We start from the raw sequence: 56,957 nt of genomic DNA, 5'->3' as shown, positions 1-56,957 counted from the left end.
AACGCCAGCTCACCAAGGTTGCCTTCGCCAATCGGGAAGCCACGGATGAAAAACGAATCGACGATACCACCAGTCTGCCCGGTCGAGCGCACCGAAGGATCGCGCTCCAAGGCGTCGGCGACGGTCACGGTTTGCAGATCGGCGAGGGTTTTGGCGGTGTAACTGGTGACGCTGAACGGCGTGTCCATCACGTCTTTGTTGCCCAGCATGCCCAGCCGGGCGCCGCGAGCGACCTGGCCGCCGGCGAGGGTTTCCGGCAACGCGGTCGCGCCGTTGTAACGGGCGTTGACGTTGGTGCTGTCGAGGGTCAGCGCGTCCGGCGCGGCGTTCGCAGTCGGGTCGGCGGCAACGCCTGGTTGCTCGGGGCTGGCGGCCCAAGCGTTGGCGCTTCCTGCGACCAAAACGAAATTCAGCATGGCGGTACGCACGGCGAGTGCTAACACCCGCTCACCGCAAGGACGACTGACAACAGGCATGACGTGAGGATCCTTTTCATCGAGGGAAAATGGTAATCACTCCTATTGCCAGTCGATCTGCGAAAAAGTATCACCCGCAGTAAAGTTTTTTTCCGTCGCCCGATCAGGGTCAGGCGTAGAGGCGCTCCAGCGGAATCGCGACCAGCGGCAGCGCGGGGTCAAACGCGTGCCGGGTGGTCTTGTACGGAAAAATCTCGCCGCGAGCGATGGTGGTGAAAATCCGCGCCACCTCGAACGCCTGCCCGGTTTGCCAATGCCGCACACAGACGCGCGGATCGGAGTAATCGAGCTGGATGCACGGCACCCGTCTCAAGCCCAACTGCAACGCTGCGGTGAAACGGTGATTGCCGTCCATCACGATGCCGCTCGAACGCTCGACGATGATCGGTTCCAGCCAATGCCCGGCGCGGACAATCGACTCGCGCAGCAGCGTCACGTTGGCCGGGTCGACCTGCTCCGATTGCAACACGTCGCACAGTGGTCGCAGCGCAATCTGATATCCGTGGTCCATGGTGATCTCCTGATTCGCCGGGGATTCAGCAGGCATCGGCGCGGGCAACCGGCGCATGCTGGCTGGCCACATCGAGCAGGCGTTGGGCGTGTTCGATCAGCGGCAAGTCGACCATCTCGCCGTCCACCTGCACCGCGTGACTGCCCGTCGCCACCGCTCGCATCACGCGATCGGCCCAGGCCAACTGGCGTGAGTCCGGCAGGAAGGCGCGTTGCACCGTGGCCAGTTGACCGGGATGGATGCACAGCTTGGCGCCGAAGCCCAGCGAACGGGCGTAATGCGAGTCCTTGCCGACCACCGCCAAATCGCTGATGGCCGGCGTCACACCATCGATCGGCGACGGCAGATCCGCCGTGCGCGAAGCCAGCACGATGCGGTTGCGGGCGAACAAAAACGCCTCCGGGGTCTGGCTGCAGTTGATGTCCAGCGAGAAATCCAGCGAGCCGAACGCCAGCCGCGTCAGCCCCGTAATCGCGGCGATTGATTCAACCTGCTGCAGGCCTTTGGCGGTCTCGATGATCGCAACGATCTTCAGTGCCGGCTGCCACGCCAGCAGGCCCTCGACCACCCGCGTCAGGGCTTCGGGACATTCGGCCTTGGGCAGGAAAATCCCGTCGCAGCGCTCGGGGTAACGCATGTCGCCGAGCCAGCTCAGGTCCTGGTCAAACAACGCGCTGCTGACGCTGTTGAGGCGAATGTAACGCTCACAAGCAACGTTCGGCGTTTTCTCCTGCCACACCCGAATGGCGTCACGGGCGGCGGCCTTGCTGTCCGGATGAACGGCATCCTCAAGATCGAGAATGATCGCGTCCGGCCCTGCTTCGCAGGCTTTGGCGAATCGCTCGGGACGATTGCCCGGCACGAACAGGTAGCTGATCGCGAGTGGCGCTTTGCGGCTGAGTCGATCGGATTGCATGGCGTTGCTCCTTGGCGTGAACCAGTCGTGGTTTCTGAAAATTTTCGGGCCCCTTGAGCGGCGGTTTTACCTGCCGTTCCGGGACTTATCGCAACAGCCCTTAACGCCTTATTGTTCAAGGAATTAACGGACTTTTTTATCTCGGGGCGAACGCGTCCTTGAGCGTGTAAATACACGTTCATGGATTCGCCTTGAGCAGGTCTTTATTCAAAAATATTTGAAAACCTTACTTGATAATCGTTCCTGTTCGCAATATTGTTCACGCCGCCAAGAGGAACTATCCTCGTTTCAACGCAAGTCATCGGTATCTGCAAAAGTACCTGTCAGTGATGTCACTTAAACATCAGCTACAGGCTGCTACAGGGCAATGGCCAGCAACTAATGGCCATTCATTACATCCGCACAAACCTTATGGAATGGGGTTCTCATGCAATTGTTCTGTGAACCATTTATTACAATCAGGGCTACAGATCCAATAGCGGATTTCATTTGGCATCCGCCTCCAAGTTATTTAAAGCCTCGACGCTGACGAGCAAAAAAAGACGACCTGCATCGATAACGATCGGTGATCGAACTATCAATGGCGACGTAACTTTCGACGCCAAGGGTTAACTATGCCTACAACAAATAAATCTGCTGTTGAACAGCCGTATAAAGTTCATCACCCGGAGATGTTAACACCGCTCATCGACCCGGTTATTTCCACGCTTATCAACAAGTTCCCGAACAAACTTACAGACTTGGTGGATCAACAGGGCTCACCGTTAAATCTGGTCTGGCCCCATGCGTTTGAATTAAACACGCAAGCGCTGCTGAACGTGTTGAAGCAATACCAAGTGCCCCATGCCATTTTCTACGGGGCCAAGGCCAACAAGTCGCAAAGCATGCTCGGCGCTGCAGCGAATTCGGGGATCGGCGTCGATGTGTCGAGCATTCACGAGTTGAATGCTGCCCTGCGCGCAGGTGTGCCGGGCGCCAAAATCTGCGCCACAGGACCGGCCAAAACAGCCGTTTTCCATCAAGCGCTGATCAGCGCAGGTTCATTGATTTGTGTGGATTCGCTGGAGGAATTCGATCACCTGCATAGCGTGATCCCCACACAACCAGGTCCGACGAAAACCAGAGTGCTACTGCGTTACAGACCGAAAAGCAGTCAGAACAGCCGATTCGGGATGGGCTCGCAAGACCTGCTGCAATGCCTGCAACGGTTGACAGAACAACCTGAGCTTTTTCATTTTGAAGGTTTACATTTTCACCTCGGCGGCTATGGGTTCGAATCCCGCGCACAAGCCTTTCGTGAGGTCAGCGGATTTATCGAGGCGGCCAGGGAAATGGGCTTGAATCCGCAGATGATCGACATCGGTGGCGGCTTGCCGATTCGTTATGTCGAGCCTGAGACCTACGCTCAGTTCCTACAAAATGACAATAACCAGAGCCACTATTACAACCAGAAAGTTCCCGCCACTTATTATCCTTACGGCAGTGAACTGACCGCGACGCAATGGCTTACGTTATTGCTCGAAGCCGAGCATTCGCCAGGCTTGTCGATTGCCAATTACTTGCAGACGCAGAATATAACCCTCGCACTCGAACCCGGCCGAAGTCTGGTCGATCAAGCCGCCATGTCAATATTTCGCGTCACGCGCAGCAAACAATTGGCTGACAATAAAACCGTGATCTTCGTGGAGGGCAGCAGTTTCAGTGCTTGCGAAACCTGGTTTGCCTCGGAATATCTGCTAGATCCGATACTTGTCAGTACCAAACAACAGCCACACGCCCCGATCCAGGCTTATATCGCCGGCCATAGTTGCCTGGACGATGACGTCATTACCCATCGCCTGATCAACTTTGCGACGGCACCGCAAGCCGGTGACTTATTGATTTATATCAACACCGCCGGTTACCAGATGGACTTGCTGGAAAACGAGTTTCATCGCCATCCCCTGCCCCGGCGGCTGACGGCGACCTGTTGTACGGAAGGTAACTATGCGTTTTCACCTGACTACTAAAGGGAACAATTGCAATGATATTGAATAAAGTCTCGGACCTTATCGGTAATACGCCGATGTTGGGCATTGATGTTCCGGATACCAACGCGCGATTGTTGTTGAAGATTGAAAAGAACAATCCCGGTGGCAGTATCAAAGACCGCATGGCGCGCAACATGGTGCTGGCCGCGCTCAAGTCCGGTCGCCTGAAACCCGGTGGTGTGGTGGTCGAGTCTTCGTCGGGCAACACCGGGATTGGCCTGGCCATGGCCGCCGTCGAGTTTGGCCTGCACTTTATTGCCGTGGTCGATCACCACGCCGCACAAGACAAAATCGCTGTAATGAAAGCCCTTGGTGCCGACATTCGTTTCGTCAAAGGCACTTATCGCGAAGATGAAGTGGCAGTGGTCGAGCGGCAACAGATGGCCGCCGAACTGGCGAGCGAGATTCCCGGCGCGGTGTTCATGAACCAGTCCGACAATGCGGCCAATGCCGGCGGCTACAGCGATTTCGTCCGCGAAACCATCGTGCAGGCTGAAGGCGTGGTCGGCGCTTACGTCGGTTGTGTCGGCACCGGCGGTTCGATGACCGGCATCGCTCGCGGCTTGAAAGTGCACAACCCGGACACCGTCACCGTCGCGGTGGAACCGGCCGGTTCGATTGTCTTCGGCCACCCCGGCTATCCGTATTACCAATCCGGCACCGGCACGCCGGCCGGCGACACCGTGGGTCTGGTGCTCGACTACAGCTGCATCGATCTCGGTGTGCAAGTCAGCGACTCGCAGGCGTTCGAAACCGCGCGCTACATCGCGCGCAACTTCGCCTTGCTGGTCGGCGGTTCGACCGGGGGTGCGATCTTCAAGGCACTGGAGCTGATCCACAAAGGCGTGCTGACCGGCAACGTCGTGGTGCCGATTGCCGACGGTGGCGAGAAATACCTGCACACCGTGTTCGACGACAAATGGCTGCAAGAGCGCGACCTGATCGACCCGAGCATCGCCCCGCAACTGGATGCCTGGCTGGGCAAGACCCAATGGCTGGATTCCATCTCCGCGCCGCTGCAACTGAGCGTCGCATGACCCACCCTTCACACAGGAACGCCTCTCGATGAATCTGTTGAAAGTCGCCATCTGTGGTGGCGGCAGGACTGGCCATCTCAACGCCATCCTGTTCAAGCAACTGCCCGATGTTCAGGTTTCGATGCACACCCATAATCAGGAGGTCATCGAACAGTACGCCCGCCAGACGCCGATGCAGGCGTTGCTGCCCGACGGTTCGACCCTGAGCGCCCGGCTCGATCGGGTGACCAGCGACGCGAAAGCCGCGGTGGAAGATGCCGACATCGTCATCATCACCGTGCCGGCCCATGCCCGCCCGCAAACGTTGAAAGACATCGCGCCGCATCTGACCACCAGCAAACCGGTATTCATCGGCGCCATTCCCGGCTTCTGCGGTTTCGACTGGCTGGCTGAAGCGACCCTGCCCGACCGGCCGAATGTGGTGATCTGGGGCATGAAGGATGTGCCGCACACGGCGTTTGAATTGACCCCGGGACGCTCGATCAAAATGGGTGGTGGCAAAAGCCAATTGTACGTGGCGACCCACGCCCGAGAGCCGCAAACCGCGCGCCGCCAATTGGAAAAAATACTCACGCGGCTGTACGGCCCGTGCGTGACGATGCTCGAGCATTTTCTGGAAATCACCCTGACACCGGGCAATCCGATCATGCACAGCTCGGTGATCTACGGCCTGATCGGCCCCTACGGCCAGTGGCATCGCAAGATCTTCCCGCAGCGCATGTGCTGGTGGACCGAATGCCCGGAACTCGGCGCGTATTTCCTTGAACGCATGGATCAGGAAAGCCAGCAACTGTGTGCGGTGATCAGCCAGCGTCTGGGTATCGACCTGTCTTCGGTGAAATCGCTGAAACAGGAAATCGTCGAGGCCTACGGCGAGCAGATCCGCGACCCGAGCAGCATGCTCTCGATCCTGCGTACCAATCAGGCTTACAACGACATCCTTGCGCCGATGGTGCCGGCCGCGGACAACCGCGCCGGTTACGTGATCGAGCGCGAGAGCCGCGCCTTCAACGAAGACGTCGCCTACGGCCTGGTGCTGCTGGTGGAAATGGCCAAACGCTTCGACCTCAAGGTGCCTTACATCGAGGAAGTCCTGCAGTGGAGCGTGGCCTACATGAATGGCCTGCGCGACTCGGCACTCGACTATTTCCCGCGCCAATGGCCGCACACGACAAGCGCCGCCGCTTGATCTCTCTATTCAATTTTCGACGAGCAGACCACTGATATGGATGACTTCAAGACACTGATCGCCTACTCCCGCAAAAACGCCATGCGCCGTCTGGTGCGTTGCCTGTTTGCGGAAAACATCCTCGACCGTTCGGCCCTGAGCTTTTCCGTCGAGGGCCACGAGGCGACTTACCCGCTCAAGGGCGGTCGCGCCCATCTGGCCTTTTCCGACATCGCCAAAGGCCCGGCCGATACCGTGGTCAACGACGGTGACGTGGTGTTGGTGACCGATGAAGGCGTACGCCAGGTCATCACCAGCCACCAGGACATGCTTGATGTGCTGCGCGACAGCTTCGACTTCGCGCCGACCGACGACGGTATCGCCGGGCTCAAATCCGACATGGAAAACAGCCTGACCAACGACGCCCACGCCCGTCAGCATCGTCAGCAATGGAACGCCCGACTGGAGCAAGCGGCCAAGGATCATGGGCTGAGCAGCTTCACCGACTATCTGCGCCAGCACGCCAAAACCAAGGATGCCGCCATTCTGCTCGACCAGTGGGGTTCGCTGGAAGGTCATCCTTATTACCCGACGTGGAAGGCGCGCCCGGGCCTCACCGATGAGGAAGTCGAGCAGCTGTCACCGGAGTTCAACGCACAAGTGCCGCTGCGCATCGCCGCGTTGCGTGCCGACAACGCGAAAAGCGAAAGCATGCCGCACGTGATCGATTACCGCGCCTGGTTCGCCGAGCATTTCCCGACGCAATGGGCGCAATGGAAAGCCTCGCTCAACAGCAAGGGGCTGGACGAAAACCAGTGGCTGCCCTTGCCGATCCACAGCTGGCATTTACAAGCCTACGTGCTGGAAACCTTCGCGCAGGAAATCGCCGACGGCATTCTGATCACCGATGGCCCGGACCTGCCAACCCTGCCGACCATGTCGTATCGCACGATGATGCCGGTGCTGGACGAATCCGCGCCGCTGATCAAACTGCCCATCGCGGTATGGATGACCAGCGAACTGCGCAGCCTGCAAGCGAAGTCGATTCACATGGGCCCGCGCATCAGCACGGTGATCAGCAAGATTCTCGAGACGGAAAACGGCTTCGATCAACGCCTGGAAATCTTCCAGGAAGAAATCGGTGTGCGTTACAAAAACGCGGTGACGCAGGACGATCACCCGGGCCGTCATCTGTCCGTGGTGTATCGCGCCAGCGCACCGGCATTCGAACGCAACGATGAATGCCTGCCGATAACCGTGGCTTCACTGTTCACCCGTTTGCCCGGCAGTGGTCGTCCGCTGTTCACCGATCTGATTGAACGTGACGGTGTACGCGCCAATACTGCGCAGGTCGAGAACTGGTTCCGCGAGTACGCGAAAGTGGTGACTCACCCTGTGGTGGCGATCTACTTGATGTACGGCATCGGCCTTGAGGCGCACCAGCAAAACACCATGGTGCTGTTCTCCCCGGATGGCAAAGCACGTAGTCTGCTGATCCGCGATTTCGGCGATGGCCGCACTTACGCGCCGTTGCTCGAGGGCCGTGGTTACAGCCTGCAACCACACGTGCAGCCGGGTATTCTGCCGACAGTGTTCTGCGGTGATATCGAGCCGGTGCGCATGTTTGTGCTCGACGCGGCGTTCCTCACGCACCTGCATGAAATGGCCCTGTGGCTGACCAAGGAATACGCTTTCAACAACACACGGCTATGGCAAATCTTGCGCGAAGAAACCGACCTTGCCTTCGAAGCGGTGCGTGACCGCGTCGCGGCAGATGTGTGGGAAACCGAGCACAAGGCGTTCGTCGAAGAGCCTTGGCCAACCCGTTCGCTGCTGCGCATGCACATGATGCAGTACAGCAACTATCGTTTGCAGCACACCCTGACCAACCCGCTCGCTAGCGTTTAACCGAGGCTGACTCATGTCCCATGCAGGTGCCATCCAGGGTTCGAGAGTAAGAATCCTGATTTATCTTCTATTTGCGATCCAGTTGGTGTCGATGGGCGCGATGGAAATGAGCGGGCCGTTCTGGCCTGTCCACCTGCGTGGGCTGACCACCTCCGAGTCGGTTTTCAGCTTCGCCAGCATCGCCGTGTACGTCGGGCCGATGCTGGGCATTATTCTCACCAGTGCCTTCTGGGGCCGCATCGGCGATCGCTACGGCCACAAGTTGATGATGATCCGCGCCCTCGCCGGTTTGTCGTTGACCCAGCTTGGGCTGGCCCTGTTCAGTGATATCTGGGTGATTCTGATCCTGCGCTTTCTGCAAGGCGCGTTTGCCGGCTATATCGCGCCGGCACAGGCCTATGGCGTCAGTATTGAGGCACCGTCGCGACGGGCACGGCTGTTCGCCATTCTGCAAATATCGACCAATGTCGGCTCGCTGCTGGGTGCGGTGGTCGGCGGTCTGATCCTCGATTACGCGACGTTCTTCTGGATCAACATCATCGCCTCGGCGCTGTGTGCGGTGTGTACCGTGATCGCCGCCGTGACCTTGCCGGACGTGCCGCCGGTGAAGAAAGCCGTGGTCGTCGACAAGGCTGCGCCGGTTCGTTCCGGCAGTCTCTGGCAAGGCTCACCATTGCTCTCGCTGCTCGGTGTGATGGGCATTCTGTTGCTGGCGCGAATGCTGCCGCAGACTTCGTTTTCGCTGTATGTCAGCTCGGTGTTCGAGGTCAGCAATTCGGTAGTCGGCCTCTGCTACGGCTTGCTGGCGCTGGGCTTCATTCTGTCGGCCACGGCGTGGTCGCGCTATTTCGAACACCGTGGGCAGCAGGAGACCTTGCAGCGCATGACTTACGTGGTCATCGGCTGCATCGTCCTGACCGCTGTGGCGGGCGTGACTCACAACCCGGTGGTGTTTGTTATCACCTACTTCATTTGGGGCGTGCTGCTGGGTGCAACCACACCGGTGCTGATGGCGCTGATCTCGAAAACCGCTGACAGCTCACAGCAAGGCCATGTGCTGGGCATCGCTCAGGGCACTGCGCAATTCGCTTCGATTGCGGGGATTTCTGCCGGTGGTCTGCTCAGTCAGGTCTACGGTTTGCAGTACACCTATCTGTTTGTTTGCCTCGCTTACGTCGTCGCACTGATCCCGATCATCGCGTTGCGCTACTGGCCGGCGGCGATGCAAGCGAGCCCAGCCCCAGACGGCGAATGATCAAGGAGTCTGCTTTTGAACATTGAACAACTGCGCGCCGACACTCCTGCCGTCGCGCAACTGATCCACTTCAACAATGCCGGCGCGGCGCTGATGCCCGCGCCGGTGATCGAGACCATGACCCGTCATATTCAGCTTGAAGCGACTTTGGGCGGCTACGAAGCCGCCGGGCAACAATCGGCCGAAGTGGAAAATGTCTACGCCGCCATCGGGCAATTGATCAACGCTCAGCCTGACGAAATTGCGGTGATCGAGAACGCGACCCGCGCCTGGGACATGGCGTTCTATTCGTTACCGCTGCAACCCGGCGATGTGGTGCTGACGTCGACCACCGAATACGCCGGCAACTACATTCCCTATCTGCAAATGAAGCAGCGGCGCGGTATCGAGATTCGGGTCATTCCTAACGATGAACACGGCCAGGTTTCCCTGTCGGCGCTAGCGGCCATGCTCGACGATGATCGGGTTGCACTGATTTCCTTGCCGGTGATCGCCACCAATGGCGGCCCGGTGCAACCCATCGAGCAGATTGGCGCCCTCGCCCGTGCGGCTGGCGTGCTGTTTCTGCTCGATGCCTGTCAGGGTGTCGGGCAGATGCCGATCGACGTGCAGAAAATCGGCTGCCACATGCTCGCGGCCACCAGTCGCAAATACCTGCGTGGACCGCGCGGGATGGGTTTTTTGTATGTCGAAAAGTCTCTGTGCCAGAACCTTGAGCCGGCGTTTCTCGACTTGCATGCTGCCTCATTGCAGGACGCCGAGACGTTCGAAATCCGCGCCGATGCCCGACGCTTCGAGAACTGGGAATGCAACGTCGCCGCCAAGCTGGGCCTCGGTGCGGCGGTGGAATACGCGCTGGCGCAAGGCATCGAGCCGATGTGGCAGCGGATTCAGCAATTGGCTGATTACCTGCGCCGGCAACTGGCAGATATTCCTGGTATCACGCCGCGAGACCTCGGGGTGCAGAAGTCCGGCATCGTCACGTTTACTCATCGCGACAGCAGCGCCGCGCACGTTCAACAGTGGCTGGCCGGCCAGGAAAAGCGCATCAACGTCAGCACCTCGACGTTCCGCTCGACCCTGCTCGACATGCAGCACAGGGACTTGCTGGAGGTCAGCCGTGCGTCGGTGCATGCGTACAACACTGAGGCGGAAATCGACACGATGGTCGCTGCACTGCGCGGTTTGCAGGGCACCTGAACAGGACGCCAATCGGCGCTTGCGTCAAAGAGGGGTTGTAAACTAGCATTGGGAATACTTCTCAATTGCATGAAAATCTGCAGCCATGAGCGAAACCCTTCCCGCGAATAATGCCAATCACCTGCGCGCGATCGAAGCCCTGTACAGCGGCCATCACGGCTGGCTGTACGCGACACTGAGAAAAAAACTGGGAAACGCCATGGATGCGGCGGATCTGGCGCAGGACACCTTCACGCGCATCCTCGCCTCGCAAGTCACCGTCATCGAGCAGCCGCGCGCCTATCTGAGCTGCGTGGCCAAGGGCATTCTGGTCAACTGGTATCAGCGCAAGGCGCTGGAACGTGCCTACCTGGACGCCCTCGCCCATGTGCCGGCGCCGGAAGTGCCTTCGCCGGAATTGCGTTTCATGGTGCTGGAAACCCTGCACGAAATCGACGCGATGCTCGACGCCCTGCCGCCGCTGGTCAAACGCGCCTTTCTGTTGTCGCAGATCAGCGGCCTTAAATACGACGACATCGCCGAGCAGCTGGGTGTGTCGCTGATCACCGTCAAACGCTACATGAAGCAAGCCTTCGTGCAGTGCCTGTTGCTGGTGGAGTGAATGCTCGCACGGCGCAATGAACCACACCTCGATCACCAGGCGCTGGAGGAAGCCGCCGACTGGTTGATCCGCATGAGTGAAGGCGAACTCAGCGACAGCGAGCGCGGCGAATGGGAATACTGGAAAGCCAGCACCCCCGAGCGCGGTCGTGCCTGGGCGCGGGCGCAGTTGCTGCAGACCAAACTCGGCGGGCTGCCACCCTCACTGGCAATGTCGGCGCTCGATCGCCCGAGCAGCCCGGAACGACGTGCGGCGCTGGGCAAACTGGCGATGATTCTGGCGATCCTGCCGGCCGGTTGGGGCAGCTGGAAGCTGGCAGAGTCGCAGCAATGGTCGGCCGACTATCGCACGGCCGTTGGCCAGCAACGCGAGCTGACCCTGGCCGACGGCTCGAAAGTCACCCTGAACACCGACACCGCCATCGACGTGCGGTTCGACGCCAATCAACGCCTCATCCACCTGCGCGAAGGCGAAATACTGGTGCAGACCGCGCCGGACATTTCACCGTTGGCGCGGCCCTTTCTGGTCAGCACCCGTCAAGGTCGCATGCAGGCGCTGGGCACGCGTTTCACCGTGCGCGAACTGCAACCGCGCACGCACCTCGCGGTACTGGAAGGCGCGGTCAAAGTCGAGCTCGCGGACAATCGCCAGACCACGCCGCTGATCGTCAACGCCGGTCAACGCACCGACTTCTCGTCCCACACCTTTGGCCAGCTCAGCGTTGTCGACCGTTATGTCGGTACCTGGACGCAAGGCATGCTGATGGCCGACAAGATGCGCCTGGCCGACTTCGTCGAGGAACTGACGCGCTATCGCCGGGGATTCGTACGCCTGGATCCGTCGATTGCCGATCTGCGCATTTCCGGCGCCTACCCGATCAGCGACAGCCAGCGCACCCTGAACATGCTGGCGAAAACCTACCCGATCCTCGTCAGCGGCCATTTGAATGGCTACTGGGTCATGCTCTCTCCGGCCTGAGTGAAAAAATATTTGCCTTAGGCTGATACTTTTTCCGATCTCGACTGGCTATTGGGGAGAAGCACCTTTTCGTCCTGTTTATAGGCTCATTCATCCATGCTTGCCGCACGCCACCTGCGCCCGGAACGTCAGCTCAAACCCGTTGTTCGCAGTGCGTTGCTAAGCCTTGTCCTGATCGGTGCCGTTTGCCCGTTTGCCTTGGCCGCCGTGCCGGTGCAACTGGACGCTGTCGCGGTTCGTGCCTACAACATTCCCGCCGGGCCGCTGGGTGCGACCCTGTCGAGCTTCGCCGTGGACGCCAACATTGCCCTGTCGTTCGAGCCCTCGCTGGCCGAAGGCCTGACCAGCCCTGCGCTGATCGGCCATTACTCGACGCAGGAAGCGGTCAATCGCTTGCTGGCCGGCAGTGGCCTGGACATGGTCTTGCGCAGCGACGGCAGCTACACGCTGGTGCCACGCCGGGTGACGCTGGATGAAACATCGATCATCGGCACCGAAAAGCGCGCCGATTCCCTGCCAGAAGTGTATGCAGGTGGACAAGTGGCCAACGGCGGGCGCTTGGGCATTCTTGGCAATACGGATGTCATGGACGCCCCCTTCAGCATCAGCACCTACACCTCGTCGTTGATCAAGGATCAACAGGCCGTCACCGTCGGCGATGTGCTGGAACGTGATTCTTCGGTGCGCTCCACTGGCCAGACCGGAGGGATTGTCGACTCGTTCTTCATCCGTGGCTTTCCCGTCGGCGAAGGCAACCTCGGTGAACTGGCCTTCGACGGCGTGTATGGCGTGGCGCCCAATTATCGCGTGTTCACCGAATACGCCGAGCGCATCGAACTGGTCAAAGGTCCCGGCGCCCTGCTCTATGGCATGTCACCCAACAACGCGGTGGGCGGCGTGATCAACGTGGTGCCGAAACGCTCCCTCGATGAAGACCTGACCCGTTTCACCGCCAGTTACGCCATGGATGCTCAGGCCGGTGGCCATCTCGATGTCAGTCGCCGCTTCGGCGAAGAGCGTCGTTTTGGTGTGCGCTTCAACGGCAGTACGCAACTGGGCAACACGGCGATCGACGATCAATCGCGCCACGTCGACATCGGCGCGATTTCCCTCGACTATCAGGGCGAACGCCTGCGCACAACCTTCGACTGGCTCAACCAGAAAGAAAGCTTCGACGCCGCTTCGCGGCCGTTCCTGATTGCTTCAGGCGTGGACATTCCTTCCGCAGCCAACGGTCGCAGCAACGTCAGTCAGGATTGGGGCTGGTCGAAAACCCGTGACAAATCGGCACTGCTCAGCGGCGAATATGACCTCAGCGACGCATTGGCGGTGTTCGCCCATGCCGGCGGCGGCAAATCCGATGTCGCGCGAATGTCCGACCAGACGCCGACCATTATCAATGCCGCTGGCGACACCTCGTCGATCCCCGGTTATTACAAATTCGAAGTCGAGCGCTACACCGTTGATGCCGGTGCGCGGCTGCGCTTCGATACAGGGCCGATCAGTCACCGCACCACCGTGCAGGTCAGTCGCTATCGCGATGTGTTGTCGCGCGGGATCATTTCCGGCGCACCGATCCTGTCGAACATTTATCACCCGGTGGATCGCCCGCAACCTTACATCCCCAAGCCGGATACGCCGAAGGTCTCGCAGAGCGAACTGACTGGCGTGGCGCTTGCCGACACGCTGTCGATTCTCGATGACCGCGCGCAGGTAACCCTGGGCCTGCGCAAACAGAACATCAAATCCGACAACTACAACGCCGCCGGCGTGATGACCACATCCTACGACGACGGCCGGACGACACCGTTGTTCGGAGCGGTGATCAAGCCTTGGGACCACGTTTCGTTCTACTACAACTACCTCGAAGGGCTGAGCAAGGGCGACATCGCGCCTTCCACCGCGTCCAACGCTGGCGAGATCTTTGCCCCTTATGTTTCCCGCCAGCACGAACTCGGAGTCAAAGCCGACTACGGCACGTTTACCTCCACCATCAGCCTGTTTCAAATCACCAAACCCAGCGGCGAACTGGCCTCGGGGTTGTTCTCAGTGCAGGGCGAACAACGCAATCGCGGGCTGGAGCTGAACGTGTTCGGCGAAGTCACGCCGGGCACTCGCCTGCTCGGCGGCGTGACCCTGCTGAATGCCGAACTGACGAAAACCGGCGTGGCCGCCAACCGCGGCAACAAACCGGTCGGCGTGCCCGAGGTTCAGTCCAACCTCTGGGCTGAATGGGACACCTCATGGGTCGAAGGCCTGACGCTAACCGGAGGCGCGATCCACACCGGCAGCCAGTACGTGAACCAGGCCAACACACAAAAACTCGATGACTGGACCCGCTTCGATGTCGGCGCCCGCTACAGCACGCGCATCGATGATCGACCGACCACGTTTCGCGCCACCGTGCAGAACGTGTTCGATCACGAGTACTGGTCGGGCGTCGCCTCTTATGGCGCGTTCTCCCAAGGCTCACCGCGCACCTTATTACTGTCGGCGACTGTCGATTTCTGAAACGTTCAGCCGGCCAGCGGTGTGAGCCGTTGGCCGAACTGACCTTTGCAAAGGCTTTGACCATGGTGATTTTCGATCGACGCAGCCTCGCGTTGGCTGCGCTGTTACTGGCAGGACTGCTGAGCCTGTCTGCGCTGGCGCCGCGCAATGCAAACGCCAGCGAAACGGATACGGCGCGCACCGAAGTGACCGATCTGCTCGGGCGCAAGGTCAAGGTGCACCTGCCAGTCAGACGGGTCATCCTCGGTGAAGGCCGGCAGTTGTATCTGCTCGCCGCGCTGGACACACAGAACCCGATCGAACGCATCGTCGGCTGGCGCAAGGACCTGATCCAGTCCGACCCGGACACCTACAATGCCTACCTGCGCAAATTCCCCGGCATTGCCAAAATCCCCACCTTCGGCGGTTTTGAAGACGGCACCTTTGATATCGAACAAGCGATCTCGCAGCGCCCGGACGTGATCATCCTCAATATCGAAGCGCAGCACGCCACCGAAGATGCGCGCTATATCGAGAAGCTCGACGCGTTGGGCATCCCGGTGGTGTACGTCGACTTTCGCAACAACCCGATGCAGAACACCGAACCGACCATGCGTCTGTTCGGCAAACTGTTCGGTAAAGAGCAACGCGCCGAGGCGTTCATTGATTTTCGCAACCAGCAGATTCACCGCGTCACCGACGTCATCGAGAAACAGCACCCACCGCGTCCAAGCGTGTTCATCGAGCGCATCGGCGGCTATACCGACGATTGCTGCCTGAGTTTCGGTAATGAAAACTTTGGCCTGTTTGTCGACATGGCCGGCGGCAACAACATCGCCAGGGGGATCATCCCGACCACGTTCGGCCAGTTGAATCCCGAGCAGGTCATCGTCGCCAATCCGGCGCACGTGGTGGTCACCACGGCCAACTGGGAAGCCTTTGCACCCGGTGGCCATTGGGTCGGTGTCGGGCCCGGCGCCGACATGAACCAGGCACGGAAAAAACTCGCGTGGTACACCCTGCGTCCGGCCTACGCCGGAATCAAGGCTCAGGAGACACAAGCCTTTCACGCCATCTGGCATCAGTTCTACAACAGCCCCTACCAGTTCGTGGCCATTCAGCAATTGGCCAAATGGTTTCACCCGGAGCTGTTTGCCGATCTCGACCCGGACGCCTCATTCCGTGAACTGCACGAGCGTTTTCTACCCGTGCCGTATGAGTCGGGCTACTTCGTCAGCCTGCGTAATCCTGAGGTCAAACCATGAGTTCGTTGACCGAGACCGTCGAGGTGCAGCGCGAAACCTACCGTCGACTGGTGTTGCGTAAACGCCTGATCCTCGCCGGGCTGGTGATTCTGTTGCTGTGCAGTGTGCTGCTCGATCTGGCACTGGGTCCGGCGAGTTACAGTTTCAGCGAAGTGCTCGGCGCACTGTTTTCGCCGGACAGCGCCTCGCCACAAGTGCGCGTGGTGATGTGGGATATTCGTTTGCCGGTAGCGCTGATGGCGGTGGCCGTGGGCGCGGCGTTATCGCTGGCGGGGGCGCAGATGCAGACCATCCTCAATAACCCGTTGGCCAGTCCGTTTACCTTGGGCATTTCCGCCGCCGCCAGTTTCGGCGCGGCACTGGGCCTGGCCTTCGGTGTGGCGTTGTTCCCGCTGGCCGCGCAATTCATGGTGCCGCTCAACGCCTTCATCATGGCCATGCTCTCGGCGCTGTTGATTCACTTTCTGAGCATGCGCCGTGGCGTCACTGCCGAAACCATCGTACTGCTCGGCATCGCCCTGGTGTTCACTTTCAATGCGCTGCTGGCGCTGGTGCAGTTCTTCGCCACCGAGCAAGCCGTCGCCGCCGTGGTGTTCTGGACCATGGGCAGCCTGACCAAAGCCACCTGGCCGAAACTCGGAGTGATCTGTCTGGTGATCCTGATCACCCTGCCGATTTTCGCCAAACGTGCCTGGGCCTTGACCGCCCTGCGCTTGGGTGACGACAAGGCTGCCAGTTTCGGCATCAATGTGCGCAGCCTGCGCTTTCAGACGCTGATCATGGTCAGCCTGCTCGCCTCGTTTCCAGTGGCCTTCGTTGGCACCATCGGCTTCATCGGTCTAGTCGGGCCGCACATCGCGCGCATGCTGATCGGTGAAGATCAGCGCTTCTTTTTGCCGGCCTCCTTGCTCACCGGCTCGTTGATTCTCTCGGCCAGTTCGGTGGTCAGCAAGACCCTGATCCCCGGTGCGATTTTCCCTATCGGCGTGGTCACCTCGCTGATCGGCGTACCGTTCTTCATTTCACTGATTCTCGGCGGGAAGAAAAACTCATGGTGACGCTGCAACTGGACAATCTCGGCGCCCGCTACGGCCAGCGCGAGATCATTCGTGGTGTCTCGACAGCAACGTTTTCTGGCGGTCAGGTGGTTGCCGTGGTCGGGCCCAATGCGGCCGGCAAATCGACGTTGTTCAAACGTATGGCCGGGCTGATCGACGGGCCGGGTCAGGTCATCCTGAAAGAATCGAAAAAAGGCCCGACGGGCATCAGCTACATGCCGCAAGGCCTGAATGCCAGTGCGCGTTTGACGGTGTACGAATCCGTGCTGCTGGCGCGCAAGCAACTGACCCCGGGCTGGGTGGTCCACGATGATGAGCTGAAACTGGTCGACGAGATTCTCGCCGCGCTGGGCATCACCGGGCTGTCGTTCCGTAACCTTGGTGAACTCAGCGGCGGTCAGCAGCAGTTGGTCTCCATCGCCCAGACGCTGGTGCGCGAGCCGGAAATCCTGCTGATGGACGAACCGACCAGCGCCCTCGATATGCATCGACAAGTGCAAGTGCTGAACTTCATGCGCAGCCTCGCGCGCAAACGCGAGGTGATTGTGTTTATCGCCATCCATGATCTGAATCAGGCGTTGCGCTTCGCCGATCAGGTGCTGGTGATTGCTGATGGCACCAGTCAGGGCAGCGGTCCGAGCAATGAGGTGATCACCGAACAGATGCTGCGCGATGTCTACAAGGTCCAGGCGCGGATCGAGCAGTGCAGCAAAGGGCTGTCGCATATCCTGATCGACGACATCGTCTGATCTGCGGCGATCACGGATCGACTTGCGCCATCAGCTCTGGCACCGATTCCGGGCGCTTGGCGTAGCGCTGAGCCAGCACCGCACAGACCATCAATTGAATCTGATGGAACAGCATCAACGGCAGGATCAGCACGCCAATCGTGCTGCCGGCAAACAACACCTGCGCCATCGGCACACCGGTGGCCAGGCTCTTTTTCGAACCGCAGAACAGAATGGTGATGCGGTCTTCCTGGCTGAAGCCGAAGGCCTTGCCCAACAGCGTCGACGCCAACAGCACCAGCGCCAGCAGAATGCAGCAGACCACCACCAGCCCCAGCAACTCGACCAGCGGAATCTGATGCCAGATACCTTCGTTGACCGCCTCGCTGAACGCGCCGTAAACCACCAACAGAATCGAACCCTGATCGACAAACTTCAGCCAGTTCTTGTTGCGCCCCACCCACGCGCCGATCCAGCGACGGGCGATCTGCCCGGCAATGAACGGCAGGAGCAATTGCACGCTGATTTTCAGGATCGCATCCAGCGTCGAACCACCATCACCATGGACGTCGAGCAATAGCGTCACCAACAGCGGCGTGAGGAAAATCCCGAACAAACTCGACGCCGCCGCGCTGCAGATCGCCGCCGGAATATTACCGCGCGCCAGCGAGGTGAACGCGATCGCCGACTGCACCGTGGCCGGCAGTGCGCACAGGTAAAGCATGCCCATGTACAGCTTGTCGCCGATCAGCGGTGACAGCAGCGGTTTCAACGCCAGACCCAATAACGGGAAAAGGACAAACGTCAGGCCGAACACCAGCAAATGCAGGCGCCAGTGGCCGGCGCCGGCGATGATCGACTCGCGGGAAAGCTTGGCGCCATGCAGGAAAAACAGCAGGGCGATGGCGATGTTGGTCAGCCAGCCGAAGCCGACGGCGACCTGGCCGCTGGCCGGCAGGAAACTGGCCAGCAGCACGACGCCAATCAGCGTCAGGGTGAAGTTGTCGGGCAGAAAACGTGGGCGAGTCATGGTCGGTTCATCCGGGGGTTGCCAGTGCGTGCCGACGACTCTAACGTGACTGCCAATTACCGACTAACGCCGAAGGGCCACAAGATGCCGCCTAAAGGACATGACAAAAGCATCCGTCGCAGCATTCCCGGGCTGCCCAGCCTGCCGCGTCCACTCTACGGGCGCACCGAATCGCTGCCCAATCGCGCCCTGACCCGGCGTCACAGTCACCCGTGGGTGCAGTTGTCCTACGCGATTCAAGGTGTGCTGGAAATCCAGACCAGTGCCGGGCGCTTCGTCGCCCCGCCCGAGCGCGCCGTGTGGATCCCGGCGGGCGTGCCGCATCGGGTATTCAGCTCGCCGCACACGGAAATGCGCAGCCTCTATATCGATTGCAGCGTCGCCGAGTGGGCGCTCGAGCGCTGTCATGTGCTCGGCGTCAGCGATCTGCTCAGGGAGCTGATCCGCGCCTTCAGTCAGGTTCCGGTGGAATACGACCAGAGCGGCCCGCATGGACGTCTCGCCCAAGTGATCCTCGATCAATTGGCCGAAGCGCCGCAGATCGACCTGATGTTGCCGTTACCGCAAGATGCCCGCTTGAAGCAGATCTACCAGAGCCTGGAACAACATCCGGAACAGCAGACCACGCTGAGCCATTGGAGCGAGAAGTTTGGCGTCACCGAAAAGACCCTTACGCGCCTGTTTCTGCGTGACACCGGCCTGACCTTCCGCGCCTGGCGCCAGCGCCTGCGCCTGCTCGGCGCGCTGACACCGCTGGAGAAAGGTGAACGGGTTACCGATGTCGCGCTGGCTTGCGGGTATGACTCGACATCGGCGTTTATTGCGGCGTTTCGCCAACAGTTTGGGGAGACGCCGGGGGAGTTTTTTCGCTGATCAACGATCCGCCAGCTCTTCCAGCAAATCGGCAGACGGCACGAAATACAGACTGCCGGTGACCGCCGTGCTGAAGTCCAGCAACTTGTCGTAGTTGCCCGGTGGCTTGCCGACAAACATGTTTTCCAGCATCAGTTCCATCGGCTCCGGCGAGCGCGCGTAACCGATAAAGAACGTGCCGAACTCCCCTGCGCCCGGTCGGCCGAATGGCATGTTGTCACGCAGGATCTTCACTTCCTCGCCGTCAGCGTTGGTGATGGTGGTCAGCGCGCTGTGCGAGTTGCTCGGTTTGACCGCGTCATCCAGTTCGATATCAGAGAGTTTCGTGCGACCGATCACCCGCTCCTGCGCTTCAACGCTCAGACCGTTCCACGCGGTCATGTTGTGCAGGTACTTCTGCACCAGCACGTAACTGCCGCCGCTGAAATCCGGGTCTTCGTCACCGACGATAGTGAAGTTGACCGCTTTGCGCCCGACCGGGTTTTCCGTGCCGTCGACAAAACCGATGATGCTGCGCATGTCGAAATAGCGGAAACCCTGCACTTCGTCGACCACCGTCACCGCATCGCCGAGAACCGCCATGATCTGCGTGGCCAGTTCAAAACACAGGTCCATTTGATCGGCGCGAATGTGCAGCAGGAGATCACCCGGGGTTGCCGGAGCGTGCCGCCCTTCCCCGCCAAACTCGCGAAAACCATGCAGCGACGCCGGACGCGGATGGCCAAACAGGCGATCCCACGCGTTCGAGGAAAAGCCGCAAATGCACGTCAGATTGCCGGTCGGTACACGCTTGCCAACCGAACGCACCAGCCCGGCGACATCGCCGCACCAGTCTTTGACGGTTTGCGCGGCATCAGCCCCGGCATTCAGCGTCGCGACGATGAAAATCGCGCTGCTGGTGATCGGACTGCACACCGCTTGAGGTTCGAGAATGTTGGTATTCATCGCTGAAAACATTGCTCCGTAAAAAGTGCCCGAGCTGTTAACGAGGGCGGATAGTTCGTTTTTATCGAACTGTTGCGCAGAAATAAACGATTTTTCTTTGGCGCAAAAGCGTCGCTAGCATGGCCTCGTCTGAACCCAATCCAAGAATAGACAGGGAGCGTGACATGCCAGCCACAAACATCAATATCGGCGAACCGTGGATGTGGGGCGCCTTCATCGTCTTCGTACTTGCCATGCTGGCATTGGACCTGTTTGTTTTCGGTGGGCGCAAGGCGCATCGGGTCTCAGTGCGCGAAGCCTTGTCCTGGGTCATTGCCTGGTGCTTGCTGGCACTGAGTTTTGCAGCGCTGCTCTGGTGGTATTTGCACGGTGCGTTCGGCGCCGAGATCGCCCGGGAGAAAACCCTCGAATTCCTCACCGGTTATCTGATCGAGCAGTCGCTGTCGATCGACAACATGTTCGTTTTCGTGATGATCTTCAGCTACTTCGCTGTGCCGCCAGAGCTGCAGCGGCGCGTGTTGTTATACGGCGTGCTCGGGGCGATCGTGATGCGCGCGGTGATGATTTTTGCCGGGGTGTGGCTGGTGTCGCAGTTCGAATGGCTGCTGTATGCGTTTGGGGTGTTCCTGATCTTCACCGGGATCAAGATGCTGGTGTTTGCCGACCACCAGCCGGACCTGGACAAGAATCCTTTATTGCGCTGGGTGCGCGGGCATATGCGCATCACCAGCGGGTTTCATGGCGAACGGTTTTTCGTGCTGCAAAACGGCGTGCGCTGGGCCACGCCGATGTTTCTGGTGCTGGTGCTGATCGAGGCCAGTGACTTGATGTTTGCGGTGGATAGTATTCCGGCGATCTTCGCGGTGACGACTGACCCGTTCATTGTCTTCACCTCGAACATCTTCGCGATCATGGGCCTGCGCGCGCTGTATTTCCTGCTGGCGGACATGGCGGACCGCTTTCACTTGCTCAAGTATGGGCTGGCGATTGTGCTGGTGTTTATCGGTGGGAAGATGGTGTTGATGCCGTGGCTGCACATGCCGGTGGAATGGTCATTGGCGGTGGTGGGTGGGGTGATTCTAAGTTCGGTTTTGCTGAGTCTGGTGATGACCAAAGATGCCGAACGCAGCACTGAATGACACCCTACATAAATCTGTGGGAGCGAGCTTGCTCGCGAAAGCGGTGTGTCATTCAACGATGATGCTGGATGATCCGACGCCTTCGCGAGCAAGCTCGCTCCCACAGGGATTTCGTTCAGCCCATATCTATTTGTCAGACTTGATGCTGGTCCACACCCGTGTGCGCACGCGCTCAAGCTTCTGCGGCAACGGCTGCACGACGTAGAGGTTTTTCAGCGCTTCCGGGGTCGGCGTCAGGTTCGGGTTGTCGGTGATTTCCTTGTTGATCAGCGGCATCGAATCCTTGTTCGCATTCGGGTAACCGAGGAAGTCGCTGATCGGCGCGATCACTTTCGGGTCGAGCAAGGTGTTGAGGAATTCATGCGCCTCGCTGACGTTCTTCGCGCTCTTCGGAATGGCGAAGGTGTCGAACCAGATCGGCGCGCCTTCTTTCGGCAAGCGCCAGTCGACCACCACACCATTGCCGGCTTCTTTGGCGCGGTTGCCGAACTGGTAGAAGCTGCCGGAATAACCGATGGCCACGCAGATGTCGCCGTTGGCGATGTCAGTCATGTATTTGGCCGAGTTGAAATAGGTCACGTACGGGCGAACCTTGAGCATCAACTCCTTGGCTTTTTCATAATCGGCGGGGTTCTGGCTGTTCGGGTCGAGGCCCAGATAATGCAGGGCCAACGGGAGGATTTCCGTCGGCGAATCAAGCATCGCCACGCCGCAGGATTTGAGTTTTTCCATGTTCTCCGGTTTGAACACCAGATCCCAGCTGTCCACCGGCGCGTTGTCGCCCAGTGCGGCTTTGACCTTGGCCGGGTTGAAGCCGATCAGCACGGTGCCGACCATGTAAGGCACGCCGTACTGGTTGCCCGGATCGTTCTTGCCCAGCAGTTTCAGCAGCTCCGGATCCTGATGGCTCCAGTTCGGCAGTTTCGATTTATCCAGTTTCTGAAACACGCCAGCCTTGATCTGCGTTTCAAGGAACTGGTTGGACGGCACCACCAAGTCGTAACCGGAGTTGCCGGTCAGCAGTTTGGCTTCCAGGGATTCGTTGGTGTCGAAGGTGTCCCAGGTCACTTTGATGCCGCTTTTTGCGGCGAAATCCTTGGGCACGGACGGCAGGATGTAGTCCGCCCAGTTGTACACGCGCAGTTCGCGTTGCTCAGCCTGGACGGCGCCGGCCAACAGCGTCAGCCCGCACACAGTGGCACCCAGAATGCGTTTCATCGTGACCATGGTTGTTCCCCAAAAGGCAGCGTGAGTTCGATGGTTTTTATGTTCTTTACACGGCAGCGGCTGTAAAGGTAGCCAAGGGTAAAAAGGGTTCAGCGTCTGGTTATGGTTTTGATTCTTGCTGACAGCGTAGCTGGAGCACAGTGGGGGATGGGCCAAAAGGGGATCGATGTGGCCATTTTGATTGACCGCCGGGATGCGGAAACAACAATGCCCGGCGAATGGCCGGGCATTGGGGTGAAGCGGATCAGGTCAGTCGGTGTAACCCAACCTCGCCGCCCTGCTCTGCTGAGTCTGGCCGCGTGTCGCCAGGCAGTAATACAACGGAACGGTGACCACCAAGCCCACCAGCCAGGACAGATCCGCGCCGTCGACCAGATTGGCGTACGGCCCGACGTACAGCGAGGTATTGGCGAACGGCAACTGCACAAGGATGCCGATGAAGTAGGCAATGATCGCGTGCAGGTTGAAACGCCCGTAAATCCCGCCGTCAGCGCGAAAAATCGAGGTGATGTCGTAGTTGCCTCGCTTGATCAGGTAGAAGTCGATCAGGTTGATCGACGCCCACGGCACCAGCACCAGCAGCAGCGCCAGAATCAAACCGATGAACTCGGAAATGAAATCCGCCGATGCACCCAGCGCAACCACGCAGCAACCCGCGAGCACCACGCTCGACAACACCACGCGCACCTTGATGCTCGGCGTCCATTGGCTGGCAAATGTCTGGATCGAGGTAATGATCGACAACACCGCACCATACAGATTCAGCGCGTTGTGGCTGATGATATTCAGCAGAAACAACACCATCAGAATCGGCCCCAGCCACCCGGTGGATTGCTTGACTGCAACCATCGCTTCGGTGCCTTCCGGGGTCGCCAGCACCGCCACGGCGCCGAAGCTGAATGACAGAATCGTCCCCAGCGTCGCACCCAGATAGGTCGCCCAGAACGGTTTGGCAATGCCGATATCCGCAGGCAAGTAACGCGAGTAATCGGACACGTACGGCGAAAAGCTGATCTGCCAGATGATCCCCAGCGACACCGTCGCCAGCCAGCCGGACAAGTTAAAACTTCCGCGAGTGAGAAAGTCCGCCGGCAAGTCATGGGCGAAGATATAGATGAACCCGGCCAGCAACGCACTGCCCATCACCCAGGTGCCGATGCGGTTCAGCGTGTGAATGAAGTTGTAGCCGATCACGCCAATCGCCGTGGCCGCCAGTGCACCGATCAGAATGCTCAATGGCGCCGGCACCGACGGCGCAATGCCGACGATGGATTTACCGGCCAGGACGATGTTGGAAATGAAGAAGCCGATGTAGATGATCGCGGCGAAGAACACGATCAACAGCGCACCGTAACGCCCAAACTGGCCGCGACTCTGGACCATTTGCGGAATGCCCATGCGCGGGCCTTGCGCCGAGGCCAGCGCGATCACCACGCCGCCAATCAGGTGCCCCAGCGCAATCGCCAGCAGCCCCCAGAGCAAATCGAGATGGAACACTTGAACCACCATGGCACCGGTGACGATGGGCAGGGGCGCAATGTTGGTGCTGAACCAAAGGGTGAATAGGTCGCGGGCCTTCCCGTGGCGTTCCGCGAGTGGAACGTAGTCGACCGTATGGTTCTCGATCAACGGATCTTGCCGGGACATCTGGGACATATGCATGAACTCGAGTTTGTCTGTTCTTATCGTTGTATGAAGCCAAACCGGGGGGACTCTCTGGCCGCCCCTCAGATGCAGACCATATTATGGTATTCCAAACAATTCACAAGACTGATGCGTATTTTACGGCGCTATCTGATACGCCATCCTCGCTGAAACCGCGGCCTGCAGACTAGCCGCAAGCCCCGTAAATGCTGAGTTTCCGACGAACGCGGCACGTTTATCGGTTCAGCTTAAAAGCCCTTGCAAAGATTGAATACTGGTATACCATCAGACCAACAAACACATAAAAACAGCACCACATCTGAGGACCGACCAATGATCGATGCCGCCATCTACAAACAAGTCATGGGCTCGTTCCCGTCCGGCGTAACCGTTATCACCACCCTGGACGATGACGGTCAGATCGTCGGCCTGACCGCCAGCGCCTTCAGTTCGCTGTCGATGGACCCGGCGCTGGTGCTGTTCTGCCCCAACTACGGTTCCGACTCCTATCCGGTGCTGATCAAGAACAAGCGCTTTGCCATCCACGTTCTGTCCGGCGGCCAGCAAAGCGAAGCCTACGCCTTCGCCCGCAAAGGCAAAGACAAGGCGCAAGGCATCGAGTGGACCTTGAGCGAACTGGGTAACCCGATCCTCGCCAACGCGACGGCTATCATCGAATGTGAGCTGTGGCGCGAATACGAAGGCGGCGACCACGCCATCATGGTCGGCGCGGTGAAGAACCTGATCGTCCCCGAGCAAATCGCCGGACCGCTGGTGTACTGCCACGGCAAGATGGGCGCCCTGCCCGTCCTGGCCTGATAGAAGAACAACGCATAACAACTGTGGGAGCGAGCTTGCTCGCGAAGGCGTCTTGTCAGTTGCCACAGATGCCGGCTGTTACACCGCCTTCGCGAGCAAGCTCGCTCCCACATGTAGCCTCAACAATAAAAGACCCGAGGAAGCGTCATGAAATTTTCCCTGTTCATCCACATGGAACGCTGGGACGAAAGCGTCAGCCACCGCCAACTGTTCGAAGACCTCACCGAACTGACCCTGATGGCCGAGGCCGGCGGTTTCAGCACCGTGTGGATTGGCGAACACCACGCCATGGAATACACCATCTCGCCCAGCCCGATGCCATTGCTCGCCTACCTCGCCGCCAAAACCACCACCATCCACCTCGGCGCTGGCACCATCATCGCGCCGTTCTGGCACCCGTTGCGCGTCGCTGGTGAATGCGCGCTGCTCGACGTGATCAGCAACGGTCGCATGGAGGTCGGCCTGGCCCGTGGCGCCTATCAGGTTGAATTCGATCGCATGGCCGGCGGTATGCCCGCTTCATCCGGTGGCCAGGCACTGCGGGAAATGGTTCCGGTGGTCCGCGCGCTGTGGCAAGGCGACTACGCCCACAACGGTGAGATCTGGAAATTCCCCACCTCCACCAGCGTGCCAAAACCGATTCAGAAGCCCAACCCGCCAATGTGGATCGCCGCCCGCGACCCGGACTCGCACAACTTCGCCGTGGCCAACGGCTGCAACGTGATGGTTACGCCGCTGATGAAGGGCGACGAAGAAGTCCTCGACCTGAAGAACAAGTTCCAGACCGCGCTGGACAACAATCCAGACGTGCCACGTCCGCAATTGATGGTGCTGCGCCATACCCACGTGCACACCGCTGATGACCCGGACGGTTGGAAAGTCGGCGCGAAAGCGATCTCGCGTTTCTACCGCACCTTCGATGCGTGGTTTGGCAACAAGGAAACGCCGGTCAACGGCTTTCTCGCGCCAAGCCCGGAAGAGAAGTTTGCCGGGCGTCCGGAGTTTGAGCTGGAAAGTCTGCACAAGACCGCGATGATTGGTACGCCGGAAGAGATCATTCCGCGGATCAAGTACTACCAGGAGCTGGGGGTGGATGAGTTCAGTTTCTGGTGTGACAACAGCTTGCCGCATGACGAGAAGAAGAAGTCGCTGGAGCTGTTTATCAAGCATGTGGTGCCGGCGTTTCGCTAAGCACTCTGCATCCAGTGTTCGGTAAATGAAAACGCCCCGAAATTGTTCGGGGCGTTTTCTTTGGCCACAGGCAAGAAGCTACCAGAGGCGCTTCCAGGATAGTCCGCTCCGCCCAGTCACTTCTCGACGTCAAGCATGTGTCCCGTTCTGGAGAGTTCCACCTCGACTTCATCAATAACCCGCTGAACTTCTTCTTCAGTCAAAGCTTGATTTTCATTGGGTACATCCCAGTTCTGCTGGAGGCTGCAACTACGACTGCCAGAATGTGAGACAAACGCCATATTCGTCGAGCAGATCGTCAGCGATTTCAAACTGAAACACCTTCCCTGGAAAGCAGTCTGATAATGCGCGCTTCCAATATCCAGTGAGGTGTTCGGCAAACAAATGACAAAGACGATAGTCTTCTTCCGACAGACCAACCTTAAATACGGGTCGGTCCGGCGCATCTTCCCACTTTGAAAAGAACTGATTTACTGAAAAAACATTTCTGTATCGTTCAACATCTCTACGCAATGCACTTTTTTCCAACACACCCGTTTCAGTCTCGACCAGCCCCTTCAAAGGAAACTTTTGCGGGTCGTATTGCTCAGCGTTAGGCAACCAGAAAACGTGGCCGTCAAGCTCAATAAAATCAGGAGAAAGCAAACCTAGAACAGAAATGGTTTGCTCCAGTGAAACCAGATTCCCGACATACGAAAAAAACTCCCCGGAACCAATATCCGATACAAACAGGTTCAATGACTTTTTAGAAATACTACCTTTATAAATTTTCATCAGTTCAATCCCAAGCTATCCAGAACCGACTGAGGAACAGTTGGGGGCTACCGGTTGCGCAGGCTTGGCGTCCTTTCCGGGCAGTTCCTTGAGCCCTGCTGCTCTTCGAGCAGCCGATTCTGGCGGTTACGGATAAGGTCAGTGTCACCGGGTGTGGGAGCCGCAAGGGCCCGTTTTCATTGACTTGGCGGCAGCGATTAACTCAGTTCAAGCAGCCCCGCCTTTCAGTGTTCAACACCCAGTCGCGTAGCGACGTCCTCGGGGGCCAGCACGCGACCATCGGCCGCCGTTAAAGTCAGCTTGCGAATCGGTTGACGGTTCTTCGCATCGACCATCACCGAGCCCGGCTCACCCGGCGCGTACATGAATTCAGCGCCCCACTGCGACAGCGCGACGATCACCGTCTGCAAGGCTTTGCCGCGCTCAGTCAGCACGTATTCCTTATACGCGCCGCCATCGGCCGCTGGCAGCGCTTGCAGGATGCCCTGCTCCACCAGGCCTTTGAGGCGCGCGCTGAGCATGTTCTTGGCGATATCCAGACTCTTCTGAAAATCATTGAAACGGCGAATCCCGTCCAGCGCGTCACGAATGATCAGCAACGACCACCAGTCACCAATCAGGTCCAGCGTCCGGGCGACCGGGCAGGCATTGCCCTGCAAACTTTTGCGTTTCACGTAGGAGTACTCCATGCATTCGTCGATTGGCCTCGCGGCTCACAGTTGCATCATACAACTGCAAGACACGTTCACGCCTGGACCGACGCAAAACCAGCACCTGCATACAAGTAGCCGGAGTGCTTTGCGCTGATAGTGAATGCCGCCATTTCGGCACTGAACCCCGAAGCAGGAGTTTCCATGAGCACTTTCACCACGCAAGACGGTACCGAGATCTACTACAAGGATTGGGGCAGCGGCAAACCTGTGCTGTTCAGTCACGGCTGGCCGCTGGATGCCGACATGTGGGAATACCAGATGGAATACCTGAGCAGCCGTGGCTATCGCACGATTGCCTTCGATCGTCGTGGTTTCGGCCGTTCCGACCAGCCGTGGACCGGTTATGACTACGACACCTTCGCCGATGACATCGCGCAACTGATCAATCACCTGGACCTGCGCGATGTGACGCTGGTGGGCTTCTCCATGGGTGGCGGCGACGTCAGCCGCTACATCGCCCGGCATGGCAGCGAGCGGGTTGCCGGTCTGGTGTTGTTGGGCGCGGTGACACCGCTGTTCGGCAAGAAAGCCGACTTCCCGCAGGGCGTCGATAGTTCAGTGTTTGACGGCATCAAGGCCGGCCTGCTGCAGGATCGTGCGCAGTTCATCGCCGATTTCGCCGCGCCGTTCTATGGCACCAATCAGGGCCAGAAAGTCTCTGACGGCGTGCTCACGCAGACGCTGAATATCGCCCTGATGGCCTCGCTCAAAGGCACGGTGGATTGCGTCACGGCGTTCTCGGAAACCGACTTCCGCCCGGACATGGCCAAGATCGACGTGCCGACGCTGGTGATCCATGGCGACGGTGATCAGATCGTGCCGCTCGAAACCACCGGCAAACAGGCGGCGGCGCAGATCAAGGGCGCTGAACTGAAGGTTTACGCCGGGGCGCCGCATGGCTTTGCGGTGACGCATGCGCAGGCCTTGAACGAGGACTTGCTGGCGTTCCTCAAGCGCTGAAAACTCAGCGCAGCAAAGTCCGTCAACATCCGTTTGACGGACTTTGTGCTCCCCTCAGTCTCAGCTAAGTTTCCCTCGTTAATGTCTCTCCTGCGCACCTTCAGCGCTGCTCAGGAGAGGCCCCCGCCCATGAATTCCGCGAAAGCCGGATGGCTCAACAAAGTACCCGAGGTCACCCTGGCCTTCTGGGTGATCAAGATTCTGTCGACGACCGTCGGTGAAACCGGTGCGGACTTTCTCGCCGTGGACGTCGGTTTTGGTGCCGGCCCGACCAGCCTCGGCATGGCGTTGCTGCTGGGCGGCGCGCTGTTCCTGCAAATGCGCAAAGTCACCTACACGCCGTGGATCTATTGGCTGACCGTGGTGCTGGTGAGCATCGTCGGCACGCAGATCACCGACATCATGACTGACATGCTCGATATCAGTCTGTACGTCAGCACCGCGGTGTTTTCAGTGCTGCTGGCGATCAATTTCGTGCTCTGGTATCGGGTCGAACACAGTCTGTCGATCCGTGAAATCAACACCCCGCGCCGGGAGCTTTTCTACTGGACCACGGTGCTCTGCACGTTCGCCCTCGGCACCGCCGCCGGTGACCTGGCCACCGAAGCACTGGGCCTGGGCTTCACCCTTGGCGCGGTGATTTTCGGCGCGTTGATTGCCGCCACCCTGATCGCCTGGCGCATGGGGGCCAATGTGGTGTTGACCTTCTGGGTCGCCTACATCCTGACCCGTCCGTTCGGCGCGTCTCTGGGCGATCTGCTGACCCAAGCGAAAACCTACGGCGGTCTCGGCATGGGCGCGGCCTGGACCAGTGCGATTTTTCTGACCGTCATCGTTCTGCTCGTGGCTGTCGCACAAATCAGCGTCGGCACCCGCAAATCCCTTACTCAGTAACCTTCAATATCTATTCGAGGAATCATCATGCGTCCCTTTCAAAATACCATTCGTCACATTGCCATCGTCACCTCGATCTTTCTGCTGGGCATCGCCGCCGGCTGCTCGAAACCGGCGGACAAACCGGCGGGCGGTGCCGCCACGACGTCAATGAGCGCGCCGACGCAATCAGGCTCGAAGCTCGGCGACCTGAGCGAGTTCCGCAGCATCGCCGCCGACGTCGCCGCCCTCGTCGATAAAAACGACCTGCCCGGCGCCAAGGCACGCATCAAGGATCTGGAATCGGCCTGGGACTCCGCCGAAGCCGGGATCAAGCCACGAGCAGCAAGCGACTGGCACGTGCTAGACAAAGCCATCGACCGAGCACTCGACGCCCTGCGTGCCAGCTCGCCGAAGCAGAGCGACTGCAAAGCGGCGATCGACGACGTGCTCAAGGCATTCGATTCGATGAAAGGTCAATCATGACCATGCGCTGAGCGGGTGGCGGACAAACGCCGGCTCAGGTGCTTCAATACAGGCGCGACGGTCTCGACCGTGGCGCCTTTTTTTGCGGAGCGAGACATGCGGATATTGCTGGTCGAAGACGACCCGATGATTGGTGATGCGATACACGGCGCACTGGACGATGCGAGCTACGCCACCGACTGGGTGAAAAACGGCCTCACCGCCCTCGCGGCGCTGGATACACAAGCCTACGACATGGTGCTGCTCGACCTCGGCCTGCCCGGCAAGGATGGCCTCGATGTGCTCGACAGCATTCGCGCGTGCAACAATCCTGTGCCGCTGTTGATCATCACCGCCCGCGATGGTCTTGATGACCGCCTGCGCGGACTGGATGGCGGTGCCGACGACTTCCTGCTCAAACCTTTTGCCATGGCCGAACTGCTCGCGCGCATGCGAGCGGTGTTACGGCGCAAGGGCGGCAGCGCGCAGTCGGTGCTGGACAACGGCGTGGTGTCGCTGGACTTGCTATCCAAACAAGCGCGCACCGCCGAGGCGGACGAGGTGCAACTTTCCGCCCGTGAATTTGCCCTGCTGCAAGCCCTGCTGATCCGGCCGGGGGCGATTCTGTCGCGCAGCGAACTGGAGGATCGAATCTATGGCTGGGGCAATGAAGTGGAAAGCAACGCGGTGGAGTTTCTGATCCATGCATTGCGGCGAAAACTGGGTAACCACGTGGTCAAGAACGTCAGGGGAATGGGATGGATGGTTTCAAAAAGCGTCTGAACGATTCGGTTCAGCTGCGATTGTCGGTGACGCTGTCCGTTGCCATCCTGATTGTTGCGGTGCTGGCCGGGGTATTTGCGTTTTTTTCCGCGCTTGACGAAGCCCACGAAATGCAGGACGCACACTTGCAGCAGGTGGCCATACTGTTTGACCGCCAGCAGATGACCCTGCGCTATCCCGCTGCCGAGCCGTTGGCGGGTGACGATGAGGAATCACGCGTCATCATCCAGTACCTTGCCGACGGTCGCCTGGCGCACGGCAACGACGACAACGCCATTCCGCTGCCCTTTCCCGCCACCCTTGCCGATGGCTTGTCGACCGTGAACATTGCCGGTGAAGATTTCCGCGCGATGGTCAGAACCACCGCCCGTGGCGAGCGCATTGTCGTTGCTCAGGAAACCGGCATTCGTAACCGCGAGGCGCGGGAAAGCGCGTGGCGTAGTCTGTTGCCGTTTTTGATTCTGTTTGCCGTATTGCTATTGGTCGTGGGCGATCTGGTGCGCAAGCTATTCCGACCGATCGCCGCCCTCTCCGATGAGATCGACCAGCGTGACCAGCAAGCGCTGCACCCTATCGACGAACAACATCTGCCCAGCGAAATCCGCCCTTTCGTGGTAGCCATCAACCGCTTGCTGGGACGGGTCGCGACGTCGATGGAAAGCCAACGCCGCTTCGTCGCTGACGCCGCGCACGAACTGCGTTCTCCGATGACCGCGTTGTCGTTGCAGGCCGAGCGACTGGCGACCAGCGACATGCCGACAGCGGCTCGCGAGCGCTTGCTGCCACTGACTCAGGGCATTGAACGCAGCCGCCAACTGATCGATCAACTGCTGGCATTGGCGGCAGCGCAGTCGAGCCTGGAGCGGCCACAGACACGCATGTCGGTGCATGCAGTGTTTCGCCGAGTGCTTGAAGACTCAATGCCGTTGGCCGAACGCAAAAACATCGACATCGGCGTAGAAAGTGTTGAAGACGTGCAGGTCTTGATCAATGACATGGACCTGACGATGCTGATCCGCAATCTGCTCGACAATGCAATCCGCTATACCCCTGAGGGCGGCCAGATCGATTTGTCGGTGACGTGCACCGCAGAGGCTGCGGTCGTGCAGATCAAGGACTCCGGACCAGGTATCAGCGCCGAAGAACAACAGCGTGTGTTCGATCCGTTTTATCGCAGTCTGGGCACCGAACAATCCGGCTCCGGGCTGGGTCTGTCCATCGTCAGGGCGATAGCCGAGCGCACTGGCGCTGAAATTCGTTTGAGTTTTACCGATGAAAGCAACCAGCGCGGGCTGTGCGTAACGGTCCACTTCAAATGCGCCTCGAAAACCATCACGTCGTTTTGACATTTTTTTCCCAATTCGCTTCGTAGGGTGCGTTATTCGACTAATCAGGAACCCGCTCATGACCTCTTCCGCCCCTGACGAAATGGACGAAGACATCCTTACCCAAGCCGCCGATTGGTGCATGCGCTTGCACGACGATCATTGCCCGCCTGATGATCGCCAGCAATTTCAGGACTGGATTCAGCTCGATCCACGCCACGCTTTCGAGTACGCAAAGATGCTTGAAATCTGGGATCTTGGCGGACAATTGCCGGAAGAACCCGGGACGGCGAAAAAGCTCCTGACCGGTGATGCATCGATGCACAAAGGCAGTCGCGAAATGTAGGGGCAGGTTTTGCCCCTTCGACTCCCCTTCATAGCGTTCAACCCACCGTATTCAAAGGCTTTCGCCCCTCTGCATCAGAATTTTATCTTCACATCCCAGCTTAATAATATTTTACCGAAATCACCCTCCTCCCTAGTCTGACCGCAAGCCAAACGGACACGCCATCAGCGCCCGAATCCAACTGCCTTGCTAGGAAGGATGTAGAGATGACCACTGAAATAACAATAACAGACACACTCATAGTGGGTGCCGGCCAGGCTGGCGTGGCCATGAGCGAGCACCTGAGCAAACTCGGCGTGCCGCACCTCGTGCTGGAGCGCAATCGCATTGCCGAACGCTGGCGCACCGGACGCTGGGACTCGCTGGTTGCCAACGGCCCGGCCTGGCACGACCGCTTTCCCGGCCTGGAATTCGATGACGTCGATCCCGACGGTTTCGCCCCGAAAGAGCGTGTGGCGGATTACTTCGAAGCCTATGCAAAGAAATTCAATGCGCCGATCCGCACCGGCGTTGAAGTGAAACGTGTGGTACGCAATGTCGGCCGCCCGGGTTTCACCGTCGAGACCTCCGAAGGCGTGATCGAAGCCAATCGTGTGGTTGCCGCCACTGGGCCGTTTCAGAAACCGGTGATCCCGGCGATTGCCCCCGCAGACGAACGTCTGTTACAGATCCATTCCGCTGACTACCGCAACCCACAGCAACTGCCGGCAGGCGCAGTGCTGGTGGTCGGTGCCGGTTCTTCCGGCGTGCAGATTGCCGATGAGCTGCAGCGTTCCGGCAAGCAGGTTTACCTCTCCGTTGGCGCCCATGACCGCCCACCGCGCGCCTATCGCAACCGCGATTTTTGCTGGTGGCTGGGCGTGCTCGGCGAGTGGGACCAAGCGGCGATGAAGCCGGGGCGCGAGCACGTGACCATCGCAGTCAGCGGCGCCCATGGCGGGCGCACCATCGATTTCCGTGGTCTGGCCCATCGCGGCATGACCCTGGTCGGCGTCACCGAGTCGTTCAATAACGGCGTGGTGACCTTCAAGCAGGACCTGGTCGGCAACCTCACTCGCGGCGACGAAAATTACCTGGCGTTGCTCGATGCCGCCGATGCCTACATCGAGCGCAACGGTCTGGACCTGCCGGAAGAACCTGAGGCACGCGAAACCTATCCGGACCCTGAGTGCGTGAAAAATCCGCTGGCCGATCTGGATCTGGCCAGGGCTGGTGTCACGTCGATCATCTGGGCCACCGGGTTCGCCGTGGATTACTCGTGGCTGCAGGTCGCGGCGTTCGATGACATGGGCAAGCCTGTGCATCAGCGCGGCGTGTCGAGTGAGCCGGGGGTGTACTTCCTCGGTCTGCCGTGGCAGTCGCGCCGGGGCTCGTCATTTATCTGGGGCGTGTGGCACGACGCCAAACACGTCGCCGATCACATCGCCACCCAGCGCAAGTACCTGGACTATCGCGATGCCGAGCAGCGTGAAGCCGAGTTGCACCAGAACATCCACAGCAAAGCCGCCGACACCGTCGACGCTTGATGTCCTTTTCGCTCCGGCGCCGATTGCGCCGGGGCAACCTTCTTTCAGGAGCTGCACATGAGCAAGCCAACCCACACGCGCATCCGCATGTTCAACACCAAAGACACCTACCCGAACCAGACGCTGGACAACGATTTGTGCCAGGCCGTGCGCGCCGGTAACACCGTATATGTCCGTGGACAGGTCGGCACGGATTTCGACGGCAATCTGGTCGGTCTGGGTGATCCGCGCGCGCAGGCCGAACAGGCCATGCGCAACGTCAAGCAACTGCTCGAAGAAGCCGGCAGCGACATGAGCCACATCGTCAAGACCACCACGTACCTGATCGACCCGCGTTATCGCGAAGCGGTGTATGGCGAAGTCGGCAAGTGGCTTAAAGGCGTGTTCCCGATCTCCACTGGACTGGTGGTGTCAGCGCTGGGGCAGCCGCAGTGGTTGATGGAGATTGATGTGATTGCGGTGATTCCTGAGTAAGGCATCACACCGAGTCGCGGCCTTCGCGAGCAGGCTCGCTCCCACAGGGAAATGTATTTCAGTGTGGGAGCGAGCCTGCTCGCGAAGAGGCCAGCCCAGACACACAAGGAGTTCAATAGATGACCTTTTCAATCGCAGCCCGCTGCGCCGAAACCGGCCAGTTCGGTGTCGCCATCAGTTCCTCCAGCATCGCCGTCGGTGCGCGCTGCCCGTGGCTGCTGCCTGGCGTTGGCGCGGTGTCGAGCCAGAACATCACCCTGCCGTCCCTCGGCCCGGAAGTCCTTGCGTTAATGGAACAAGGACTGGCGCCGGACGATGCGCTGGACAAAGTCCTCACGCGCAACGGTTACAGCCAGTACCGGCAGATCACCGCGATCAACCACCTCGGCCAGACCGCGCATTTCAGCGGTGCGCAAACCCTCGGCGTGCACAACGCTGTCACCGGCGAACAGTGCGTTGCCGCCGGCAACATGCTCGCCGGGCGTTCGGTGATCGACGCCATGGTCAGCGCCTTTGAAGACGGCGAAGGTCAACTCGCTGATCGCCTGCTCAAAGCCCTGCACGCCGCACAAGCCCTCGGTGGCGAAGCTGGTCCCGTGCATTCAGCCGCTGTCGTGGTGGTCGGTGAACAGACCTGGCCGATCGTCAACCTGCGTGTCGACTGGGCCGATGAAGACCCGATCAGCCAGTTGCAAAAGCTCTGGGATGCGTATCAACCCCAGTTGCAGGATTACATCGATCGCGCCCTCGACCCCGCCAAAGCTCCCGGTTATGGCGTGGCCGGTGATGACCGATGAACAGCGTCGAGTTGCTCAAGGCGCTGGTGGGTTTCGATACCACCAGCCGTGAATCCAACTTGCAACTGATCGAATTCGTCCGCGATTACCTCGCAAGTTTCGACGTGCCCTGCGCTCTGATCTACAACGACGAGCGCAGCAAAGCCAACCTGTTCGCCACGATCGGCCCGGTGGATCAACCGGGCATTGTGCTGTCCGGGCACACCGATGTAGTGCCGGTCGATGGCCAGCCGTGGACGCTGCCGCCGTTCGCACTGACCGAGCGCGACGGCAAACTGTTCGGCCGCGGTACGGCGGACATGAAAGGTTATATTGCCTGCGTGCTGGCGTTGGTGCCGGCGCTGGTGCAGGCGTCGTTGCGCCTGCCGGTGCACATTGCCCTGTCTTACGACGAAGAGGTCGGCTGCCTCGGCGTGCGTTCGCTGCTCGAGGTCTTGCAGCAGCGTCCAGTCAAACCGCTGCTGTGCATCATCGGCGAACCGACCGAACTGAAACCGGTACTCGGCCACAAAGGCAAACTGGCGATGCGTTGCGATGTGCATGGCCATCCGTGCCATTCGGCTTACGCGCCACTGGGCGTCAATGCCATCGAATACGCCGCAGAACTGATTGGTGAGCTGGGCCGACTCGGGCAGCAACTGAAAGCGCCAGAGCATCATGACAAGCGCTTCGACCCGCCTTACAGCACCGTGCAAACCGGAGTGATCAGCGGCGGCAAGGCGTTGAACATCGTGCCTGCCGACTGTCGTTTCGATTTCGAAATCCGCGCCCTGCCCTCGCAGGATCCGGGCCTCGTCGCCCAAGCACTGAAAGCCTACGCCGAACGCGAAGTGCTGCCGCGCATGCGTGCGGTCAGTGCGCAAAGCGAGATCCGCTTCAGCGAATTATCAGCCTATCCGGGGTTGGTCACCGATGCGCAGAGCCAGGCCGCCGAGCTGATTGCGGCGTTCTGCGGTTCAACGGATTTCGCCACGGTGGCGTTCGGCACGGAAGGCGGACTGTTTGATGCGGCGGGTATCCCGACCGTGGTCTGCGGGCCCGGCAGCATGGATCAGGGACACAAACCCGATGAGTTTGTCAGCCTCGATCAACTGAAGGCTTGCGATGAAATGCTCCAACGGGTGCTGACATTCATCAGCAAGTGAACCGTGGCTCGACTGCTCTCAAGCGTACAGTCGGGCCAACTCTTCACGGCAATGGTCGACAAACAACTGCACCGGTTTGGTCAGTTGCACCCGCCGCAGCCAGGCTGCCGACAATCCCGACCCGGTCACGGTTTCCGCCAGCGGCACGCAGACGACTTTCTGGCCGTCGTAGGTGTAGTCGCTGAACGGTTTGGTGACCAGAATCGAAAAGCCGAAACCACGCCCGACCATGCCGCGCACCATCTCGATTGATGGGGAGCTGAACACAATGTGCGGGGTCAACCCGCGCTCCTCGAAAATGCTCACGAAGTAGGTTCGGCTCGGCACCACGTCGAGCAGAATCATGGGCTCCAGTACCAGATCATGCAGCGAGACTTTCGCCTGTTGCGCAAAGCGGTGATCGGCCGGGAGCAAGGCGTAAGGCTGCTGCGCGGGCATCAGCGCCGTGGTTTCAATCGTGCTATCGAGATCGTGCTCGAACAGCATCGCCAAGTCGATGCTGCCGGCCGTCAGCGCCTGCACCAGCTCTTGCTGCTCACCGTCGCGGATGCGGATTTCCACCCCCGGCCAGCGTTCCTTGAAACCGGCGATCAGGCGCGGCAGGTACAGCGGCGCGACAGTTTCAAAACAGCCGATATCGATTTGTCCGGCCACCACGTCGTTGTCGGCCAGAGCGTTCTGCTCGAATTCGTGGGCAACGCGTAACAGCTCCAGCGCCTTGCGGTAGAAGCGCGAGCCGCTGGGCGTCAGCGATACACCCTGGGCGTGATGCCGGATGAACAGTTGCACGCCGAAACTTTCTTCCAGGTGCTTGATCGCCGTGGAGACCGACGGCTGCGCGATGTAGAGCTTGCGCGACGCTTCGGCGACGCTGCCGCAGTCAGCGGTGGTGACGAAGTATTTGAGCTGGCGCAGGTTGTAGGCGGCCATGGGAATCTCCAGAAAATCAAACGATCGCAGCCTTCGGCAGGTCCTGCACAAAGCGCTGTGAATCCAGATAAGAGAGAAGCCTGAACATACCGGAGCTACGCCTCACCCGGAGCATATTTTTTTTAAGGTCTGTAGCAACAAACTTACTAATTTATCTCTCGCGGTGCTTTGCACATGATCGCTTCAACAAGAAATGCGCCGCCCGTGCCGGCGCTTGCCGAAGTACGTCCACGTACTCATCCTTGCCTTGGAGTTCGTCATGGCTACCCCTGCAGCAACCTCCGCTCCGCTGATTGAAAAACACACGATAGGATACGTGCCCCCCGAAGATCGCCACGGAAAGGTCAGGGATCTGTTCACGCTCTGGTTCGGCGGCAACATCGCGCCGTTGCCCATCGTTACCGGTGCGCTGGGCGTGCAGTTGTTTCACTTGAATCTGCTCTGGGGCATCGTCGCGATTCTCGTCGGCCATCTGGTCGGCGGCGTGCTGATGGCGCTGCACTCGGCGCAAGGCCCGCAGATGGGCATTCCGCAAATGATCCAGAGTCGCGCGCAGTTCGGCTCCCTCGGCGCGCTGTTGGTGGTGTTGATTGCCGGCGTCATGTACATCGGTTTCTTCGCTTCCAATATCGTCCTCGCCGGCAAGTCGCTGCACGGTGTGGTCGACAGCGTTCCGGTGCCGGTCGGTATCGTCATTGGCGCAGTCGGTTCGGGAATCATTGGCATCATCGGCTACCGCTTTATCCACGTGCTCAACCGCATCGGCACCTGGGTGCTGGGGATCGGCATCGTCGTCGGTTTCGGCTACATCTTCACTCATATTCAAACCGATGACTTCCTCACCCGTGGCAGCTTCAATCTCTCTGGATGGCTCGCCACCGTGTCGCTGGCCGCGTTGTGGCAGATCGCATTTGCGCCTTACGTGTCCGATTACTCGCGTTACTTGCCGGCCGACGTGAAGGTTTCGTCGACCTTCTGGACGACGTATCTGGGGTCGGCGCTGGGTTCGAGCCTGGCGTTCATCTTCGGTGCCGTCGCCGTGCTGGCAACCCCGGTGGGCATGGACACCATGGACGCGGTGAAACTCGCCACCGGCTCGATTGGCCCGCTGATGCTGGTGCTGTTCCTGCTCAGCGTAATCAGCCACAACGCCCTCAACCTGTACGGCGCGGTGCTGTCGCTGATCACCTTGGTGCAGACCTTCGCCTACCGTTGGATCCCCACCGCCAAGAGCCGCGCGGTGATCTCGATCATCGTCTTGCTGGCCTGCTGCTTCGCCGCCGTCGGCGCCTCGAAAGACTTCATCGGCCACTTCGTCGACATGGTGCTGGTTCTGCTGGTGGTGTTGGTGCCGTGGACCGCGATCAACCTGATCGACTTCTACGCAATCCACAAAGGCCAGTACGACATCCAGTCGATCTTCCAGGTCGACGGCGGCATCTACGGTCGCTACAACCCGCAGGCGTTACTGGCTTACGCGATCGGCATCGCCGTGCAGATCCCGTTCATGAACACGCCGCTGTACGTCGGCCCGGTCTCGGCGCACATCAACGGTGCGGATTTGTCGTGGCTGGTGGGATTGTTGGTGACTTCGCCGTTGTATTTCTGGCTGGCTAACCGCGACACGTCTTACCGTCGACGGATGATGGGCGGCAAACTGGCGGGCAGTCTGTAAGATTGATGCGCTGAAAAAGAAGGCCCGCACTGTGCGGGCCTTCTCCGTTGCGGTGTGGTATTTGTTTACGCCTGACGACGATTGGGTAAGGGACATCCAATGCTGCGAATACTCGGTAAAGCCTCATCGATCAACGTGCGCAAAGTGCTGTGGACTTGCGCTGAATTGCACATTCCTTTCGAGCGTGAAGACTGGGGATCGGGGTTTAGATCGACCAACGATTCGGAGTTTCTCGCGCTCAATCCCTGTGCCATGGTGCCGGTGATTCAGGACGGTGATTTCACGTTGTGGGAATCGAACACGATCATTCGTTATCTGGTGTCGCGTTATGACGGTTTGCACCTTTATCCGACTGACGCGCAAACCCGGGCGCGGGTTGATCAGTGGATCGACTGGCAGGCATCGGAGCTGAATCGCTCGTGGTCGTACGCGTTTCTATCGCTGGTGCGCCAATCGCCGGAACATCAGGACAGCGCCGCATTGTCAGCCGGTTGCCGCGACTGGGCGCGAAACATGGCCATCCTCGACCGGCAATTGGAAAAGACCGGCGCTTACGTCAGTGGCGAGACGTTTTCCCTGGCGGATATTCCCATCGGGCTGTCGGTGAACCGCTGGTTCGAAACACCATTGGCTCACCCGGATTTTGCCGCGGTAAAGGCTTATTACGAGCGTCTGAGCCTGCGTCCCGGCTACGTGCTGCACGGTCGAAACGGTACGCCGTGATCGAGCTTATTTACCTTTGAACGCCTCATGTCGCGCCAGCCGTTCGGCGGCGTAGGCTGCTTGTGGCTGGCTGATCAGATCTTGCCGACGCAACGCTTCACCGCAGTGCTCGCACAGCGGCCCGAGACCGGCGCTGTGGTTGCAGTTCTTATGGGTCATGTTCACCGCCAGCCCCTCCTCCGGTGCTTTGCACCAGGTCTCTCCCCACGCCCGCAGCGCAATGATTACCGGGTAGAACGCCTCGCCTTTCGCCGTGAGGTGATACTCGTAGCGTTTCGGCCGCTCGTTGTACAAGCGCCGCTCAACCAGCCCATCCGCTTCCAGACATTTCAGACGCGCGGCGACCATTTGCGGCGTACCGCCGGTCTGCGCCTGAATTTCGTCATAGCGATGATTGGCCATGAACAACTCGCGCAAAACCAGCACCGTCCAGCGGTCGCCGACGATCGTCTCGGCCCGGGAGATCGGGCACAGCGTGTCGGGAAGACTATCGTTTACTGCCATCAGGGCTTGCCTCTTTTACAGTTACTATGATTATCATATCTACACGATGCCGGGACAAGCCCTGTGCACCGATCATCCCATTGCCGGAGCAAGCCGCCATGTCAAATACCTCCTATCCGCTGGACAGAACCGCCTATCTACTCGTCGATCCGTACAACGATTTTCTCTCCGACGGCGGCAAGATCTTCCCGCTGATCAAACCGATGGCCGAGCAGAATGGCCTGCTTGATAATCTGCGCAAACTCGACCGCACCGTGCGCGACCTGAACATTCCGGTGGTCATCGTACCCCATCACCGCTGGGAAAAAGGCGACTACGAAAACTGGGATCACCCGACCCCGACTCAGTGCAAGATCATGCACATGCACCACTTTGCCCGTGGCGAATGGGGCGGTGAATGGCACCCGGATTTCGCCCCGCAAGAGGGCGACATTGTGGTTCAGGAACACTGGGGCTCCAGTGGTTTCGCCAACACTGATCTGGATTTTCGCCTGAAACAACAAGGCGTAACCCACGTGATCATCGTCGGCCTGCTGGCCAACACTTGCATCGAAGCCACCGCGCGCTATGCCTCGGAACTGGGCTACCACGTGACGCTGGTGCGGGACGCGACCGCCGCCTTCAAAGAGGAAATGATGCACGCCGCCCACGAACTCAACGGCCCGACATTCGCTCACGTGATTGCCAGCACTGACGAACTGATTGCCAACCTCAAATCCCAAGGTGAAGCGCAATGAGTCTCACCGGCCATTTGCTGATCGGCGCGGCGGATGTTGCCGCCACCGAAGGCACGATGAAAGCGCTGAATCCGGCCAGCAATCAGTTGATTGAACCGGACTTCGCCTTCGGTGGTGCCGCGCAGGTTGACCAGGCAGCGATACTCGCCGATGCGGCATTCGACCGCTACAGCCACACCTCGCTGGCCGAACGTGCCGCGTTCCTCGAGAGCATCGCTGACAACCTCGACGCAGTACGTAGCGAACTGGCCGAACGCGCTGCGCTGGAAACCGGACTACCGCAAGCCCAGCTCGAAGGCGAAGCCGCGAAAGCGGCAACCCAGTTCCGCCAGTTCGCCGATGTCGTGCGCAGGGGCCGTTTCCTGCAACTGGCGATCGACCCCGCGCAGCCCGAGCGCCAACCGCGTCCACGGATGGATCATCGTCTGCAGAAAATCGCCATCGGTCCGGTAGCGATTTTCGGCGCGAGCAACTTCCCGATCTCCTACTCGGTGGCGGGCGGCGATACCGCCTCCGCGCTGGCGGCCGGGGCGACGGTGATTCTCAAGGCGCACAACGCGCATCCCGGCGCTTCGGAAATCCAGGCGCGGGCCATTCGCAAAGCCGTGCAGGCGCAGGGTTTACCCGAAGGTGTTTTTTCAATGGTGCGCGGTGGCGGCAATGCCATTGGCGAAGCGCTGGTCGATCATCCGTTGATCAAGGCTGTGACCTTCACCGGCTCCGAACCGGGTGGCATGGCGCTCTACCGCCGCGCGCAATTGCGCCCCGATCCGATCCCGGTGTTCACCGAAATGACCAGCGTCAACCCGACCTTTATCCTGCCCGAGGCACTGGCGGCTCGCGGCGCCGAAATCGGCGACGGCTTTATCGAACGGATGCTGGTCAACGTCGGCCAGGCCTGTTTGTGCCCATCGATCCTGATCACCATCCGCGGTGCGGGGTTTGATGAGCTGCGCAGCGCCATGCGCACACGGGTCAGCGCGGCACCGGCGCGGACGATGCTGACGCCGGGCATTCACGGCGCGTACGTCGAAGGCCTGATGGTGATGGAGCGTGCCGGAGCGCAGGTGATCGCGGCAGGCACGCCAGCCGATGCCACGTTCGCCGGACGTGCTGCGTTGCTGGAAGTCGAGGGACACCAATTGCTCAGCGAACCGGGGTTGGCCCACGAAGTGTTTGGCCCGTCGGCACTGTTGGTATCGGTCAGTGATGAAGCCGAGCTGCTGGCAGTCGCCCGTTCGTTCAAGGGACAGCTCAGCGCGGCGATTCAACTTGAAAGTGGCGATCTGGGATTGACGCGGCGCCTGCTGCCGATTCTCGAACGCCGCACTGGACGCATCGTGGTCAACGCCTTCGCCCACCCACAGGAAGTGACCTTTGCCACCGTGCACGGCGGCCCGTTTCCGGCGACTTCGGACAGCCGCTTCACTTCGGTCGGCATGACCTCGATCGAACGCTTCTTGCGGCCCGTGGCTTATCAGGGGTTTCCGGATGAGTTATTGCCAGAGGTGTTGCGCGAAGGTAATCCGCTGAACGTGCCACGCAGTATCGACGGGGCGTTTTGACAGGCAAAAAAATGCCGGCCTCCTGTTCAAGAGCCCGGCATTTTTTATTGCAAAATCAGTCAGGCCGGCACACCCAGAATGATGTGCGAAGCCTTGATCACAGCCGTGGCGCTGACGCCTTTGGCCAGGCCCAGTTCAGCAACGGCATCGCGGGTCACGATCGAGTAAACCTTTGAACCGCCGGCCAGCTCGATGACCACTTCGGCGTTGACCGCGCCATCGGTCACGCTCAGCACTTTACCTTCCAGGCAGTTGCGCGCCGACAGGCGAATGTCGCTGGATTCGGTCATCAGCATGACCCATGGCGCCTTGACCAGCGCGACGGCTTCTTTGCCGACGGCGATGCCGAGGTTTTTGATGCTTTCCATGGTCACGACCGCCACAAGTTGCTCACCGCCAGCCAGGGTCAAAACCACCTCGGCGTTGACCGCGCCGGCCTGAACCTGGCTGACCTGACCTTTGAATACGTTGCGTGCACTGACTTTCATGATGGACGTCCTGTTTTTTGACTTTGGAGTTAGGAAACGGCGTGCATCATCGAAGTTGGCGCTATATAAAAACAACTACAGCGCTGCGCCCGGTTGTCACGCCTGCACGTAAACCCATGCATCGACTCCAGACTTTAGCAGCACGCTGACGCGCTAGATGAGCAAGTCTTCGTAAAACGCGCCAAACAGCCGCGACGGGTGAGCGATCTGTATTTCCAGAATCCACACGCCAGCATGCGGCGCCTGATCGAAGTCACCCAGATCGCCGCCCCGGTGAATCGCATGAGGAAAATCGCTGACCCGATGGCCCTTGATATTCAGGTTCAACACCCAGCCCATCGCCTCGGCCTGATCGCTGGCATAGCGATAAAGCTCCACCCCGGAAACACCTTGACGCCAGAAGGCTTCGACCCGATCGAACAGTTCTTTCGAGGCTGCCGCGCAAGCGATCATTTCCGGATCAGAACCGGTGGTGTAAGTCGCGCCCGCATCACCTTCATGGCCCTGCCAGACCACGCCCATATCGATGAAGAAAATATCCTCTTCGCCCAACACCGGATCGCCGTCGGAACGTTGCTTGAAGGTCTTGAGCGTGTTGGCACCGAAGCGGATCAACAGCGGATGCCAGATCCGGTCCATGCCCAGTTCGGCGAGGATTTCCTTGCCGCGCGTCGTCGCTTCGGACTCGAGCATGCCCGGCTTGATCACCGCAGCAATGGCGTCGACGGCCTTCCAGGTCAATTGCTGGGCATGGCGCATGGTCTCCAGCACAAAACCTTCGCCAACGGCTTCTTTGCCGCTCAGAACTGCTTTTTCGCTCAGGGCTGTGGTCATTTGCTTGTTCCTCATGGCTGCGCTGTATAGTTTTTTATATTGCGAAACGCCGATAAAGATACAGCCATGACACAACGTGTCAATTACTCTTCTGCACGCACCACACCGCGCTCTTCGAGCAAGCGCACAAACATGCTCAGACTGCGCGACACCGTGCCCCGCCGCCACACCAGCCAGGTGGTCAGATAACGAAAGTCCGCCGCCAAAGGCCAAACGCTGACCGTGGCACTGCCGGGCATGCTCTGCAGCATTTTGCGCGGCATCAGCGCCAGTCCGGCGCCGGCGCTGACGCAGGCGAGCATGCCGTGGTAGGACTCCATTTCGAAGATTTTTCCGGGCACAGCGGCGTCGGTGCTGAACCATTTTTCGAAGTGATGACGGTAGGAGCAGTTGGAGCGGAAGGCGTAAATATTCTCGCCATTCACATCCGCTGCACGCTGTACCGGGGCGTGATTCAGTGGCGCGATGATGACCATTTCTTCTTCGAAGGCCGGTACGCCTTCCAGCGTCGGATGCAGCACCGGGCCGTCGACGAATGCTGCCGCAAGACGCCCGGAGAGCACGCCGTCGATCATCGTCCCGGAGGGCCCGGTGGACAGGTCCAGATCAACTTTCGGATGAAGTTGGTTATACGCCGCGAGCAATTCGGGAATGCGCACCGCCGCCGTGCTTTCCAGCGACCCCAAAGGAAACGCGCCTTGCGGTTCTTCGCCCGCCACGGTGGCGCGCGCCTCTTGCACCAGGTCGAGAATCCGCCGCGCGTACTCAAGAAAACTCCACCCCGCCGGCGACAGGCGCAGACGACTTTTCTCGCGAATAAACAGATCGACGCCCAGATCCTGCTCAAGCTGCTTGATCCGCGTGGTCAGGTTCGATGGCACGCGATGAATCTGCGCGGCGGCGGCGCTGATGCTGCCGTGTTCGGCAACGGCTTTGAAGATTTCCAGCTGCACCAGATCCACAGTCATTCTCCAATCGTGAAAGAAACGATCTTTATTATTCAGTTTCCAGAAAATAAACACCACCCTACTCTAAGCCCATCCGACGAACATGCAGGACGATGCCATGAGCCAGATTTCCAGCCAGACCCACGCCATGTCGATCAACCCCGCCACCGGCGAGCAGATCGGTCACTACGCGTTTGAATCCGCCTCTGCCCTTGACGCTGCGCTGACCCGCGCCGCCTATGGCTTTGGCAAGTGGAAGCGCAAGCCGCTGCAAGATCGCTCGCGCTTGTTGAGCGCCCTCGCTGGCGCGCTGCGTGAAACCAGCGATGCCATGGCGACCATGATCACCCTGGAAATGGGCAAGCCGATTGCTCAGGCCCGTGGTGAAATCGAGAAATGCGCCAAGCTCTGCGAGTGGTACGCCGAGAATGGCCCGGCCATGCTTGACGCTGAACCGACCCAGGTTGAAGGCGGCAAGGCGCGCATCGAATACCGTCCGCTCGGCCCGATCCTCGCGGTAATGCCGTGGAACTTCCCGATCTGGCAAGTGCTGCGCGGTGCCGTACCGGCGCTGATCGCCGGCAACACTTACGTGCTCAAACATGCGCCGAACGTGATGGGCAGCGCCTATCTGCTGCGCGACGCCTTCACCCGCGCCGGTTTCGCCGATGGCGTGTTTGAAGTGATCAACGTCACCCCGGAAGGCGTTTCCACTGCCATCGCCGACTCGCGTATCGCCGCCGTGACCCTGACCGGTAGCGTGCGTGCCGGCATGGCCATCGGCGCTCAGGCCGGTGCCGCATTGAAGAAATGCGTGCTGGAGCTGGGCGGTTCCGACCCGTTCATCGTGCTCAACGACGCCGATCTGGATGAAGCGGTGCAAGCCGCTGTGATCGGTCGCTACCAGAACTCCGGTCAGGTCTGCGCAGCAGCCAAACGGCTGATCATCGAAGAAGGCGTGGTCGAAGAATTCACGCGTAAATTCGTCGAAGCCACGCGCAAGTTGAAGGTCGGTGATCCGCTGTCCGCCGAGACCTACATCGGTCCGATGGCACGCTTCGACCTGCGTGATGAGCTCGACCAGCAAGTGCGCGACACCCTGGAAGAAGGCGCCACCCTGCTGCTCGGCGGCGGCAAGTCCGAAGGCCCGGGCAACTATTACGAGCCGACCGTGCTGGCCGATGTCACCGACCGCATGACCTCGTTCAAACAGGAACTGTTCGGCCCGGTCGCGTCGATCATCAGCGCTCGCGATTGCGCGCATGCCGTGGCACTGGCCAACGACAGCGAATTCGGCCTGACCGCAACCATTTACACCGCCAACGTGGCACTGGCCCAGCAACTGACCAGCGAACTGGACACCGGCGGCGTGTTCATCAACGGCTACTCCGCCAGCGATCCACGCGTGACCTTTGGCGGTGTAAAGAAGAGTGGTTTCGGCCGTGAGCTCTCGCACTTCGGCGTGCGCGAATTCTGCAATGCGCAGACGGTGTGGCTGGATCGCAAATAATCCAGACACAAGACATCCCTTGTAGGAGTGAGCCTGCTCGCGATTGCGGCGTGTCAGCCAACAAGTCTGTTGCTGATCCACCGCTTTCGCGAGCAAGCTCGCTCCCACAGGGATTCGGAGACAGATTGAAAATAGGTGGCTCGCCCCCACAGTGGGTTTACGCGGCGGCCTGTTGTGGCTCGGCGACGCTGCGATCTTTGCTCAACAAACCCAGCACCACCGCCGCCGACACTAGTGTGATGACCGTCAGGATATGCAGCAGATATTGAAACGCTGACGCATAACCTTGCACCAGACGTTCATTGGCCAGACCTGGCACGGTGTTGATCGCATGCGCCATATCACCCGTGGTCACCCGGTGCGCGGTCTCGGCAATCAGCGACGCCTCGGCGCTACCCGCCACCACGTGCACGGCACTCGACAGATCAGCGTGGAGCAGTGACGCCAGTACTGCGGCGACAATCGCCAGGGCAATGCCCTCACCCGCCACCCGCACGGTGCTGAAGATGCCCGCTGCCATGCCTGCGCGCTCTTTCGGCACGACGCTGACCGACAAACCATCCATCAGCCCCCACGGCAGGCCGGCGCCAATACCGATCAGCAGCATCGGCACCACCAGCGCGAATTTCGCCTCACCGACGTTGTACAGACTCAGCCAATGCAGGCCCACAGCGGCAATCAGGAACCCGGCGCCGGACAAAATCCCAGCGGATACAAAGCGCGCCAGCGAAGCGGCCAGCATCGGTACCACCAACATCGGCGCCGACAACGCCAGCAACAGCAGGCCGGCGTCGATCTCGCTCAAGCCCTCAACGCCGATGAAGCGCAGCGGCAACATCACCACCAGCACGATGTAGCAAAAACAGGTGCCGATCGGCAGCATCTGCACGCCAATGAATCGCGGATAACGGAACAGGGTGAGATCGAGCATCGGCCGTTCGACACGCATTTCGACGATCACGAAAGCTGCCAGCAACACGGCCGAAGCGCCCAGCAAACCGATCACGAGCGGGCTTTCCCAGCCACTGTCCGGCGCCTGGATCAGGCCGAAAGTGAACAGCGCCAGCATCGCACTGAAAAGCACCGTGCCCAGCCAGTCCAGCCCTTTGGCATCCGGGTCACGGGTTTCGCGCATACGCGGCAGACCGAAGACCATCGCGATCACACCGATCAACGCCGTAAAGACAAAAATCGCCCGCCAGTTGAAGGCCTCGATCAACGCCCCGGCCATCAAGGGTCCGAACGCCAGACCGATGCCGAACGTTGTACCGAGCACGCTGTACGCCCGGGTCCGGGCATGCCCTTCGAACTCTTGCGCCAGCGCCGCCGAGCCGCTGGCCAGCGCCGCCGCTCCCGCCACGCCTTGAACGGCGCGCAGCACATCCAGCCAGAACACCGAAGGCGCCAGACTCTGCGCGATCGAGGCGACGGTAAACAGCAGCATGCCGAAGGTGAACAGGCGTTTGCGTCCATACACATCAGCCAATGCGCCGGCGGCCATCAGCAAACTGCCGAACGACAACATGAACGCGTTGGTGATCCAGGTCAGCGCCACCGGGCTGCCGCCCAGGTCACGGCCGATGGCTGGTGTCGCCACCGCGCCGCCAGTAAAACTTAACGGCAAGACCAGTGCCGAGAGGCAAACGGCCGCCAGTATGAGCAACTTGTCGCGCGCTCCGTGCGGCTGAGTCATAGCGTTCATCATTCCATCCTTTGAGGATCAATAAGCTGCATTACGCAGCGGATAAGGCGTGAAAAATCCACCGACGTTTGCAGACGGTGACAATGAGAGCGAGCGGCCTCGCTCTCACAGCTCTGGCGTTCAGTTGTTGAAGTCGGTCGACCGCGCCAATACCTGCCACTGTTCCAACTCCTGCGCCACCAGCCGATTCTTCGCCTCGATCCGCGCAACCGTGTCACTACCCAGCGCCAGTCGCAGCGGCGGGTTCGGTGCATTGACCAGCGCCAGTATCGCCTCGGCAAACTTCAGCGGATCACCCGGTTGTGCATGATTGGCCGCTTCGGCGAACACGCGCATCTTGCCCACGGTTTCGTCGTAGTCCGGCAGCACCAACGCGGTCTTGATCAGCGATTGCTCATCAAGGAAATCCGTGCGGAAGAAGCCCGGCTCGACCACCGTGGCGTGAATGCCCAGCGGTGCCAGTTCCTGATGCAACGCTTCGGTGATGCCCTCGACGGCGAACTTGGTCGAGCCGTAAACGCCCCAGCCCATATACGCCTGATAGCCGCCGATCGACGAGATGTTGATCACCCGGCCACTGCGTTGTGCGCGCATATGCGGCAACACGGCGCGAGTGACGTTGAGCAGGCCGAACACATTGGTCGCGAACAAGCGCTCGGTCTCGCTGGCGCTGGTTTCTTCCACCGCGCCGAGTACACCAAAACCGGCATTGTTGATCAGCACATCGATCCGGCCGAAGCGTTTGATCCCTGCGGCAACGGCCTGATGCGCTTCGTCTTCGCGGGTGACGTCCAGACGCACCGCCAGCAGGTTCGGCTGGTCGCCGAGACGATCGGTGATGTCTTGCGGGTTACGCGCGGTAGCGATGACCGCGTCACCGGAACGCAGGGCCTGCTCGGCGATGAGAATGCCAAAACCACGGGAAGCACCAGTAATGAACCAGGTACGCATCACAACTTCTCCTGTTAGAAACCCTGACGTGGGTGCCGGGCCTGTTTGATAAGTTGATGCGACTTTAAAGCCGTGCTACTGATGCGATAATCCCAACAATTTTGCATGACTTTGTGAAAGGCATTCACAGATGAAATCACCTTCGGCGGCGGATCTCACCGTTTTCCTGTGCACCGCGCAGTACCTGAACTTCAGTAAAGCCGCCATCGAACTCGGCCTGACCCCTTCCGCGCTGAGCCATTCGGTGAAGGCGCTGGAGAACCGTCTTGGTGTGCGCCTGTTCAATCGCACCACCCGCAGCGTGGCGTTGACCGAGGCTGGCGAGCGCCTGTACACGCGATTGAAACCAGCCTTTCGCGACATCGACGATGCGCTGGAAGACCTCAATCACTTCCGCGATAAACCCTCAGGCAATCTGCGCATCACCTGCGGGCGGCAAGCCTGCGAACTGGTGTTGCTGCCGATTGCCAGTGAGTTTTTGCAGGTGTATCCGGACATTCGTCTGGAAGTGGTCGAGAGCGATGCGTTGCTGGATATCGTCGCCAACGGTTTCGATGCCGGCGTGCGCTTCGGCGATCGTCTGGAAGCCGACATGGTGTCGCTGCCAATTGGCCCGACAATGCGTTCAGTGGTGGTCGGTTCCCCCGCGTTTTTCGAACGCCATGTGGCACCGCAAAAACCCGAGGACCTGCACGGACTGCCGTGCATCCGCCACCGCTACCCCAGCGGTTCGATGTACCGCTGGGAACTCGAACGCGGCGGCATCGCCCAGGAAATCGAGGTCAACGGCCCGCTGACCCTCGGCGATGTCAGCCTGATGGTCGGGCCCGCGCTGCAAGGGCTGGGCCTGGCCTATGTGTTCGAAGACATGGTCAGCGAACACCTCGTCAGCGGGCGCCTTGTGCAAGTGCTGGCAGACTGGTGCCCGTACTATCCGGGCCTGCACTTGTACTACCCGAGCCGCCGTCATGTGCCGGCAGCGCTGAAGGCGTTTATCGACTTCGTGCGCAACCGGCGTTAGGCGTTTACAGATACTTCAGCCAGGCGATGTCACGGCGACGAGCCTTCAACGCAGAGAACCAGCGCACGGCCGGGAACAGCCCGATCGCCAGAATGACTGCTGCCAGCCAGATCGCCACCACCGAGGAGAATCCGAAATAGCTACCCTGATTCAGCCCGAACAAGGCCACGCCAATCAGGTACAAAACCTTCAACGTGTACAGGTGCAGCAGGTAGAAAAACATCGGCGCCGAACCGAACACGGTCAGCCAGCGAATCCAGCGACGATCCTGCAAGCGTTCGAATGCCAGTAGCAGCAACAGCCCGGCGCTCACGGTCAGCGCGATAAACAGCAACGACGGTGGGTACTTGGTGATGTTGAAAAAGCTCATCAGGGTGTGCACCGACGTGTCGCCCACGGCCCATGGTTTTTCGCCATAGCCGTTGATCAGCCGCAACCCGACAAAGCCAAGCAGTCCTGCGCTCCCCGCGATCAGCAGTTGCCACTGACGCAAACCCGCTTCAACGCCGCGAGCAAACCACGGCCCCAGCGCATAACCCAGGCCGATCACACCGATCCACGGCAGCAACGGATAGGAGGTGCGCAGACGCAGAGTGTCGCTGACGTCGATCCAGCCGCGATCATGCAAAATCGCCCACGGCACATGCAGCGCCGACTCCACTGGAAAGTGCACCGCGTCGAGCAGGTTGTGTCCGGCGATGATCGTCAGGCTCAACGTCAGCAGCAGCCAGCGCGGCAGCCAGACCAGCAGCGACAAGGCGATCATGCTCAAACCGATCGCCCAGATCACTTGCAGATAAATCACACTCGGCGGCAGCTGGAAGGTCCACGCGAAGTTCACCAGCGTGAACTCCAGCACCACCAGAAACAGACCGCGCTTGAACAGAAACGCACTGACATCGGCCTTGCCCGCGTACTTTTCGCCGAACAACCACGCCGACAATCCCGTCAGCAGCACAAACACCGGCGCGCACAGATGCGCCAGGGTACGAGTGAAAAACAGTGCCGGTTCAGTGCTGGCAATGTCCATCGGGTCGCTGACCTGGCGATGCAGCAAAAAGGTTTCGCGCACGTGGTCGAGCAGCATGAACAGAATCACCAAGCCTCTGAGGGCATCAATGGACAGCAGCCGGCCAGTGGTCAACGGGGCAGAAGGAGGAAGCACAATCGTCATGGGCGTTTCGCAATCGAAGGGATAACACCGGGTGCCCATAAGGGCTACCCCTGAAAATTTGCGTTACCTTATAACAACAAACAACAGAAACCCAAGCTCAATCGATAGTGATTCTCAAAAAAATCTTCGTTGATCCAGCCGCGCAATTTGCCCAATAGCCTCAGGCTTCTATAGTGATCAAGTCCCCTGCCCCTGCGGCTTGCTGTCGAGCGTTGTCCATGGTCAACACCCAACACCTGATCATTTGCGAGCACTGCGACTGCGTGTACGAAAAAGCCGTGCTGGCCAAACACCAGAAAACCTCGTGTGTGCGTTGCGGCGGCGTACTGCAGCGCTTCAACGGTTTGACCGTCGAGCAGCGTCTGGCCCTGACCTTCACCGCTGCGATGCTGTGGCTGTTTGCCAACTTCTACCCGGTGATGAGCATCAGCCTCAAAGGCTTGAAAAACAGCGCGACACTGTGGGATTCGGTGCTGGCGCTGAGTCAGGGGCCAATCACCTTTATGGCGATGGTCGCGGCGATTTCGATCATCATTGCCCCGGCGTTTCAACTGGTGCTGCTGGTCTGGGTGCTCAGCTTCGCGCTGTCATCGCGACGTGCTCCGGGCTTCAAGCTGTGCATGCGCTGGCTGGAAACCCTGCGGCCATGGAGCATGCTTGAAGTTTGTCTGTTGGGAGCGATGGTGGCGGTGTTCAAACTGGCCGGATTGCTCGATGTGTTGCCCGGCATCGGCCTGTTTGCGCTAGCGGTGCTCAGCTTGATGATGATCAGGATTGCCGGTCGCGATATCCGCGACCTCTGGGACATTCTATGAAACGGCCACCGACTGCCAGCGAACTCAATCTGTGCCTGTGCCACAGCTGCGGGCTGGCTTGCGACATGACCGACGAGCCGCACGAGTGCCCGCGTTGCGACGCGCCGCTGCACCGGCGCAAGACCAATTCACTGGCGCGCACCTGGGCCTACATGCTCGCGGCGCTAGCGTTTTACGTGCCGGCCAATCTGCTGCCGGTGATGAACACCACCATGCTCGGCAGCGGCGCCGACAGCACGATCATGAGTGGCGTGCTGGAGTTCTGGGAACACGGCGCGTGGGACATTGCGCTGATCATTTTCATCGCCAGCATCGCGGTGCCGGGAGTCAAGTTCGTGGCCCTCACGCTGCTGTTGATGACCGTACAGCGCGACAGCGCCTGGGCGCGCAAAGAGCGCTCGAAACTGTTCCGCTTCGTCGAGCTGATCGGCTATTGGTCGATGCTCGACGTGCTGGTGGTGGCGCTGGTCGCAGCACTGGTGAAGTTTCAGGCGCTGGGCGATATCGAGCCGCGACCGGGCATTCTGTTTTTCGGCCTGGTCGTGGTGTTCACCATGCTCGCGGCGATGAGTTTCGATCCGCGCCTGATCTGGGACACGGACACGGACGAATCCCTCAGCGACGCTGAACCTCAAGCAGCACCTGCAACGGATGGCGCAGTGCCTGATCCGACTGGCGCTTGACCTGACTGCGGCAGGAATACCCCGTGGCCAGTGCTTCGCCCTGCTCTGCCGGCGCGTCTATCTGACGTGCCCACGACTGCTCGTAGATCACCGCTGAGGTTTGACGATTGCGCGCCTCGTGGCCATACGTGCCGGACATGCCGCAGCAACCGGTGGCTTGCGTCGCCAACTTCAATCCTGCGCGTTCGAACACCTGTTCCCACTGCCGGGTCGCGGCCGGGGCGTTGGTTTTCTCGGTGCAATGGGCGAGCAGTCGGAACGCTGCGGTTTTATCCTGCGCCGCCTGCTCTGGCATCACCTTGAGCAACCACTCCTGCACCAGTGCCACTTCCGGGCATTGCTCCATGCCCGGCACTTTCAGGTATTCCTGGCGATACACCAGCGTCATCGCCGGATCGAGGCCCAGCAACGGCACGCCCACATCCGCCAATTCACGCAGCTGCCGAGCGTTGCGCAACGCCGCGCGGTTGAACGCCGAGAGGAAGCCTTGCACATGCAATGGCTTGCCGTTGGCGCTGAACGGCGCGAGATACACCTGATAACCCAGACGTGAAATCAGTTCGACCAGATCCGCCAGCAACGGCGCTTCGAAGTAACGCGTGAACGCGTCCTGCACGATGACCACACTGCGCTCGCGTTGCGCCGGGGTCAGCGCCGACAAGGTCGACACCGTCGCTGGCTGCACCTGCCAACGGCGCATCGCAGCGTGAAAATCGAATCGACTGAGCAACGGCACATCGATCATGCCGCCGACCCTTTCCAGCAGGCCGCGCACCCACGAAGCGCCCATCAAACCGTTGTACAGCGCCGGAATCCGCGCCATGTACGGAATGCTGTACTCCAGCGAAGCAATCAGATAATCCCGCGCCGGACGCAGATAACGGCTGTGATACAGCTCGAGAAAGCGCGAACGAAATTCCGGCACATTGACCTTCACCGGACACTGCCCCGCGCAGGATTTGCACGCCAGACAACCGGCCATGGCGTCGTAGACTTCGTGGGAGAAATCCTCGGACTGTGCACGGCTGTTGCGCCAGCGCTGCCACAACGAGCTGAAAAACGCAGGCTTGCGAATGGCATCGGACAATACGTCAACGCCCGCCTCGCCCTGCAAACGCAGCCACTCACGAATCAATGAAGCCCGGCCCTTGGGCGATTGCGCACGCTCGCGGGTGGCTTTCCACGACGGGCACATCGCGTCATCAGGGTCGAAGTTGTAGCAGGCGCCGTTGCCGTTGCAGTGCATCGCGGCGCCGTAGCTTTGCCAAACCTTCTCGTCGATCTGCCGATCGAGTTCTCCGCGCAAAGTGACTTCATCGATTTTCAGCAGCACCGCATCGGTGTTAGCCGGCGTGGCGATCTTGCCCGGATTGAACTGGTTGAACGGGTCAAATGCAGCTTTCAGCGCTTGCAGCGCCGGATACAACTCACCGAAGAATGCCGGTGAGTATTCCGAGCGCAGACCTTTACCGTGCTCGCCCCACAACAGGCCGCCATAACGCTGAGTCAGCGCGGCAACGCCATCGGACACCGGACGTACCAGCGCGGCTTGCTGCGGGTCTTTCATGTCGAGAATCGGCCGCACGTGCAGCACGCCTGCATCGACGTGACCGAACATGCCGTACTGCAAACCGTGGCTGTCGAGCAGGTCGCGCAACTCGGCGATGTACTCGGCCAGGTGCTGCGGCGGCACCGCCGTGTCTTCAACGAACGGCTGCGGCCGCGCTTCCCCGGCGACGTTGCCGAGCAGGCCTACCGCACGTTTGCGCATGCCATAGACCTTGCTCACCGCTGCGTGGCCGACCGCCAGCGTGTGGCCAAAACGTTCGACCGTGCGGTCGCTGCTCAAGTGATCGACGAACGCCTCGACACGGCGCTGCAGATCTTCGGGATCATCACCGCAAAACTCGACCAGGTTGATCCCCAGCGTCGGGCGCTCGGCACTTTCCGGGAAATACTCGGCGACGCCGTGCCAGACAATGTCCTGCATCGCCAGCAACAACACTTTCGAGTCGACGGTTTCGATCGACAGCGGCTTGAGCGCCATCAAGGCCCGCGCATCACGCAAGGCGTCCATGAACCCGGCGTAGCGGATGTTCACCAACATCGTGTGTTTGGGGATCGGCAACACATTCAACCGCGCCTCAACGACAAAACCCAACGAGCCTTCAGCACCGCACAGCACGCTGTTGAGGTTGAAACGGTTGTCCGCCTCACGCAGATGCGCCAAGTCATAACCGGTCAGGCAACGGTTGAGATCGGGGAAACGCTCTTTGATCAGCTCGCCCTGCTCATCAATGATCTGCCGTGCGCAACGATAGACCTCACCGACGCGATCTTCGCGGGCGCACAACGCTTCAAGCTCAGTTTCCTCAAGGGGCAAACCGTGCAGACGCTCGCCGCCGCGCAGGACCATATCGAGCTCAAGCACATGATCACGGGTCTTGCCGTAAGTGCAACTGCCCTGGCCGCTGGCGTCGGTGTTGATCATGCCGCCGACGGTGGCGCGGTTGGAGGTCGACAGTTCCGGGGCGAAGAACAGCCCAGCGGATTTCAGCGCAGCGTTGAGCTGATCCTTGACCACCCCGGCCTGCACGCGCACCCAGCGTTCCTCTACGTTGATTTCGAGGATGCGGTTCATGTGCCGCGACAGATCGACGACGATGCCGTCCGTCAGCGATTGGCCGTTGGTGCCGGTGCCACCGCCGCGCGGAGTAATCACCACTTGTTGGTACGCCGGTTCGGCGATCAGTCGTGCCACTCGCGCCACGTCCTCGGCGTCCATCGGAAACACCGCCGCTTGCGGCAGGCGCTGATAGATCGAGTTGTCGGTCGCCAGCACCACGCGGCTGGCGTAGTCAGCGCTGATTTCACCGCGAAAGCCGCTGTCTTTCAGGGCTTGGAGGAACTGCTGGTAATCGCTGGTCAGGGCTTTGGTGGAGGACAGCTGGGCAATCATCGGTCAGGTCATCTCGGTCAAATCGGGCCGTGTGGCGGTAAACAGTTGTACGCAACGAATGATTGCGTCAGGCTCCGCCATCTCATGGTGCCCATGTTCATTGCTGGCGAACGCCGGGACAACCGTAAATTCGACCCGCTATTGATGACTTTTACGAATGAATCCGCGCACGCTCACCCCTTCCATGTCGTTACTGCTGGCCTTCGAGGCCGCCGCGCGCCATGAAAGCTACACCCGCGCCGCTCATGAATTGTCGCTGACGCAGAGTGCGGTCAGCCGTCAGGTGCAGATTCTCGAGAAGATGCTCGGCATGCGTTTGTTCACTCGCGAAGGTCGGCAAGTGGTGCTCACCGATGTCGGGCGCATGTATCAACGCGAACTCGCCGAAGCGCTCGGGCAGATTCGCAGCGCGACCTTGCAGGCCATGGCGTTTGGCTCGGGCATTCACAGCTTGCGCCTGGCGACGCTGCCAACGTTCGGTTCGAAATGGCTGTTGCCGAGACTCAAGGATTTCTACACCGCGCACCCGGGCATGACCGTGCATTTGCATTCGCGGATCGAAGCAATCGACTTCGATACCAGCGAAATCGATGCGGCGATCTGCGTCGGTGGCGGTGAATGGCCAGGGCTGACGGCCCTGCCCTTGCACACCGAGGAACTGGTGGTGATCGCCAGTGCGCAACTGTCCGATGCTGAGCGCGACGACGCCGAACAACACATCGCCGGGCAACTGTTGCTCAATGTCAGCAGCAATGCGCAGGCGTGGGCGGAATGGTTCAGCCATCACGGTTTGCCGCACCGCAGCATGCGCATCGGGCCGAGTTTTGAAATGACCTCGCACTTGATTCAGGCGGTGCGGACGAATATTGGTGTGGGGCTGGTGCCGCGAATTCTGGTGGAGGATGAGTTGCTCAGCGGTGAATTGCTGCAATTGGGCGAACCGATTACCAGTCGGCGCAGCTATTACCTGGTGTATCCGCCGCGCAATGAGAATTTGCCGTCACTGAAAGCGTTTCGGGATTGGCTGGTGCATACACTCTGAAGGAATGAGTCGCCCCCTTCGCGAGCA

The 56,957-nt window shown here is 59.8% G+C and carries 54 protein-coding genes (1 of these 54 running past the window's edge); 35 read left to right on the top strand and 19 right to left on the bottom strand.

Annotation, left to right across the window (positions count from 1 at the left end; all coding sequences use genetic code 11):
- The 3 genes from GTU76_RS21700 to GTU76_RS21690 all read right to left on the bottom strand — a co-directional run.
- Positions 1-476, bottom strand: the beginning of a protein-coding gene (locus GTU76_RS21700; protein WP_180699558.1) for a TonB-dependent receptor. The gene continues 1,741 nt to the left of window position 1, outside the view; only the first 476 of its 2,217 coding nucleotides appear in the window; the start codon lies at positions 474-476; the stop codon falls past the left edge of the window.
- A 109-nt stretch (positions 477-585) separates the two neighbouring features.
- A complete protein-coding gene (locus tag GTU76_RS21695) occupies positions 586-987 on the bottom strand; it encodes a ParB N-terminal domain-containing protein (protein ID WP_180699557.1) in 402 nt (133 codons plus the stop codon).
- A 25-nt stretch (positions 988-1,012) separates the two neighbouring features.
- Positions 1,013-1,903: an HpcH/HpaI aldolase/citrate lyase family protein gene (locus GTU76_RS21690; RefSeq protein ID WP_180699556.1), complete on the bottom strand. Its 891-nt coding sequence runs from the start codon at positions 1,901-1,903 to the stop codon at positions 1,013-1,015.
- A 614-nt stretch (positions 1,904-2,517) separates the two neighbouring features.
- Between GTU76_RS21690 and GTU76_RS21685 the strand changes: the two genes are divergently transcribed.
- From GTU76_RS21685 to GTU76_RS21630, 12 genes are all read left to right on the top strand, one after another.
- Complete coding sequence (locus GTU76_RS21685; protein WP_175554582.1) at positions 2,518-3,912, top strand: Y4yA family PLP-dependent enzyme; 1,395 nt, start codon at positions 2,518-2,520, stop codon at positions 3,910-3,912.
- A 14-nt stretch (positions 3,913-3,926) separates the two neighbouring features.
- The gene (locus GTU76_RS21680; protein ID WP_180699555.1) at positions 3,927-4,970 is read left to right on the top strand and encodes a PLP-dependent cysteine synthase family protein; all 1,044 of its coding nucleotides are present in this window, start codon (positions 3,927-3,929) and stop codon (positions 4,968-4,970) included.
- A gap of 28 nt (positions 4,971-4,998) precedes the next feature.
- Positions 4,999-6,159: an NAD/NADP-dependent octopine/nopaline dehydrogenase family protein gene (locus GTU76_RS21675; protein ID WP_016987083.1), complete on the top strand. Its 1,161-nt coding sequence runs from the start codon at positions 4,999-5,001 to the stop codon at positions 6,157-6,159.
- A gap of 36 nt (positions 6,160-6,195) precedes the next feature.
- A complete protein-coding gene (locus GTU76_RS21670; protein ID WP_180699554.1) occupies positions 6,196-8,046 on the top strand; it encodes an IucA/IucC family protein in 1,851 nt (616 codons plus the stop codon).
- A gap of 13 nt (positions 8,047-8,059) precedes the next feature.
- Positions 8,060-9,301, top strand: a complete 1,242-nt coding sequence (locus GTU76_RS21665; RefSeq protein ID WP_180699553.1) for an MFS transporter — start codon at positions 8,060-8,062, stop codon at positions 9,299-9,301.
- 15 nt (positions 9,302-9,316) lie between these two features.
- Positions 9,317-10,501, top strand: a complete 1,185-nt coding sequence (locus tag GTU76_RS21660) for an aminotransferase class V-fold PLP-dependent enzyme (RefSeq protein WP_180699552.1) — start codon at positions 9,317-9,319, stop codon at positions 10,499-10,501.
- Between the two features lie 85 nt (positions 10,502-10,586).
- A complete protein-coding gene (locus GTU76_RS21655) occupies positions 10,587-11,102 on the top strand; it encodes a sigma-70 family RNA polymerase sigma factor (protein WP_016987079.1) in 516 nt (171 codons plus the stop codon).
- The gene (locus GTU76_RS21650) at positions 11,103-12,080 is read left to right on the top strand and encodes a FecR domain-containing protein (RefSeq protein WP_180699551.1); all 978 of its coding nucleotides are present in this window, start codon (positions 11,103-11,105) and stop codon (positions 12,078-12,080) included.
- Between the two features lie 96 nt (positions 12,081-12,176).
- A complete protein-coding gene (locus GTU76_RS21645; RefSeq protein ID WP_016987077.1) occupies positions 12,177-14,591 on the top strand; it encodes a TonB-dependent receptor in 2,415 nt (804 codons plus the stop codon).
- Positions 14,592-14,653: 62 nt separating this feature from the next.
- Positions 14,654-15,835: an ABC transporter substrate-binding protein gene (locus GTU76_RS21640; protein WP_026000744.1), complete on the top strand. Its 1,182-nt coding sequence runs from the start codon at positions 14,654-14,656 to the stop codon at positions 15,833-15,835.
- The gene (locus GTU76_RS21635) at positions 15,832-16,893 is read left to right on the top strand and encodes a FecCD family ABC transporter permease (RefSeq protein WP_016987075.1); all 1,062 of its coding nucleotides are present in this window, start codon (positions 15,832-15,834) and stop codon (positions 16,891-16,893) included. The genes GTU76_RS21640 and GTU76_RS21635 overlap by 4 nt, the downstream gene beginning before the upstream one ends.
- Complete coding sequence (locus GTU76_RS21630; protein WP_180699550.1) at positions 16,887-17,642, top strand: ABC transporter ATP-binding protein; 756 nt, start codon at positions 16,887-16,889, stop codon at positions 17,640-17,642. The genes GTU76_RS21635 and GTU76_RS21630 overlap by 7 nt, the downstream gene beginning before the upstream one ends.
- A 10-nt stretch (positions 17,643-17,652) precedes the next feature.
- Here the strand turns inward: GTU76_RS21630 and GTU76_RS21625 are convergent, their stop codons facing one another.
- Positions 17,653-18,651: a bile acid:sodium symporter family protein gene (locus GTU76_RS21625; protein WP_095050073.1), complete on the bottom strand. Its 999-nt coding sequence runs from the start codon at positions 18,649-18,651 to the stop codon at positions 17,653-17,655.
- Between the two features lie 84 nt (positions 18,652-18,735).
- Here GTU76_RS21625 and GTU76_RS21620 point away from each other — a divergent pair, with 84 nt between their 5' ends.
- Positions 18,736-19,524 (top strand): AraC family transcriptional regulator, encoded by a 789-nt coding sequence (locus GTU76_RS21620; protein WP_180699549.1) that lies wholly within the window; start codon positions 18,736-18,738, stop codon positions 19,522-19,524.
- Here the strand turns inward: GTU76_RS21620 and GTU76_RS21615 are convergent, their stop codons facing one another.
- A complete protein-coding gene (locus tag GTU76_RS21615; protein ID WP_180699548.1) occupies positions 19,525-20,469 on the bottom strand; it encodes a Dyp-type peroxidase in 945 nt (314 codons plus the stop codon).
- 164 nt (positions 20,470-20,633) lie between these two features.
- Here GTU76_RS21615 and GTU76_RS21610 point away from each other — a divergent pair, with 164 nt between their 5' ends.
- Positions 20,634-21,608, top strand: coding sequence for a TerC family protein (locus GTU76_RS21610; protein ID WP_175554591.1), 975 nt, complete (start codon positions 20,634-20,636; stop codon positions 21,606-21,608).
- A gap of 126 nt (positions 21,609-21,734) precedes the next feature.
- Here GTU76_RS21610 and GTU76_RS21605 read toward each other — a convergent pair whose 3' ends face one another.
- Complete coding sequence (locus GTU76_RS21605) at positions 21,735-22,835, bottom strand: polyamine ABC transporter substrate-binding protein (protein ID WP_180699547.1); 1,101 nt, start codon at positions 22,833-22,835, stop codon at positions 21,735-21,737.
- Between the two features lie 249 nt (positions 22,836-23,084).
- Entirely contained in the window at positions 23,085-24,491 is a 1,407-nt protein-coding gene (locus GTU76_RS21600) for a purine-cytosine permease family protein (protein WP_180699546.1), read from the bottom strand.
- Positions 24,492-24,812: 321 nt separating this feature from the next.
- Between GTU76_RS21600 and GTU76_RS21595 the strand changes: the two genes are divergently transcribed.
- Both GTU76_RS21595 and GTU76_RS21590 read left to right on the top strand, forming a co-directional pair.
- Entirely contained in the window at positions 24,813-25,298 is a 486-nt protein-coding gene (locus GTU76_RS21595; RefSeq protein WP_180699545.1) for a flavin reductase family protein, read from the top strand.
- A 147-nt stretch (positions 25,299-25,445) separates the two neighbouring features.
- Complete coding sequence (locus GTU76_RS21590) at positions 25,446-26,489, top strand: LLM class flavin-dependent oxidoreductase (RefSeq protein ID WP_016987068.1); 1,044 nt, start codon at positions 25,446-25,448, stop codon at positions 26,487-26,489.
- Positions 26,490-26,605: 116 nt separating this feature from the next.
- Here the strand turns inward: GTU76_RS21590 and GTU76_RS30610 are convergent, their stop codons facing one another.
- From GTU76_RS30610 to GTU76_RS21575, 3 genes are all read right to left on the bottom strand, one after another.
- A complete protein-coding gene (locus tag GTU76_RS30610) occupies positions 26,606-26,770 on the bottom strand; it encodes an Imm74 family immunity protein (RefSeq protein ID WP_157786342.1) in 165 nt (54 codons plus the stop codon).
- Entirely contained in the window at positions 26,739-27,263 is a 525-nt protein-coding gene (locus tag GTU76_RS21580) for a hypothetical protein (protein ID WP_016987067.1), read from the bottom strand. The genes GTU76_RS30610 and GTU76_RS21580 overlap by 32 nt, the downstream gene beginning before the upstream one ends.
- Positions 27,264-27,487: 224 nt before the next feature.
- The gene (locus GTU76_RS21575; protein WP_016987066.1) at positions 27,488-27,937 is read right to left on the bottom strand and encodes a winged helix-turn-helix transcriptional regulator; all 450 of its coding nucleotides are present in this window, start codon (positions 27,935-27,937) and stop codon (positions 27,488-27,490) included.
- Positions 27,938-28,117: 180 nt separating this feature from the next.
- Here GTU76_RS21575 and GTU76_RS21570 point away from each other — a divergent pair, with 180 nt between their 5' ends.
- The 10 genes from GTU76_RS21570 (at position 28,118) to argE (ending at position 36,670) form a co-directional block, all read left to right on the top strand.
- Complete coding sequence (locus GTU76_RS21570) at positions 28,118-28,936, top strand: alpha/beta fold hydrolase (RefSeq protein WP_016987065.1); 819 nt, start codon at positions 28,118-28,120, stop codon at positions 28,934-28,936.
- Positions 28,937-29,065: 129 nt separating this feature from the next.
- Positions 29,066-29,830, top strand: a complete 765-nt coding sequence (locus tag GTU76_RS21565; protein WP_016987064.1) for a COG4705 family protein — start codon at positions 29,066-29,068, stop codon at positions 29,828-29,830.
- Positions 29,831-29,857: 27 nt separating this feature from the next.
- On the top strand, positions 29,858-30,295 hold the full coding sequence (locus GTU76_RS21560) for a hypothetical protein (RefSeq protein WP_016987063.1): 438 nt from the start codon (positions 29,858-29,860) through the stop codon (positions 30,293-30,295).
- A 96-nt stretch (positions 30,296-30,391) separates the two neighbouring features.
- Complete coding sequence (locus GTU76_RS21555) at positions 30,392-31,057, top strand: response regulator (RefSeq protein ID WP_016987062.1); 666 nt, start codon at positions 30,392-30,394, stop codon at positions 31,055-31,057.
- Complete coding sequence (locus tag GTU76_RS21550; protein WP_180699544.1) at positions 31,033-32,403, top strand: ATP-binding protein; 1,371 nt, start codon at positions 31,033-31,035, stop codon at positions 32,401-32,403. The genes GTU76_RS21555 and GTU76_RS21550 overlap by 25 nt, the downstream gene beginning before the upstream one ends.
- Before the next feature lie 58 nt (positions 32,404-32,461).
- The gene (locus tag GTU76_RS21545; protein WP_180699543.1) at positions 32,462-32,728 is read left to right on the top strand and encodes a FecR/PupR family sigma factor regulator; all 267 of its coding nucleotides are present in this window, start codon (positions 32,462-32,464) and stop codon (positions 32,726-32,728) included.
- Between the two features lie 206 nt (positions 32,729-32,934).
- Positions 32,935-34,254, top strand: coding sequence for a flavin-containing monooxygenase (locus GTU76_RS21540; RefSeq protein ID WP_180699542.1), 1,320 nt, complete (start codon positions 32,935-32,937; stop codon positions 34,252-34,254).
- Positions 34,255-34,311: 57 nt separating this feature from the next.
- Positions 34,312-34,728 carry a RidA family protein gene (locus GTU76_RS21535; protein ID WP_008086115.1) on the top strand — a complete coding sequence of 139 codons (417 nt, stop codon included), beginning with the start codon at positions 34,312-34,314 and terminating at the stop codon, positions 34,726-34,728.
- A 119-nt stretch (positions 34,729-34,847) separates the two neighbouring features.
- The gene (locus GTU76_RS21530) at positions 34,848-35,525 is read left to right on the top strand and encodes a DUF1028 domain-containing protein (protein ID WP_180699541.1); all 678 of its coding nucleotides are present in this window, start codon (positions 34,848-34,850) and stop codon (positions 35,523-35,525) included.
- Complete coding sequence (gene argE, locus GTU76_RS21525; protein WP_180699540.1) at positions 35,522-36,670, top strand: acetylornithine deacetylase; 1,149 nt, start codon at positions 35,522-35,524, stop codon at positions 36,668-36,670. The genes GTU76_RS21530 and argE overlap by 4 nt, the downstream gene beginning before the upstream one ends.
- Before the next feature lie 18 nt (positions 36,671-36,688).
- Here argE and GTU76_RS21520 read toward each other — a convergent pair whose 3' ends face one another.
- On the bottom strand, positions 36,689-37,600 hold the full coding sequence (locus tag GTU76_RS21520) for a LysR family transcriptional regulator (RefSeq protein ID WP_175554602.1): 912 nt from the start codon (positions 37,598-37,600) through the stop codon (positions 36,689-36,691).
- 259 nt (positions 37,601-37,859) lie between these two features.
- On the opposite strand from GTU76_RS21520, the gene GTU76_RS21515 reads away from it, so the two are divergent.
- Together GTU76_RS21515 and GTU76_RS21510 are read left to right on the top strand one after the other, a co-directional pair.
- Positions 37,860-39,275, top strand: coding sequence for a purine-cytosine permease family protein (locus tag GTU76_RS21515; protein ID WP_150795484.1), 1,416 nt, complete (start codon positions 37,860-37,862; stop codon positions 39,273-39,275).
- A 99-nt stretch (positions 39,276-39,374) separates the two neighbouring features.
- Positions 39,375-39,998 carry a glutathione S-transferase family protein gene (locus tag GTU76_RS21510; protein ID WP_180699539.1) on the top strand — a complete coding sequence of 208 codons (624 nt, stop codon included), beginning with the start codon at positions 39,375-39,377 and terminating at the stop codon, positions 39,996-39,998.
- Positions 39,999-40,004: 6 nt separating this feature from the next.
- Here GTU76_RS21510 and GTU76_RS21505 read toward each other — a convergent pair whose 3' ends face one another.
- Positions 40,005-40,502, bottom strand: coding sequence for a winged helix-turn-helix transcriptional regulator (locus tag GTU76_RS21505; protein WP_180699538.1), 498 nt, complete (start codon positions 40,500-40,502; stop codon positions 40,005-40,007).
- Positions 40,503-40,600: 98 nt separating this feature from the next.
- On the opposite strand from GTU76_RS21505, the gene GTU76_RS21500 reads away from it, so the two are divergent.
- Together GTU76_RS21500 and GTU76_RS21495 are read left to right on the top strand one after the other, a co-directional pair.
- Complete coding sequence (locus tag GTU76_RS21500) at positions 40,601-41,239, top strand: cysteine hydrolase family protein (RefSeq protein WP_180699537.1); 639 nt, start codon at positions 40,601-40,603, stop codon at positions 41,237-41,239.
- Complete coding sequence (locus GTU76_RS21495; protein WP_180699536.1) at positions 41,236-42,804, top strand: aldehyde dehydrogenase (NADP(+)); 1,569 nt, start codon at positions 41,236-41,238, stop codon at positions 42,802-42,804. Before GTU76_RS21500 ends, GTU76_RS21495 begins: the two co-directional genes overlap by 4 nt.
- Positions 42,805-42,863: 59 nt before the next feature.
- On the opposite strand, the gene GTU76_RS21490 is transcribed toward GTU76_RS21495, so the two are convergent.
- The 3 genes from GTU76_RS21490 to ptrR form a co-directional block, all read right to left on the bottom strand.
- Positions 42,864-43,292, bottom strand: coding sequence for a TOBE domain-containing protein (locus GTU76_RS21490; protein WP_025111546.1), 429 nt, complete (start codon positions 43,290-43,292; stop codon positions 42,864-42,866).
- Positions 43,293-43,445: 153 nt separating this feature from the next.
- Positions 43,446-44,126 (bottom strand): M24 family metallopeptidase, encoded by a 681-nt coding sequence (locus GTU76_RS21485; protein WP_016983034.1) that lies wholly within the window; start codon positions 44,124-44,126, stop codon positions 43,446-43,448.
- A gap of 83 nt (positions 44,127-44,209) precedes the next feature.
- Positions 44,210-45,088, bottom strand: a complete 879-nt coding sequence (gene ptrR / locus GTU76_RS21480; protein WP_045122799.1) for a putrescine utilization regulator PtrR — start codon at positions 45,086-45,088, stop codon at positions 44,210-44,212.
- Between the two features lie 103 nt (positions 45,089-45,191).
- On the opposite strand from ptrR, the gene GTU76_RS21475 reads away from it, so the two are divergent.
- Positions 45,192-46,583 carry an aldehyde dehydrogenase family protein gene (locus GTU76_RS21475; RefSeq protein WP_016983032.1) on the top strand — a complete coding sequence of 464 codons (1,392 nt, stop codon included), beginning with the start codon at positions 45,192-45,194 and terminating at the stop codon, positions 46,581-46,583.
- Positions 46,584-46,740: 157 nt separating this feature from the next.
- Here the strand turns inward: GTU76_RS21475 and GTU76_RS21470 are convergent, their stop codons facing one another.
- Entirely contained in the window at positions 46,741-48,285 is a 1,545-nt protein-coding gene (locus GTU76_RS21470) for an MFS transporter (protein WP_180699535.1), read from the bottom strand.
- A gap of 120 nt (positions 48,286-48,405) precedes the next feature.
- Positions 48,406-49,236, bottom strand: a complete 831-nt coding sequence (locus GTU76_RS21465) for an oxidoreductase (RefSeq protein ID WP_180699534.1) — start codon at positions 49,234-49,236, stop codon at positions 48,406-48,408.
- Between the two features lie 130 nt (positions 49,237-49,366).
- Here GTU76_RS21465 and GTU76_RS21460 point away from each other — a divergent pair, with 130 nt between their 5' ends.
- Positions 49,367-50,257 (top strand): LysR family transcriptional regulator, encoded by an 891-nt coding sequence (locus GTU76_RS21460; protein ID WP_180699533.1) that lies wholly within the window; start codon positions 49,367-49,369, stop codon positions 50,255-50,257.
- A gap of 4 nt (positions 50,258-50,261) precedes the next feature.
- On the opposite strand, the gene GTU76_RS21455 is transcribed toward GTU76_RS21460, so the two are convergent.
- Positions 50,262-51,431, bottom strand: a complete 1,170-nt coding sequence (locus GTU76_RS21455) for an acetyltransferase domain-containing protein (RefSeq protein ID WP_180699532.1) — start codon at positions 51,429-51,431, stop codon at positions 50,262-50,264.
- Between the two features lie 218 nt (positions 51,432-51,649).
- On the opposite strand from GTU76_RS21455, the gene GTU76_RS21450 reads away from it, so the two are divergent.
- Both GTU76_RS21450 and GTU76_RS21445 read left to right on the top strand, forming a co-directional pair.
- Entirely contained in the window at positions 51,650-52,246 is a 597-nt protein-coding gene (locus tag GTU76_RS21450; protein WP_016983027.1) for a paraquat-inducible protein A, read from the top strand.
- Positions 52,243-52,929, top strand: coding sequence for a paraquat-inducible protein A (locus GTU76_RS21445; protein ID WP_175554612.1), 687 nt, complete (start codon positions 52,243-52,245; stop codon positions 52,927-52,929). Before GTU76_RS21450 ends, GTU76_RS21445 begins: the two co-directional genes overlap by 4 nt.
- Here GTU76_RS21445 and ydiJ read toward each other — a convergent pair.
- The gene (gene ydiJ, locus GTU76_RS21440; protein WP_180699531.1) at positions 52,862-55,888 is read right to left on the bottom strand and encodes a D-2-hydroxyglutarate dehydrogenase YdiJ; all 3,027 of its coding nucleotides are present in this window, start codon (positions 55,886-55,888) and stop codon (positions 52,862-52,864) included. The genes GTU76_RS21445 and ydiJ overlap by 68 nt on opposite strands.
- A gap of 157 nt (positions 55,889-56,045) precedes the next feature.
- On the opposite strand from ydiJ, the gene GTU76_RS21435 reads away from it, so the two are divergent.
- Positions 56,046-56,930, top strand: coding sequence for a LysR substrate-binding domain-containing protein (locus tag GTU76_RS21435; protein WP_180699530.1), 885 nt, complete (start codon positions 56,046-56,048; stop codon positions 56,928-56,930).
- Positions 56,931-56,957: the final 27 nt, after the last annotated feature.

It is taken from the genome of Pseudomonas crudilactis, from assembly GCF_013433315.1.
In the GTDB taxonomy this organism is placed as follows: Bacteria; Pseudomonadota; Gammaproteobacteria; order Pseudomonadales; family Pseudomonadaceae; genus Aquipseudomonas; species Aquipseudomonas crudilactis.
The sequence above is the reverse complement of the archived record's forward strand: the minus strand, read 5'-3'. Positions and strand labels throughout refer to the sequence as shown.

Bases quoted from the DNA above. Each gene is read 5' to 3' on its own strand.
- GTU76_RS21645 (WP_016987077.1), top strand. From the start codon at position 12,177: ATGCTTGCCGCACGCCACCTGCGCCCGGAACGTCAGCTCAAACCCGTT.
- GTU76_RS21650 (WP_180699551.1), top strand. From the start codon at position 11,103: ATGCTCGCACGGCGCAATGAACCACACCTCGATCACCAGGCGCTGGAG.
- GTU76_RS21555 (WP_016987062.1), top strand. From the start codon at position 30,392: ATGCGGATATTGCTGGTCGAAGACGACCCGATGATTGGTGATGCGATA.
- GTU76_RS21505 (WP_180699538.1), bottom strand. From the start codon at position 40,502: ATGGCAGTAAACGATAGTCTTCCCGACACGCTGTGCCCGATCTCCCGG.
- ydiJ (WP_180699531.1), bottom strand. From the start codon at position 55,888: ATGATTGCCCAGCTGTCCTCCACCAAAGCCCTGACCAGCGATTACCAG.
- GTU76_RS21485 (WP_016983034.1), bottom strand. From the start codon at position 44,126: ATGACCACAGCCCTGAGCGAAAAAGCAGTTCTGAGCGGCAAAGAAGCC.
- GTU76_RS21475 (WP_016983032.1), top strand. From the start codon at position 45,192: ATGAGCCAGATTTCCAGCCAGACCCACGCCATGTCGATCAACCCCGCC.
- GTU76_RS21435 (WP_180699530.1), top strand. From the start codon at position 56,046: ATGAATCCGCGCACGCTCACCCCTTCCATGTCGTTACTGCTGGCCTTC.
- GTU76_RS21445 (WP_175554612.1), top strand. From the start codon at position 52,243: ATGAAACGGCCACCGACTGCCAGCGAACTCAATCTGTGCCTGTGCCAC.
- GTU76_RS21560 (WP_016987063.1), top strand. From the start codon at position 29,858: ATGCGTCCCTTTCAAAATACCATTCGTCACATTGCCATCGTCACCTCG.
- GTU76_RS21465 (WP_180699534.1), bottom strand. From the start codon at position 49,236: ATGCGTACCTGGTTCATTACTGGTGCTTCCCGTGGTTTTGGCATTCTC.
- GTU76_RS21605 (WP_180699547.1), bottom strand. From the start codon at position 22,835: ATGGTCACGATGAAACGCATTCTGGGTGCCACTGTGTGCGGGCTGACG.
- GTU76_RS21625 (WP_095050073.1), bottom strand. From the start codon at position 18,651: ATGACTCGCCCACGTTTTCTGCCCGACAACTTCACCCTGACGCTGATT.
- GTU76_RS21530 (WP_180699541.1), top strand. From the start codon at position 34,848: ATGACCTTTTCAATCGCAGCCCGCTGCGCCGAAACCGGCCAGTTCGGT.
- GTU76_RS21595 (WP_180699545.1), top strand. From the start codon at position 24,813: ATGATCGATGCCGCCATCTACAAACAAGTCATGGGCTCGTTCCCGTCC.
- GTU76_RS21600 (WP_180699546.1), bottom strand. From the start codon at position 24,491: ATGTCCCAGATGTCCCGGCAAGATCCGTTGATCGAGAACCATACGGTC.
- GTU76_RS21455 (WP_180699532.1), bottom strand. From the start codon at position 51,431: ATGACGATTGTGCTTCCTCCTTCTGCCCCGTTGACCACTGGCCGGCTG.
- GTU76_RS21495 (WP_180699536.1), top strand. From the start codon at position 41,236: ATGAGTCTCACCGGCCATTTGCTGATCGGCGCGGCGGATGTTGCCGCC.
- GTU76_RS21570 (WP_016987065.1), top strand. From the start codon at position 28,118: ATGAGCACTTTCACCACGCAAGACGGTACCGAGATCTACTACAAGGAT.
- GTU76_RS21490 (WP_025111546.1), bottom strand. From the start codon at position 43,292: ATGAAAGTCAGTGCACGCAACGTATTCAAAGGTCAGGTCAGCCAGGTT.
- GTU76_RS21470 (WP_180699535.1), bottom strand. From the start codon at position 48,285: ATGAACGCTATGACTCAGCCGCACGGAGCGCGCGACAAGTTGCTCATA.
- GTU76_RS21620 (WP_180699549.1), top strand. From the start codon at position 18,736: ATGCCGCCTAAAGGACATGACAAAAGCATCCGTCGCAGCATTCCCGGG.
- GTU76_RS21655 (WP_016987079.1), top strand. From the start codon at position 10,587: ATGAGCGAAACCCTTCCCGCGAATAATGCCAATCACCTGCGCGCGATC.
- GTU76_RS21535 (WP_008086115.1), top strand. From the start codon at position 34,312: ATGAGCAAGCCAACCCACACGCGCATCCGCATGTTCAACACCAAAGAC.
- GTU76_RS21685 (WP_175554582.1), top strand. From the start codon at position 2,518: ATGCCTACAACAAATAAATCTGCTGTTGAACAGCCGTATAAAGTTCAT.
- GTU76_RS21510 (WP_180699539.1), top strand. From the start codon at position 39,375: ATGCTGCGAATACTCGGTAAAGCCTCATCGATCAACGTGCGCAAAGTG.
- GTU76_RS21565 (WP_016987064.1), top strand. From the start codon at position 29,066: ATGAATTCCGCGAAAGCCGGATGGCTCAACAAAGTACCCGAGGTCACC.
- GTU76_RS21690 (WP_180699556.1), bottom strand. From the start codon at position 1,903: ATGCAATCCGATCGACTCAGCCGCAAAGCGCCACTCGCGATCAGCTAC.
- GTU76_RS21590 (WP_016987068.1), top strand. From the start codon at position 25,446: ATGAAATTTTCCCTGTTCATCCACATGGAACGCTGGGACGAAAGCGTC.
- GTU76_RS21610 (WP_175554591.1), top strand. From the start codon at position 20,634: ATGCCAGCCACAAACATCAATATCGGCGAACCGTGGATGTGGGGCGCC.
- GTU76_RS30610 (WP_157786342.1), bottom strand. From the start codon at position 26,770: ATGGCGTTTGTCTCACATTCTGGCAGTCGTAGTTGCAGCCTCCAGCAG.
- GTU76_RS21635 (WP_016987075.1), top strand. From the start codon at position 15,832: ATGAGTTCGTTGACCGAGACCGTCGAGGTGCAGCGCGAAACCTACCGT.
- argE (WP_180699540.1), top strand. From the start codon at position 35,522: ATGAACAGCGTCGAGTTGCTCAAGGCGCTGGTGGGTTTCGATACCACC.
- GTU76_RS21580 (WP_016987067.1), bottom strand. From the start codon at position 27,263: ATGAAAATTTATAAAGGTAGTATTTCTAAAAAGTCATTGAACCTGTTT.
- GTU76_RS21460 (WP_180699533.1), top strand. From the start codon at position 49,367: ATGAAATCACCTTCGGCGGCGGATCTCACCGTTTTCCTGTGCACCGCG.
- GTU76_RS21500 (WP_180699537.1), top strand. From the start codon at position 40,601: ATGTCAAATACCTCCTATCCGCTGGACAGAACCGCCTATCTACTCGTC.
- GTU76_RS21545 (WP_180699543.1), top strand. From the start codon at position 32,462: ATGACCTCTTCCGCCCCTGACGAAATGGACGAAGACATCCTTACCCAA.
- GTU76_RS21550 (WP_180699544.1), top strand. From the start codon at position 31,033: ATGGATGGTTTCAAAAAGCGTCTGAACGATTCGGTTCAGCTGCGATTG.
- GTU76_RS21670 (WP_180699554.1), top strand. From the start codon at position 6,196: ATGGATGACTTCAAGACACTGATCGCCTACTCCCGCAAAAACGCCATG.
- GTU76_RS21450 (WP_016983027.1), top strand. From the start codon at position 51,650: ATGGTCAACACCCAACACCTGATCATTTGCGAGCACTGCGACTGCGTG.
- GTU76_RS21675 (WP_016987083.1), top strand. From the start codon at position 4,999: ATGAATCTGTTGAAAGTCGCCATCTGTGGTGGCGGCAGGACTGGCCAT.
- GTU76_RS21640 (WP_026000744.1), top strand. From the start codon at position 14,654: ATGGTGATTTTCGATCGACGCAGCCTCGCGTTGGCTGCGCTGTTACTG.
- GTU76_RS21630 (WP_180699550.1), top strand. From the start codon at position 16,887: ATGGTGACGCTGCAACTGGACAATCTCGGCGCCCGCTACGGCCAGCGC.
- GTU76_RS21515 (WP_150795484.1), top strand. From the start codon at position 37,860: ATGGCTACCCCTGCAGCAACCTCCGCTCCGCTGATTGAAAAACACACG.
- GTU76_RS21695 (WP_180699557.1), bottom strand. From the start codon at position 987: ATGGACCACGGATATCAGATTGCGCTGCGACCACTGTGCGACGTGTTG.
- GTU76_RS21680 (WP_180699555.1), top strand. From the start codon at position 3,927: ATGATATTGAATAAAGTCTCGGACCTTATCGGTAATACGCCGATGTTG.
- GTU76_RS21540 (WP_180699542.1), top strand. From the start codon at position 32,935: ATGACCACTGAAATAACAATAACAGACACACTCATAGTGGGTGCCGGC.
- GTU76_RS21615 (WP_180699548.1), bottom strand. From the start codon at position 20,469: ATGAATACCAACATTCTCGAACCTCAAGCGGTGTGCAGTCCGATCACC.
- GTU76_RS21665 (WP_180699553.1), top strand. From the start codon at position 8,060: ATGTCCCATGCAGGTGCCATCCAGGGTTCGAGAGTAAGAATCCTGATT.
- GTU76_RS21520 (WP_175554602.1), bottom strand. From the start codon at position 37,600: ATGGCCGCCTACAACCTGCGCCAGCTCAAATACTTCGTCACCACCGCT.